58 protein-coding genes and 3 tRNA genes (1 of these 61 cut by a window edge) are annotated in these 55,307 nt (G+C 64.0%); 35 read left to right on the top strand and 26 right to left on the bottom strand.

Annotated elements, in window-relative coordinates:
• Window positions 1-506, bottom strand: the 5' portion of a protein-coding gene (locus ACFVV0_RS01850; RefSeq protein WP_387057477.1) for a suppressor of fused domain protein. The gene continues 55 nt to the left of window position 1, outside the view; only the first 506 of its 561 coding nucleotides appear in the window; the start codon lies at window positions 504-506; its stop codon lies beyond the left edge, outside the window.
• 2 nt (window positions 507-508) lie between these two features.
• A complete protein-coding gene (locus tag ACFVV0_RS01845) occupies window positions 509-4,018 on the bottom strand; it encodes a DUF6527 family protein (RefSeq protein WP_387057475.1) in 3,510 nt (1,169 codons plus the stop codon).
• Here ACFVV0_RS01845 and ACFVV0_RS01840 point away from each other — a divergent pair.
• Entirely contained in the window at window positions 3,940-4,164 is a 225-nt protein-coding gene (locus ACFVV0_RS01840) for an ImmA/IrrE family metallo-endopeptidase (protein WP_387057473.1), read from the top strand. The two genes, ACFVV0_RS01845 and ACFVV0_RS01840, sit on opposite strands and share 79 nt — an antisense overlap.
• A gap of 61 nt (window positions 4,165-4,225) precedes the next feature.
• Here ACFVV0_RS01840 and ACFVV0_RS01835 read toward each other — a convergent pair whose 3' ends face one another.
• Entirely contained in the window at window positions 4,226-4,513 is a 288-nt protein-coding gene (locus tag ACFVV0_RS01835; RefSeq protein WP_387057471.1) for a hypothetical protein, read from the bottom strand.
• Window positions 4,514-4,926: 413 nt separating this feature from the next.
• On the bottom strand, window positions 4,927-6,045 hold the full coding sequence (locus ACFVV0_RS01830; protein ID WP_387057469.1) for a protein kinase: 1,119 nt from the start codon (window positions 6,043-6,045) through the stop codon (window positions 4,927-4,929).
• A gap of 701 nt (window positions 6,046-6,746) precedes the next feature.
• Between ACFVV0_RS01830 and ACFVV0_RS01825 the strand changes: the two genes are divergently transcribed.
• On the top strand, window positions 6,747-7,652 hold the full coding sequence (locus tag ACFVV0_RS01825; protein ID WP_387057467.1) for a hypothetical protein: 906 nt from the start codon (window positions 6,747-6,749) through the stop codon (window positions 7,650-7,652).
• Between the two features lie 41 nt (window positions 7,653-7,693).
• On the opposite strand, the gene ACFVV0_RS01820 is transcribed toward ACFVV0_RS01825, so the two are convergent.
• On the bottom strand, window positions 7,694-8,554 hold the full coding sequence (locus tag ACFVV0_RS01820) for a hypothetical protein (protein ID WP_387057465.1): 861 nt from the start codon (window positions 8,552-8,554) through the stop codon (window positions 7,694-7,696).
• Window positions 8,555-8,841: 287 nt separating this feature from the next.
• Between ACFVV0_RS01820 and ACFVV0_RS01815 the strand changes: the two genes are divergently transcribed.
• The 7 genes from ACFVV0_RS01815 (at window position 8,842) to ACFVV0_RS01785 (ending at window position 15,509) form a co-directional block, all read left to right on the top strand.
• Complete coding sequence (locus ACFVV0_RS01815) at window positions 8,842-9,834, top strand: hypothetical protein (RefSeq protein WP_387057463.1); 993 nt, start codon at window positions 8,842-8,844, stop codon at window positions 9,832-9,834.
• A 156-nt stretch (window positions 9,835-9,990) separates the two neighbouring features.
• Window positions 9,991-10,866, top strand: a complete 876-nt coding sequence (locus tag ACFVV0_RS01810) for a hypothetical protein (protein WP_387057462.1) — start codon at window positions 9,991-9,993, stop codon at window positions 10,864-10,866.
• Between the two features lie 489 nt (window positions 10,867-11,355).
• Window positions 11,356-12,585: a sensor histidine kinase gene (locus tag ACFVV0_RS01805; RefSeq protein WP_387057460.1), complete on the top strand. Its 1,230-nt coding sequence runs from the start codon at window positions 11,356-11,358 to the stop codon at window positions 12,583-12,585.
• Complete coding sequence (locus ACFVV0_RS01800; protein WP_387057458.1) at window positions 12,582-13,277, top strand: response regulator; 696 nt, start codon at window positions 12,582-12,584, stop codon at window positions 13,275-13,277. The genes ACFVV0_RS01805 and ACFVV0_RS01800 overlap by 4 nt, the downstream gene beginning before the upstream one ends.
• Window positions 13,274-14,206: a hypothetical protein gene (locus tag ACFVV0_RS01795; protein WP_387057456.1), complete on the top strand. Its 933-nt coding sequence runs from the start codon at window positions 13,274-13,276 to the stop codon at window positions 14,204-14,206. Before ACFVV0_RS01800 ends, ACFVV0_RS01795 begins: the two co-directional genes overlap by 4 nt.
• A 233-nt stretch (window positions 14,207-14,439) precedes the next feature.
• Window positions 14,440-14,790 (top strand): PadR family transcriptional regulator, encoded by a 351-nt coding sequence (locus tag ACFVV0_RS01790; RefSeq protein WP_387057454.1) that lies wholly within the window; start codon window positions 14,440-14,442, stop codon window positions 14,788-14,790.
• A gap of 2 nt (window positions 14,791-14,792) precedes the next feature.
• On the top strand, window positions 14,793-15,509 hold the full coding sequence (locus ACFVV0_RS01785; RefSeq protein ID WP_387057452.1) for a hypothetical protein: 717 nt from the start codon (window positions 14,793-14,795) through the stop codon (window positions 15,507-15,509).
• Between the two features lie 413 nt (window positions 15,510-15,922).
• Here ACFVV0_RS01785 and ACFVV0_RS01780 read toward each other — a convergent pair whose 3' ends face one another.
• Together ACFVV0_RS01780 and ACFVV0_RS01775 are read right to left on the bottom strand one after the other, a co-directional pair.
• A complete protein-coding gene (locus ACFVV0_RS01780; RefSeq protein ID WP_387057450.1) occupies window positions 15,923-16,510 on the bottom strand; it encodes a hypothetical protein in 588 nt (195 codons plus the stop codon).
• A gap of 133 nt (window positions 16,511-16,643) precedes the next feature.
• Window positions 16,644-16,922, bottom strand: coding sequence for a hypothetical protein (locus ACFVV0_RS01775; protein WP_387057448.1), 279 nt, complete (start codon window positions 16,920-16,922; stop codon window positions 16,644-16,646).
• A 430-nt stretch (window positions 16,923-17,352) separates the two neighbouring features.
• On the opposite strand from ACFVV0_RS01775, the gene ACFVV0_RS01770 reads away from it, so the two are divergent.
• The 6 genes from ACFVV0_RS01770 (at window position 17,353) to ACFVV0_RS01745 (ending at window position 20,257) form a co-directional block, all read left to right on the top strand.
• On the top strand, window positions 17,353-18,132 hold the full coding sequence (locus ACFVV0_RS01770; RefSeq protein WP_387057446.1) for a hypothetical protein: 780 nt from the start codon (window positions 17,353-17,355) through the stop codon (window positions 18,130-18,132).
• On the top strand, window positions 18,129-18,452 hold the full coding sequence (locus ACFVV0_RS01765) for a hypothetical protein (protein WP_387057444.1): 324 nt from the start codon (window positions 18,129-18,131) through the stop codon (window positions 18,450-18,452). The genes ACFVV0_RS01770 and ACFVV0_RS01765 overlap by 4 nt, the downstream gene beginning before the upstream one ends.
• A gap of 46 nt (window positions 18,453-18,498) precedes the next feature.
• A complete protein-coding gene (locus tag ACFVV0_RS01760) occupies window positions 18,499-18,834 on the top strand; it encodes a hypothetical protein (RefSeq protein ID WP_387057442.1) in 336 nt (111 codons plus the stop codon).
• Window positions 18,831-19,118: a hypothetical protein gene (locus ACFVV0_RS01755; RefSeq protein ID WP_387057440.1), complete on the top strand. Its 288-nt coding sequence runs from the start codon at window positions 18,831-18,833 to the stop codon at window positions 19,116-19,118. The genes ACFVV0_RS01760 and ACFVV0_RS01755 overlap by 4 nt, the downstream gene beginning before the upstream one ends.
• Before the next feature lie 3 nt (window positions 19,119-19,121).
• The gene (locus tag ACFVV0_RS01750) at window positions 19,122-19,514 is read left to right on the top strand and encodes a hypothetical protein (protein WP_387057438.1); all 393 of its coding nucleotides are present in this window, start codon (window positions 19,122-19,124) and stop codon (window positions 19,512-19,514) included.
• A 347-nt stretch (window positions 19,515-19,861) separates the two neighbouring features.
• On the top strand, window positions 19,862-20,257 hold the full coding sequence (locus ACFVV0_RS01745; protein ID WP_387057436.1) for a hypothetical protein: 396 nt from the start codon (window positions 19,862-19,864) through the stop codon (window positions 20,255-20,257).
• Between the two features lie 197 nt (window positions 20,258-20,454).
• Here the strand turns inward: ACFVV0_RS01745 and ACFVV0_RS01740 are convergent, their stop codons facing one another.
• Window positions 20,455-20,820, bottom strand: coding sequence for a hypothetical protein (locus tag ACFVV0_RS01740; protein ID WP_387057434.1), 366 nt, complete (start codon window positions 20,818-20,820; stop codon window positions 20,455-20,457).
• 138 nt (window positions 20,821-20,958) lie between these two features.
• Between ACFVV0_RS01740 and ACFVV0_RS01735 the strand changes: the two genes are divergently transcribed.
• Together ACFVV0_RS01735 and ACFVV0_RS01730 are read left to right on the top strand one after the other, a co-directional pair.
• Entirely contained in the window at window positions 20,959-22,065 is a 1,107-nt protein-coding gene (locus tag ACFVV0_RS01735) for a tyrosine-type recombinase/integrase (RefSeq protein ID WP_387057432.1), read from the top strand.
• Window positions 22,062-23,822 carry a hypothetical protein gene (locus tag ACFVV0_RS01730; RefSeq protein ID WP_387057430.1) on the top strand — a complete coding sequence of 587 codons (1,761 nt, stop codon included), beginning with the start codon at window positions 22,062-22,064 and terminating at the stop codon, window positions 23,820-23,822. Before ACFVV0_RS01735 ends, ACFVV0_RS01730 begins: the two co-directional genes overlap by 4 nt.
• Window positions 23,823-24,041: 219 nt before the next feature.
• On the opposite strand, the gene ACFVV0_RS01725 is transcribed toward ACFVV0_RS01730, so the two are convergent.
• A tRNA-Leu gene (locus ACFVV0_RS01725) sits at window positions 24,042-24,125 on the bottom strand.
• A 175-nt stretch (window positions 24,126-24,300) separates the two neighbouring features.
• Here ACFVV0_RS01725 and ACFVV0_RS01720 point away from each other — a divergent pair.
• The 7 genes from ACFVV0_RS01720 to pknB all read left to right on the top strand — a co-directional run bounded on the left by ACFVV0_RS01720 (window position 24,301) and on the right by pknB (window position 33,221).
• On the top strand, window positions 24,301-25,044 hold the full coding sequence (locus tag ACFVV0_RS01720; RefSeq protein ID WP_387057428.1) for an FhaA domain-containing protein: 744 nt from the start codon (window positions 24,301-24,303) through the stop codon (window positions 25,042-25,044).
• Window positions 25,041-25,613 carry an FHA domain-containing protein gene (locus ACFVV0_RS01715; RefSeq protein ID WP_387057426.1) on the top strand — a complete coding sequence of 191 codons (573 nt, stop codon included), beginning with the start codon at window positions 25,041-25,043 and terminating at the stop codon, window positions 25,611-25,613. Before ACFVV0_RS01720 ends, ACFVV0_RS01715 begins: the two co-directional genes overlap by 4 nt.
• Before the next feature lie 3 nt (window positions 25,614-25,616).
• Window positions 25,617-26,870, top strand: a complete 1,254-nt coding sequence (locus tag ACFVV0_RS01710) for a PP2C family protein-serine/threonine phosphatase (RefSeq protein ID WP_387057424.1) — start codon at window positions 25,617-25,619, stop codon at window positions 26,868-26,870.
• A complete protein-coding gene (locus ACFVV0_RS01705) occupies window positions 26,854-28,251 on the top strand; it encodes an FtsW/RodA/SpoVE family cell cycle protein (RefSeq protein ID WP_387057422.1) in 1,398 nt (465 codons plus the stop codon). Before ACFVV0_RS01710 ends, ACFVV0_RS01705 begins: the two co-directional genes overlap by 17 nt.
• Entirely contained in the window at window positions 28,252-29,706 is a 1,455-nt protein-coding gene (locus ACFVV0_RS01700; RefSeq protein WP_387057420.1) for a peptidoglycan D,D-transpeptidase FtsI family protein, read from the top strand.
• Window positions 29,703-31,436 carry a serine/threonine protein kinase gene (locus ACFVV0_RS01695; RefSeq protein WP_387057419.1) on the top strand — a complete coding sequence of 578 codons (1,734 nt, stop codon included), beginning with the start codon at window positions 29,703-29,705 and terminating at the stop codon, window positions 31,434-31,436. The genes ACFVV0_RS01700 and ACFVV0_RS01695 overlap by 4 nt, the downstream gene beginning before the upstream one ends.
• Before the next feature lie 90 nt (window positions 31,437-31,526).
• A complete protein-coding gene (gene pknB, locus ACFVV0_RS01690; RefSeq protein WP_387057417.1) occupies window positions 31,527-33,221 on the top strand; it encodes a Stk1 family PASTA domain-containing Ser/Thr kinase in 1,695 nt (564 codons plus the stop codon).
• A 62-nt stretch (window positions 33,222-33,283) separates the two neighbouring features.
• Here pknB and ACFVV0_RS01685 read toward each other — a convergent pair whose 3' ends face one another.
• From ACFVV0_RS01685 to ACFVV0_RS01675, 3 genes are read right to left on the bottom strand one after another with little or no spacing between them, the layout of a single operon-like run.
• Window positions 33,284-33,922 carry an anthranilate synthase component II gene (locus ACFVV0_RS01685; RefSeq protein ID WP_387057415.1) on the bottom strand — a complete coding sequence of 213 codons (639 nt, stop codon included), beginning with the start codon at window positions 33,920-33,922 and terminating at the stop codon, window positions 33,284-33,286.
• The gene (locus ACFVV0_RS01680) at window positions 33,919-34,077 is read right to left on the bottom strand and encodes a hypothetical protein (protein WP_387057413.1); all 159 of its coding nucleotides are present in this window, start codon (window positions 34,075-34,077) and stop codon (window positions 33,919-33,921) included. The genes ACFVV0_RS01685 and ACFVV0_RS01680 overlap by 4 nt, the downstream gene beginning before the upstream one ends.
• A 3-nt stretch (window positions 34,078-34,080) precedes the next feature.
• Window positions 34,081-34,857, bottom strand: a complete 777-nt coding sequence (locus tag ACFVV0_RS01675; protein ID WP_387057411.1) for a class E sortase — start codon at window positions 34,855-34,857, stop codon at window positions 34,081-34,083.
• A gap of 90 nt (window positions 34,858-34,947) precedes the next feature.
• On the opposite strand from ACFVV0_RS01675, the gene ACFVV0_RS01670 reads away from it, so the two are divergent.
• Window positions 34,948-35,190 carry a cell division protein CrgA gene (locus tag ACFVV0_RS01670; RefSeq protein ID WP_387057409.1) on the top strand — a complete coding sequence of 81 codons (243 nt, stop codon included), beginning with the start codon at window positions 34,948-34,950 and terminating at the stop codon, window positions 35,188-35,190.
• Window positions 35,191-35,413: 223 nt separating this feature from the next.
• On the opposite strand, the gene ACFVV0_RS01665 is transcribed toward ACFVV0_RS01670, so the two are convergent.
• Both ACFVV0_RS01665 and ACFVV0_RS01660 read right to left on the bottom strand, forming a co-directional pair.
• Entirely contained in the window at window positions 35,414-36,262 is an 849-nt protein-coding gene (locus ACFVV0_RS01665; RefSeq protein WP_387057407.1) for a rhomboid family intramembrane serine protease, read from the bottom strand.
• A gap of 22 nt (window positions 36,263-36,284) precedes the next feature.
• A complete protein-coding gene (locus tag ACFVV0_RS01660) occupies window positions 36,285-36,824 on the bottom strand; it encodes a peptidylprolyl isomerase (RefSeq protein WP_387057405.1) in 540 nt (179 codons plus the stop codon).
• Between the two features lie 101 nt (window positions 36,825-36,925).
• Here ACFVV0_RS01660 and ACFVV0_RS01655 point away from each other — a divergent pair, with 101 nt between their 5' ends.
• On the top strand, window positions 36,926-37,468 hold the full coding sequence (locus ACFVV0_RS01655) for a hypothetical protein (RefSeq protein WP_387057403.1): 543 nt from the start codon (window positions 36,926-36,928) through the stop codon (window positions 37,466-37,468).
• Between the two features lie 74 nt (window positions 37,469-37,542).
• Complete coding sequence (locus ACFVV0_RS01650) at window positions 37,543-37,752, top strand: PspC domain-containing protein (RefSeq protein WP_387057401.1); 210 nt, start codon at window positions 37,543-37,545, stop codon at window positions 37,750-37,752.
• Between the two features lie 7 nt (window positions 37,753-37,759).
• Here the strand turns inward: ACFVV0_RS01650 and ACFVV0_RS01645 are convergent, their stop codons facing one another.
• Entirely contained in the window at window positions 37,760-38,179 is a 420-nt protein-coding gene (locus ACFVV0_RS01645; protein WP_387057399.1) for an NUDIX hydrolase, read from the bottom strand.
• 47 nt (window positions 38,180-38,226) lie between these two features.
• Here ACFVV0_RS01645 and ACFVV0_RS01640 point away from each other — a divergent pair, with 47 nt between their 5' ends.
• On the top strand, window positions 38,227-39,090 hold the full coding sequence (locus ACFVV0_RS01640; protein WP_387057397.1) for an Fpg/Nei family DNA glycosylase: 864 nt from the start codon (window positions 38,227-38,229) through the stop codon (window positions 39,088-39,090).
• Between the two features lie 19 nt (window positions 39,091-39,109).
• On the opposite strand, the gene ACFVV0_RS01635 is transcribed toward ACFVV0_RS01640, so the two are convergent.
• Window positions 39,110-39,550, bottom strand: a complete 441-nt coding sequence (locus tag ACFVV0_RS01635) for a rhodanese-like domain-containing protein (protein WP_387057395.1) — start codon at window positions 39,548-39,550, stop codon at window positions 39,110-39,112.
• A gap of 93 nt (window positions 39,551-39,643) precedes the next feature.
• Between ACFVV0_RS01635 and ACFVV0_RS01630 the strand changes: the two genes are divergently transcribed.
• Window positions 39,644-40,105 (top strand): Lrp/AsnC family transcriptional regulator, encoded by a 462-nt coding sequence (locus tag ACFVV0_RS01630; protein ID WP_387057393.1) that lies wholly within the window; start codon window positions 39,644-39,646, stop codon window positions 40,103-40,105.
• Window positions 40,106-40,123: 18 nt separating this feature from the next.
• On the opposite strand, the gene ACFVV0_RS01625 is transcribed toward ACFVV0_RS01630, so the two are convergent.
• From ACFVV0_RS01625 to dnaA, 10 genes are all read right to left on the bottom strand, one after another.
• Window positions 40,124-40,196 (bottom strand) — tRNA-Ala (locus ACFVV0_RS01625).
• A 10-nt stretch (window positions 40,197-40,206) separates the two neighbouring features.
• Window positions 40,207-40,283 (bottom strand) — tRNA-Ile (locus ACFVV0_RS01620).
• A gap of 75 nt (window positions 40,284-40,358) precedes the next feature.
• Window positions 40,359-40,772, bottom strand: coding sequence for a DUF3566 domain-containing protein (locus ACFVV0_RS01615; protein WP_387057391.1), 414 nt, complete (start codon window positions 40,770-40,772; stop codon window positions 40,359-40,361).
• On the bottom strand, window positions 40,762-43,296 hold the full coding sequence (gyrA, locus tag ACFVV0_RS01610; RefSeq protein ID WP_387059422.1) for a DNA gyrase subunit A: 2,535 nt from the start codon (window positions 43,294-43,296) through the stop codon (window positions 40,762-40,764). The genes ACFVV0_RS01615 and gyrA overlap by 11 nt, the downstream gene beginning before the upstream one ends.
• A 76-nt stretch (window positions 43,297-43,372) precedes the next feature.
• The gene (gene gyrB / locus ACFVV0_RS01605; RefSeq protein WP_387057389.1) at window positions 43,373-45,346 is read right to left on the bottom strand and encodes a DNA topoisomerase (ATP-hydrolyzing) subunit B; all 1,974 of its coding nucleotides are present in this window, start codon (window positions 45,344-45,346) and stop codon (window positions 43,373-43,375) included.
• A 123-nt stretch (window positions 45,347-45,469) separates the two neighbouring features.
• On the bottom strand, window positions 45,470-45,970 hold the full coding sequence (locus ACFVV0_RS01600; protein WP_387057387.1) for a DUF721 domain-containing protein: 501 nt from the start codon (window positions 45,968-45,970) through the stop codon (window positions 45,470-45,472).
• Window positions 45,963-47,138, bottom strand: coding sequence for a DNA replication/repair protein RecF (gene recF / locus ACFVV0_RS01595; protein WP_387057385.1), 1,176 nt, complete (start codon window positions 47,136-47,138; stop codon window positions 45,963-45,965). Before recF ends, ACFVV0_RS01600 begins: the two co-directional genes overlap by 8 nt.
• A gap of 20 nt (window positions 47,139-47,158) precedes the next feature.
• Window positions 47,159-48,046 (bottom strand): phosphogluconate dehydrogenase (NAD(+)-dependent, decarboxylating), encoded by an 888-nt coding sequence (gene gnd / locus ACFVV0_RS01590; RefSeq protein ID WP_387057383.1) that lies wholly within the window; start codon window positions 48,044-48,046, stop codon window positions 47,159-47,161.
• A gap of 33 nt (window positions 48,047-48,079) precedes the next feature.
• Window positions 48,080-49,225: a DNA polymerase III subunit beta gene (gene dnaN, locus ACFVV0_RS01585; protein ID WP_387057381.1), complete on the bottom strand. Its 1,146-nt coding sequence runs from the start codon at window positions 49,223-49,225 to the stop codon at window positions 48,080-48,082.
• Window positions 49,226-49,628: 403 nt separating this feature from the next.
• Entirely contained in the window at window positions 49,629-51,056 is a 1,428-nt protein-coding gene (gene dnaA / locus ACFVV0_RS01580) for a chromosomal replication initiator protein DnaA (protein ID WP_387057379.1), read from the bottom strand.
• Between the two features lie 444 nt (window positions 51,057-51,500).
• On the opposite strand from dnaA, the gene rpmH reads away from it, so the two are divergent.
• From rpmH to rsmG, 6 genes are read left to right on the top strand one after another with little or no spacing between them, the layout of a single operon-like run.
• Window positions 51,501-51,638 carry a 50S ribosomal protein L34 gene (gene rpmH, locus ACFVV0_RS01575; RefSeq protein WP_223693057.1) on the top strand — a complete coding sequence of 46 codons (138 nt, stop codon included), beginning with the start codon at window positions 51,501-51,503 and terminating at the stop codon, window positions 51,636-51,638.
• A 9-nt stretch (window positions 51,639-51,647) separates the two neighbouring features.
• Window positions 51,648-52,001 (top strand): ribonuclease P protein component, encoded by a 354-nt coding sequence (rnpA, locus tag ACFVV0_RS01570; protein WP_387057376.1) that lies wholly within the window; start codon window positions 51,648-51,650, stop codon window positions 51,999-52,001.
• Complete coding sequence (gene yidD, locus ACFVV0_RS01565) at window positions 51,998-52,309, top strand: membrane protein insertion efficiency factor YidD (RefSeq protein ID WP_387057374.1); 312 nt, start codon at window positions 51,998-52,000, stop codon at window positions 52,307-52,309. Before rnpA ends, yidD begins: the two co-directional genes overlap by 4 nt.
• 7 nt (window positions 52,310-52,316) lie before the next feature.
• The gene (gene yidC, locus ACFVV0_RS01560; RefSeq protein WP_387057372.1) at window positions 52,317-53,285 is read left to right on the top strand and encodes a membrane protein insertase YidC; all 969 of its coding nucleotides are present in this window, start codon (window positions 52,317-52,319) and stop codon (window positions 53,283-53,285) included.
• A gap of 13 nt (window positions 53,286-53,298) precedes the next feature.
• Window positions 53,299-53,865 (top strand): protein jag, encoded by a 567-nt coding sequence (locus ACFVV0_RS01555; RefSeq protein WP_387057370.1) that lies wholly within the window; start codon window positions 53,299-53,301, stop codon window positions 53,863-53,865.
• A gap of 28 nt (window positions 53,866-53,893) precedes the next feature.
• Window positions 53,894-54,523 (top strand): 16S rRNA (guanine(527)-N(7))-methyltransferase RsmG, encoded by a 630-nt coding sequence (rsmG, locus tag ACFVV0_RS01550; protein WP_387057368.1) that lies wholly within the window; start codon window positions 53,894-53,896, stop codon window positions 54,521-54,523.
• Window positions 54,524-55,307: the final 784 nt, after the last annotated feature.

Here is a 55,307-nt window from a genome sequence, read left to right as displayed (position 1 = left end):
ACCGCCTCAAAGGCGTCGCTTCCGTTTAACTCAACGAACTCGGCCTCCGCTGCGGTAATCGGCATCAACCAGGGAAACAAGATGCGCTCTGCCGATGTATCGAGAACAAAGAATCCCGAACCTTGGTAAACCGGTGCGACGGACATCAGTGCGTTCATATCGGAATCGGGGAAGACTTCCCCCCGTTGATCCAACACTTGGGAACGCCCTGGCGCCCGGTGTGAACGAAACACGTCGAGGGCGATATCGCAGATGCGCGACTCGGCAAGCTCGGAAAGCGTCTCCGGAACTAGCATCAACAACTCGACGCGTGTGTTTCTAGCCACTCCCATCGAAAGCACGTGTGAACTCAGACCTCTCGAGATAACGGGGACAAAGCCGCCTTCCCCTGGTTCGAATGTGAGCAGATCGAATTCCACATCGAGGCCTTCAGGAGCGCCCGAGAATTTTCGGATTCCCGCGAGCCGACCGAGATATCTTCTGAAATGCGCGTCGAGCTCCTCCATGATCAGGGTCCTCCAAAACGAAGATCATTGTTGCCGCCGCTACGGTTACACGCGGGACACTCGAGATTGACTCCAGAATTATAGTCATCGATCACTCCGCCGCGGGTGATGTCGTTCGGGAACATTCGATTTGACCACGAGGGATTGTGAGAGACATCCCAGTCTCTGGGAACGCCCGACTTGGGCGCCACTCTGACGGGATTGCTACAGGTCGGGCAAAGCTTTGATCCGTCTGTGCCGTCGGCGGCGCTATCCCAGGCATCCTGTACCGTCTTGTCGCGCCAACTCCCGCGAGAAGTGAGTTGCCCTCTCTGGTTTGTTCCCCTCAACATGGCACCTTGCTCGCCACTTGAAGTGGCAGAATCCGATGCGACGTCCGCTGCCGCCCCTGATGCAGAATCTGCAGTTGCGGCCTCGGCTACGCCACCGGCAGCCGCTTCGGCAGCCGCTCCGTCTGCGGCGAGTTCGGTCCCCGCGGCAATGCTCGTATCGACTGCAGCGCCGGTGGCAATTGCGGTGCCCACGTCCACTGCACCTTCGGCCGCGATCGCTGCACCGGCCGCGATTCCGCCGCAGATTCCAGCTGTGGCGACTACACAGGCAACCAGCGCGACCGCGACCACCACCACGACCGCGATCAGTGCAACGACGGCGACCGCGTTCCAGAACCCACCCCAGTCGAAGCCAGACTTCGCCTTCTTCGAGACGGTCTTGACGCCCTGCGACTTGGTCTTGGTTGCCCCGTTTCCGGTGTCACCGTGGTCGACGTGCCCCCCACCACCGGAGCCCGCGGATGCCCCAGCACCACCGTTTCCGGGCGCGGATCCTTGGGCGGACTTGTTCTTCGTCGGTGTTGGCGAGTCCCCGTCGCGCATCATCACGAGCAGGCCGGACGGATCTGAGCTCGTGACCGGGTTGTTGTGCGCGTACGAGTAGCCGTTGTTCTGTTGCGGGCTCGATGGGTCCAGCACCGGGTCGGCGGAGAGGAACTTCCCAATCGTCGAGTCGTAGACCCGAGCCCCCAGCTGGATCAGACCCGACAAGGCAGACACGGCCGCGTTGAGAAACGCGTGGCTACTTGTCCACGTCGGCATAACCCCGCGTGCACTACCGAACGGGTCAGTGAAGCGTGCCGTAATTGCACCAGTGGAGGAATTCACCGCCAATATCGCCGTGTTCTGCCCATCGGTTCCGAGCCACGACAGGGTGCTTCCGGTCACCCCGACCGCGGTCGACCGTTCGGCGATCGCGGCACCGTTGGCGCCCGTATACGTGCGGACGGCAGTCGAGGTGGATGCGCCGGCGGCTAGGTGCAGTTCGGTCGGTCCGATGAACAGCGTCGACCCCGACGAACCGTCGCTTTGCAACAGGAGGGTTCCGTTCGCGTCGTACACGTCGGACTGTGTGACGCTGCCGACGGTGACGCTGCCCACCTTGCCGGTCTCGTTATACGTCAGTGTCTGGTTCGGCCGGGATGTGGTGTCGCCGGCAAGGTCGTACCCGTAGGTGGAGGTGCTGGTGTTCGTGCCCTGCGTGTGCGTGACCGAGGACACCGCGTGGGGGCCGGGTGCGCCTGCGGCCGGGTAGCTGTACGTGTCGGTCTGCGCCGTACCGGTAGTCGGGTGTTCGATTGTCTGGGTGCGGTTGCCGGTGGCCGGATCGACCGTGTAGCTGTTCCAATACGGGGCTGGACCGCCGAGTGTCGTCGAGCTCGGAGCGGCCGAGCAGTCGGAGGTGGAGGGCGTCCACGCTTCGGTGAGGTTCTGCAGGTGGTCGTAATTGAAGCACTGTGTGTCGGCGCCGAGCGCTCCCGCGGACGCGATGGAGGTGACGTCGCCGGCGTTGTCGCGACCGTAGGCGCGGTCTGCCTGGGTCGTGTACACACTTCCGACGGCGGTGGTGTCTTTCAGGTCGGAGAGCAGCCCGGTGGCCGAATCGTAGGAGTAAGTGGAGTACAACGACGTCGTTCCGCTGCGCTGATACTGCGAGAGCTGGCCGATCGGCGACCAGGTGTCGATCGCGTAGGTCGCGTCACCGCTCAGGTTCGCGATCTTGCCGTGGCTGTCGTAGTTCGTACGCAGTCGTTCGGAGCTGAGGCCGCCCATCGCGGGGAGAGTGGTTTGGCCGAGGGCGCCGTCTGGGTAGTAGCCGTAGCTGGTGGTGTAGCTGGTTCCTCCGAATGCGGGAGCTCCGGTGGGGATGCTGACGGTCACGCCGGCGGGATCGTACTGGTTGTCGTAGCCGGTGACGGTTGACGTGTACGCCAGCCCAGGGGTGCTCGGTGTGGATCCGGAGTAGCTGGTGGAGGAGGTCAGCTGTCCTTTCGCGATGGTGTCGTAGACCCAGGAGGCGAGCAGACTCCCGGTCGAGGACCCGGAGCGTTCGGCTGTCTTCCGTCCGAGCGCGTCGTAGCTGTAGGCCAAGGTGATGCCGCGGGTGTCAGTGGTGGTGAGCTGATTGCCCGCCGTATCGAAGGTGGCACTGCTGACGCCCGTGTCAGGGTCGGTCGCAGCTATTTGGTTTCCGGAGAGGTCGAAGGTCCAGGTCCAGGTGTTTCCCACCGGATCGACCATCGAGGTCATCTTCCCTGCCGGGTCGTACCCGTAGGTGGTCTTCTCTTGAGTAGCTGCACCATCCGTGGTGGCCGCGAGGTACTGGATCAGCGCGGTCCGCTCACCTTTGGAGTCGGTGATCGTCGTCGTTGGCGTTCCCCCAGCGGGCGGGTTCGTGTCTGTCCGATCTGTCCCGGGGTAGCTGTAGCTGGTGCGGTATTTCTCCACCAGCCCGGAATTGAGGATGGTCGCTGTCACTCGCCCGGCCCCGTCGTATTGGGTGACCGTCTCGGACGGGATCTGCTGCTCACTGGCGGGAACGAAGAGCGCCGTCGAAGGGTTGACGGACGTGGTCCAGTACGTGTTGTTCGTCGCGGACACCCGCCCCGCGGTGTCGTAGTAGCTGTCGGCGATCGCTGTTCCGCTGCCCTCGGCGGCGGTCTGGGTCTGCACGACCTGGCCGAGGCCGTCGTACAGGGTGTACGTGGATACCTGCTGCGACGCGATCAACGTGGTGGTCTTGACCGTGCTCGGCGCGGTCAGCGACTCCGTGTAGGCGTAGGCGATCGACGGGGTCGGATTCGACGCCTGCGGCGTGTTCGGCAGCCAGACCGCGGTGCGGCGACCAAGCGCGTCGTACGTCGCGGTGGTGACTTTGCCGTTCTCGTCGGTCGCGGAGGTCTCCACTCCCCAGGCCGGGTTGTAGGTCGCCGAGCTGGTCCAGTTGTATGAGCTGGTGTTGGTCTGCGACTCCCCGGAGAGCGTGCTTGCCCACTGAATGCGTCCCGCCTTGATGAAGTAGTGAGACCTGCATGGGAACGCGTTGTTGGCCACCGACGGAGACAGACTGATGTCGTGCTCGCCTCCGGAGATGTGCCAGCGTGACCGTCCGAGCGGTGTTACGACTTTGTTGCCGCAGCCAGCAGGCAACCGCCTTTGGCGGAACGCTGCTGCTGCCACGGGAGGCACTCATCGCCGCGGCACGTCGCGGCATCAATACTCCCGAGCGCATCGCAGGTGCCTTCAACACTTCCTTGGATATGGCGCGCTTCCGTTACAACACCACAGGGGTTCAGAGGCAACTGTCCGCCGGACGCAGTCGCTAGCCGGAGCAATGCGTTGAGTCCGGGCCCTCGCGCGCCGCACACAACGCCATTCAGGAGCCGGTCAGCGAGGCCCAGGCCGATAGTTGAGCAGCGTCACCACGTTGTCCTTAGGGTCAGCATCTAACACCACGTCTCCGACACGCGCCCGCCGGAGCCCCCGAATCAGCTCACCGAGCTCCGCACCCGCCAGATCAGCGTTCGCAATTAATGCGGCCAGCACCTCTCGGCGGGTCGTTCTCTCACCCGCCGCCTCAGCACGATCGACCAATGCATCCAGGCGTTGGTCCAGCGCCATTGGCCACCGGAAACTGACCTGCTTGTCCTTGCTGTCACGAAGCAGCTCTGTCATCGGGACGGAGTGTTGCTGACCCGCCATGTCGGACCCCCGCGAGAGAATAGTTATATGTCTGAGATAGGTCTATCGCACCTTCTCGCTACCATGATGGCCGCTGGTAGGGTGCCCGCGCTAGATGCGCGCGATCATCGCCTCGCCCACCGCGCGTTGAATGAGCTGATCATGTCCACCGATCCCGCAGCTGACGCCGTCCTCATTCGGTACGGGGTTCGCCGAAACACCAAAGTCGACCCCGAGGTCGGGCTCCGTGTTCCCGGGGTCACGCAAGCGATCTGGGATGCTGTTCGCGACGAACTGCTGATTCCCCGCGAATATTCAAGCGGCGCCGACCTGTGTTTGAACCTAGCCGCGGAACCTCGGTTGCGATCCGCGCTCCTCCGACTGCCCGCCGACGAAGCTGAGGCCATCTACCGGACGGCCATTGCTTGGGCGGCAGCTTCCACGTCCCGGAAAAACGCCGACAACGCGGTCGCGTCGTCCGCACCTATCCGCCGTGTCAGCTTGGCGTAACCTCGCCACGGTTTCGTGCCCACGCGGTGCTCGGCCGAGGCCGAGAGCATGCCCTTGTATCGTCCATTCGTGATGGGTTCGACGGTTACGTGGACCTGGCGAGTTCGTTCCATGCGTGCACTCGCCGGCCAGCGGCCTTGCCATTGCCCCGCAAGGTCGGCGCCGACAGTTCGCTGCCAGGAGACGTAGCTGAGTCTGTTGAGGTGTCGGAGAGCTTCCGCGGCTGATGCGTATCTCTCGTCTGGATCGGCGGAGACGAGATTGCGCATGCACGCCGAAACGCTCCGCGGAACCCACGGCGCTGGTTTGAAGTACTTGTCGGGGAGACTTCGCTGTCCCTTCGCGAGCCGCTGGTCGATTTTGTCTCTATCGAGCGATTCGTATGGGAATCTACCGTTCAGCAATTCCAGAAGGATCACGCCAGTGGAATAGAGGTCCGCACGAGCGTCAATGGTGCCCGTGACGTACTCCGGCGGGGCGTAGAGCGGTGACCCCGCTTCGGCGCGGGCTGTCCCATCCTGGGCCATGCTGGCAGCACTACCGAGGTCACCCACGTACGAGAAGTCGCGGATGTCGTTTAGCAGAACGTTTGCCGGCTTGATGTCGCGGTGGAGAATCCGTTTGGTGCCGTGGAGGAATTCCAGCGCCTCGAGCACGCCCTTGATGAGCCCGATGGATTCGTTCGTGGAGAACGGGTGCTGTTCTACCATCGCATCGTAGATGCTGCCGCCTGCATAGTAGGTGGTGACGAACGTGACTGCTTTGATCGCCGGGTTGTCGGGGTCGAACTGGGCTTCCCAAATTTCGACGATGTGCTCATGCTGCGCGTTCTTGAGCAGTCGTGGTTCGCTGCGTGCGATCGCGTCAGGGATGCCAAGCAATGAGATGGTCTTTTGCACGACAAGCCCGCCGAACAACTCATGATTGGCGACCTTGCAAACGCCCGCACTGCCTTCACCGATCGTGTGGAGAAACGTGTACGTCGGCCGGGCTAGGTACTCCCCGTGGAGAGCCATGTCATTCCCTCAGCCCAGCGACGGCAACAAGAGCGGCTAAGCCGCGATGCCCCTGCCCCCAGTGGGGGCCGACTGGTTGTACGACTTGTTCAACCAGATCCGCGAGCGTACCGGTCCTGGCAACCCCGGTGATGGTGCGGGTGGCCGCTCGGCTCAGTCTTCGGCCGTCAACACCCACGCTGCGAGCGGCGACAAGGAATGCGAGCTCTGTCTCGATCCGCCCTTTCACGGATGCATAAGTGACTACACCCCTCGTCCTCGTTTCCGGTTCCAGAACTCGTACACGGTCGACGTGATGTTGTCGGAGAGCCCGTTCTGCGTCGGCGCGAACTGCTTCGAATCGTTCAGCGGGCTCGAGCTCCTCCGGGTAGTCAAGGAAGTGGACGTCAGTGTCGAACACATTTGCGGGTTCGTCGACAAACGCCAAGTAGGCGCGGCCCGCCGCGACGTTCACCCCCATACAACGCATCACGTATCCTTTCCGCGCCAACGAGTCGAGTTTGGCTCACCTTCCGCGTGCGGGGAAGCCCCTAAGCGGGGCGCGCCGTCCGTGTGCAAGTCGCGCACTGGCTAGACACTCTGCTAGTCCGAGGGATGACCGTGTCCCCTTCCGGGGCGTAAGCCGTTACGCTCAGCCTCAAGGCAGAGTCGAGGTGATGGTGGGAAGACGTGAGGATGCGTCCGGTAAGGGGCTGGGCAGGGTGCGGATTGTTGCCTCGGTGATCGCATGGCTTGTCATCGCATTAGCCTCGGGAGTTGCGGGCGCGCTAGTTCTTTCTTGGTGGGGATTTGACTGGTTCCCCTCGTGGGCACAGACCCAGCGCTTGGCTGGGGTGTTTCTGGACTTTCTCGAAGTCCTGGCGTGGCCCTTCGCCGTGGTCGTACTCGCTCTTCTCTTCCAACGCCCGCTGGAGTCGCTGCTTGCGCGAATGACTCACGCTGAACTCGGCAGGATGTTTAGCCTGGATGCGAAGGCCGAAGCCGCCAACGAAAGTGCAACGGAGGCCGCCGTCGAAGCAGAGGAGGAAGCGGCAGCAGTTCGGCTCGAACAGGGGGAGGCGAAGGCGGACCGGGCGCGACGCGTACAAGAAACCCTCCAAGCAATGATTTCGGCAATGCGCCGGCATCCAAGTCAAGTGGGAGAGGAGGGCATCGCTGACGATCGTCGCGACACCGAACTCAATTCAGATTTCCAATCCGCGAAACGAACGCGTGCGTCGCAAGGACGGGTTGTCGGCACCTGGCAAGCGCTGAGCCCTCTCCAGCAACGAACGTTGCGCGACCTTTCCGCCGTAGAGACAACAGCTAATCGCCTGTTGGAGGACCTTCTCGGGGATGTTGAGCTGCTTCCTGTCCCTCTCCCCCAAGCCTTCCGCGTGTTACAAGAAGTGGGGTTGATTGACGACGCGGCGGTAGAAGCGGCCTACGACCTTGCGGACGTCCGAAACGCCCTCATGCACGGAAGAGCCATTACAGTCGACGCCGCGACACACACACGTTCGGCGTCAATCGAACTGCGAAGGGCATTGCAGAGCGCGCGGGAAACGGCAGCGGAGCTCGGTCTAGTTGAAGAGCGAGCAATCACGAGGCCAGACAGCAATGCTTGAACAGAACCCTCTCGCGAGCGCCACGAGTCTCACTGTCGCGTTCATGCCGCGCGCAACTTCGCGACCACGTCCAGGGTCGCCTTCCTCTCGACGAATCCGAGATATCGCGTCAGCGCCTCCAGCGAATCCACACCGGCTGCGTCGATCAACTCGGGCAGTGGCGTGCAGGCAGCCATCTGCTGCACGAGCCATGTGCTGCGCATCCGCTGGGTTTGCGCGTGAACACCGTCGACCCGCGCTTTCGCGACGAAGTTGCTGATGAGGTTCTTGCCGGCTCCGTCGCGTCCCGGCTTGAACAGATACTCTTCCGCTTTCAGCGCGGCCGCGCGTCGACCGAGGGCCGTTTCCCAGCGACGGAGAACTGGCACAACCCGGACCCGGCCTTCGCGAACGTAGACCATCACAGCGCCATCCGTCACCTCGACGTCTCCCGCGCGCACGTTCATCACTTCCTGCGCTGACAGCCCGGCACCGAAACCGAGAGCGAGAAGCACCATCGCGTCGTCGCCGCGTCGCGCTCGCTTCTCCTTGCGAGCCCACTCGAGCAGGGCAGCCTGCTCCTCTTCGGTGTACGGCATGGTCGGGTCGGATGCGGCAAGCGCTGGCAGCGCCCTTGGTGCGAGGGACGGTTCGAGCAGCGCTTCTGCTACTCGGAGGAGCTGGGAACGGCGGTTGGTGCGCGTTCCCTGTCCGAAGCCGGTCAGGCCGCCTTCGATGTGGGCGACGATGTTGTCGCGGGCGAAGACCTTCTCCAGTTCAATCGCGACGCTGTTGGCGTTCGACCACAGGACGAGCGCGGAGACGGCACGGAGCAGTTCGGAGCGGTCGTATGTGGTGTGGGCGACCGCCTGGTCGACGACTGCGACAGCGAACTCGTAGCCGATGTAAGTGTTGGTGGACATCAGGACCCCTGAGGTTCTCGAGCTTCTGCTCGGAACGCGCCTTGCGTTCAGGGAGTCTTTGCGTGTCGTTTCCTGGCGGCTGGGCTCTACTCTTTGAGCCGGTTCATGATTGTCGATAGGGCTTCTACCGGAGAGACGACGGAGGGTTGCCCCCGCTCTCGGGGGGAACGCCTTCCGGGATACCGTCGGGCGCACATGTCCGCCGGCCTGGAGTATCGCTCGAACAAATACGAGGGCGGCCCGGCTCGTCTCGAAGGTTGCTGGACGGTCGCCAATACGATCGTGGCGTGACGCTAGACATCGACACTTCGCGTGCACTACGGACCCACGACCAGCTCGCCCAGCTCGTTCGGGCGATCGTTCAGGCCAGCCCCGAAGACGAATCCCGCGCTGTCGAATGGAAAGCTGGATACGCCAGCCTGGTCAGCCCCGAAGCTTCCTTCGCTCTCGCACGAGCGATTCTCGGTCTGGCAAATAGGCCCGTATCCGTGTCCGCAGCAACCTTCGAAGGTGTCGGCTACGTCGTCGTCGGCGCCGAACCCTCGTCGCTCAACGGTCAGGCGGTGCCTGACAGTGCTGAACTGCTTAACGCGATACGCCGATTCACCGGACACGGCTGGCCCCTCTGGGATGCCCGTACCGTGAGCGTCAACTCCACCACTGTCCTCGTGGTCACGGTTGAGCCGCCCCGCGACGGCGACCGTATCGCAACACTGCATCGGCATCACCAGCCCGCAAAGGCGGCGATGGTTCCCGAGGGAACAATCTTTGTCCGCCAACCGGGCGCAACGGAGCGCGCATCCCGGGCAGACATCGACATGCTGCAGGATCGGTTGCTCGCGGGCGCTAACGACGGCGAAGCAGCCCGCCTTGCGGAGCGGAATTATCAATTCCGAGCCCTGGTCGCTGACGCAGTCGCAGCGGCAAACCGATGGTCCCAAGGGATGCAGGTCCTAACGATCATGTCCGCTAACACCCGGTGGAAGCAGTCCGACTGGATGGAGTACGTCAACACAGACAGCGGACGTCAGATGGCAACAGACATGGAGACGATCAAGGACAATTCACGTCGCCTCCGGTTACTCACTGCAGAACCAGCCCTTCTGGTTCCCCTGCAGGCGGCCAACGAGGAGTTAGAAAACGTGGGCGCATTCGACGGAATCCACCGGGACGGACCCACAAACGATGACGCACGCGCCGCTGCCTACCGCCATATCAATTCCGTCGCTCGCACCTGGGCGGCCGTCGAGCGCGCGGCAATCGAGTTACTCGCCGAATAGGAGGCACAGGCGAGCGAGGACCCTCGGACTCCCTGGCGGACAGCGCCGTTGGACGGACGTTCGGACGAACATCTGGATCCACTTCTGACCGGACGCACCCCGAATTGGGGCTCCGATCCACGCCTGCAAGCCGTCATGCGTCGATACCGTCAGAGAGTGACCGCAGCTACCCAGATCCGACCGAACGCCACCGGCCACGACGATGTAACCGTCTACGCCGAGGCGGTCGTCGGCCACGCAGCCGCCCAGTTGAGGTACCCCCGCCACGAGCTCATGCTCGCCACGACGCGGTTGGCCCAATGGTCGGCGGAGCGGAACATCGAGCTGCGGCACGACACCGTTTTCGCTGAGTCTGTGCTCAACGACTTCATCCGAGAGGGGCTTCCGACCCATACAGATGCGTCGCGAGGTAACGTCCGTGCGCAATTGCGTCGCGTTCGCGAGGCGCTTCATGAGGGCCGTGGACACGCCCATCGTCTCGCCGCGGCAGAACCGCTCGCACCTTACTCCGAAGCTGAGCGGAGCGGATTCACCGAGTGGGCTTCTCGCCAAAAGAAGACCGAGTTCAAACGGGACGCCCGCACCATCCTGGCGTTGGGCTTCGGTGCAGGCTTATCCGCGGGCGAGATCGGCGAAGTTCGCGCCGAGAACGTCGTCGACGACGATCAGGGAGTACAGGTCGTTGTCGCCGGCGAGCGTGCCCGTACGGTTCAGCTGCTGAAAGCGTACGAAGCAAGGGTTCGGTCCGCGGCGAAGGCGGTCAAGCCACACGAGTATCTGATCCGCCCGCAGCGTGTCTCAACACCGAAGAACCTGATCAGCAACATCGTCGACCGTGGCGTTGCGAGCGAACTCGGGCCGCAGTCGCAGCGGATGCGCGCGACATGGCTTGTCCGTCACCTCGAGGCGGGCACACCGGTAGCGGTCCTTATGCAGGCGGCCGGGTTGGAGTCACTCAAGGGCCTGACCCGTTACCTCGAATTCGTCACGCCGATCCCGAGCGACAGGGCACGGGCTGCGCTCCGCCGGTGACCCCGATTCACCGTCGCGCAAAGAGGGTTGCAACTTAGCGCGGACCCAACCGATCTTGTTCTTTAGAACCGTTAGACCTTGTTGGCACCCCGCCCCGCCACAGGGTGCCACTGATGCTCGCAGCCATGTCCACGTATCCTGTCGCATCCTGGCCGCAGGCGAGGCTCTTCAAGTTCACATCCTCAAGCGACGACTGCGCCACCAACCCCATCACCGGAACTGGCATCAGCTTGAGCTTCTCCGCCTGCCCGCGACGCGGGTCAGGCGCATCCTCGGGTACCACTCCGGCGAAATGCATGATCCGACTATCACCACACCACCCTCCCCGCGGTGGAAATTCTGCAGGCCACCGACTGCGATCCAGGTCGTCCCCGTCTCGCCGCCACGGCGACTCCAGCTCTTCCTTGTTCTCGTTCCTGACTCATCAGTTCGGATGAATTCGGCACGCGCCGATATCGCCGGGAGGGTGCCGTCCCTTACCGTGGCGATATGACGGTGTTGACGCGGCTGAGCCGCACGTGGCTGGCCCCGGCCGTGGCGATTGGCTATTTCGTTCTGTGGGTCGTCGGTGAGTGGACGCGGTCGGGGCTGAGCGCGAACGCGGCAGTCTTCGCACTGTTCGCGCTCGCGATCGGGCTCTCAACATGGATGCCCCTGCTCTCGCTGACCTTGATCGTCGCAGTGCCGGCTTTGCAGAGTGCCGGGCTTGCAGCAGCTCCCAGCAATACGACGTGGGCAGCCTACCTGGCGGCCGCGATCGTGGCATTCTTCGTCGGGTTCCGGGGCAAGAGGGTCACCCGCTATCTCGCACTCCCGGCCGGAGCCGCCGCCTCGGTTTTGATGGCGCTGGCGTTGATCGCACCGCTGTCGCCGAACCCGCTCGACCAAGGTCCGGGCGCATCCCTACGCAGTGTCGCGATCCTGGTCGCCCTCGCAGCGTTCGGCATCTTCACGGCCGCGTGGGCTGTCGGAATGGCGTTGCGTGAGTTCATCACCCGACGCGAGGTGGCGGTCGAGCTCCGCGAGTCGGAAATCCGGTATGAGCAGGCCGACCTAGAGTTGCGGCTCGCTCAGGATCGCGCACGGATCGCGCGCGACGTTCACGACGCCCTCGCCCATTCGCTGGCGATCATCGTCTCGCAGGCGCAGGGCGCCGTGGCCCTCGCGCCGGTTCGTCCGGGCGCCCTGGCCGAATCGGTCGAGGCCATCGCAGAGGTGGGTCGCGAGGCACTGCTCGACGTGCGCGGGCTGGTCGAGCGCATCCAGAACGACGACGAGGCGGTCGAGCCGCGCGCAACGATCGCAGACCTGGCCGGGCTCGTCAGCCACATGCGTGCTGTCGGCATGGATGCGGTCCTCGACATTCAGGGTTCGGGACACTTGATGCCATCCCACGAACTCGCTGTCTACCGGATCGTCCAGGAGAGCCTGACCAACGCACTCAAGTACGGTGGCGCGGGGGTGGCGGTGCGCGTCGCGCTGGCGTGGGAAGAGAACGACGTGCACGTCACCGTCTCGTCGGTCAGCCAGACCCTCGCCAACCCGTCGGCAGTCGCGATGGGCGCCGGGGTCGGCATCCTCGGGATGAAGGAGCGCGCGAGACTGGCTGGGGGCTGGCTGACGACCGCGCGGTCGGCCGAGAACGAGTTCGTCGTGTCCGCCTCGATTCCCGCCCAGGCGCGTACCCTGACGACCTCGGGTGCAAGGCACGAGGGATGAGCGCCGACCACATCCGGGTGGCCATCGTCGACGACCAGCCCCTGTTCGCCTCCGGCATGCAGATGCTCATCGAAGCCCAGACCGACCTCGACTGCGTCGGGACCGCGACGAACGGCGAAGAGAGCCTCGCGTTGGTCGATCGGGTTCGCCCCGACATCGTGATGATGGATTTGAGGATGCCCGTGCTCAACGGCATCGAGGCCACAAGGCTCCTCCTCGCCGGCCGCGGGCCGGCCGAGACTCCCCGGGTGATCGTGCTCACCACGATCCAGAGGGACGAAGCCGTCTACACCGCCCTGCGGGCCGGTGCATCCGCCTTCCTCACCAAAGACGCCACTCCCGCAGACGTGCTCGCCACCATTCGAGCCACTCACAGTGGGCAGCCGACGGTGACCGACAGCGCAGCAGCCGGTCTTGTCCGCGAATTCGGTTCAGCCGACGTCGGTCGGTCGCACGACGCGCTTCATGACCGACTGAGTCCTCGAGAACACGAAGTCATGCTGGCCGTCGCCGACGGCCAGACCAATTCTCAGATCGCAGCCGGCGCACACCTGAGCGAGGCCACGGTCAAGTCGCACGTACGCTCCGTGCTCAACAAACTCAACCTCCGGAGCCGAGTGCACATCGTCATCTACGTGTACGAGAACGGCCTCATCACCGCCCGCGAAGAGTCAGCTAGGAGACTCCAGTGACAACAACGACCACCGGCGCGCACGACCCGCGAACGCCGCGACCCCGCCGCCAACGAATAGCCAAGGTGATCACCGCCACCGTGACCGTGCTCGCTGTCGCCGGAGTCGCGCTCGCCGGCCTGCCGACCTGGGCTACCGGGCCCACGCCGAATCTCCCCGAAAAGGACGCCGATGCTTGGGTGATGCCGCTCGACCGCTACATCGGCGTGAGCACGGTGATGTCGGACTACGTCGAGAACCGCCTGACGATTCCGTGCATGGCCGCAGCAGGCTACGCCTGGGAGGTTCCCAAGCGCGACATCGAAGCAGCGGCAAACCGAGTCGGTGACGTTACAGTGTCACGGCCTTTGACCGCGGCGATCGCCCAGCAGCGCGGCTACCACCCTGCGCCGACGAACGATCCGGGTCAGCTGGCAACCCAGGAGCTGAACGCGAGCTCGATCAGCGACGCGGAGGACCACGCACTCACTGTTTGCACGCAGAAGGTCCGTAGGGGGATTCCGCTGCCCTCCAGGTGGCAGGCGAGCCAGGAAGCGGTGGCGCTCAGCAACGCCGCCTACGAAGCCGCGCAAAACGACGGAACTGTCGTCGCGGCCACTCACAAGTGGCAGGAGTGCATGGGCACGTTCTCGCACATGCCCCTGGCCGACTCGCCTGCCCAAATGCCGTCAGCGCCCGTCGCAGACCACTTCGCGACGAACCTCGAGGGCTCGACCGTCAACCAGGACGAACGCGACCTCGCACTGAAGGACGTCGCTTGCCAAGCCTCATCCGGCTACCGCAACGCACTTTACGAGGCCGAATGGAAACGACAAGCGTCTGTGCCGAAGCACGACGCCGACCTCTTCAGGCAGGTCGGGAGTGCCAATGAGAAGTACCGTGCGACCGTCCTCGCCGCCCTCGCGAAAGTCAGGCTCGCCGGCGGCTGATCGCACACGCACGGCCACGCCCACCACTCTCGAAAGGCACGCACATGACCACGATCGACCCAGCCGCACTGGAACTACCGCCCACTCAACCGATCGACATGACCGCACTCCTCGAAGAAGCCCGAAGAGAAGCGAATGAGCAGCCAGCACAGCGCAGCAGAAGAGGCTGATCATCGACTCTCAACTGATTCCACTCATTGGAATGCTATTGTCGATGGAGTATGGTCGGATACATGGCTGATACCTCGATGCGTGAACCCACGTTTTGGATACTCACGGCCCTCGCGACAGGGCGCCGGCACGGCTACGCACTGATCCGCGAGGTCCAGGAGCTCTCACATGGGCGCGTCGACTTGAAGGTCGCGACGCTCTACGCGGCACTCGACCGACTGAGCCGTCAAGATTTGGTCGTGCCGGATGGGGACGAGGTGATCGATGGCCGGTTCCGCCGCTTCTTCCGGCTGTCGCCGGCGGGGCATGACGTCCTCGCGACCGAGATCGAACGCATGGAACAGAACGCCCGCGATGCACGCGCCCGCCTCGCGCTGGCGCCGCAAACCGAACGCATGGTGTTCGGCGCATGACTGTGTCAGGTCTGACCCGCGCCTACCTGAACCTCTTGGCCTGGTATTCGCCGGAGTGGCGTGCCGAGTACGGCGATGCAATGCTCGGCACCTTGCTCGATCAGGCGGACGCTGAGTCACGTACACGCGTGTCTCTCGTTGAACGCGCGGAACTGATCGTGGGCGGCCTCCGCGAACGCCTGCTCAGTCCGCGGCGTCTTACCTGGCCGAACGTGGTAGCGCTGAGCGCCGCGACCGTCCTGTCGCTCTACTACTTCAGCGTCACTTGGTCACCGGGTAGCCTGGCTCCAGGCTTCATCGGACCGTTCGCCAACCCCAGCGTGATCACCGGAGTGCTTATCGTTGGCGCGTTCGTAGGCTTGATGCTCTCCCGACCGGCTTCCGTACGCGTCCTGGCTCTAGCGAGCGTGTTCGTCGAAGTCGGCGTCGGCGTTCTTGCGCACACCTTCAATTGGTTCGGGCCGAGCTGGAGCACGGTCCTCCTCTTCGTGGGACTGGCACTACTTGCCGCGCTCCCGCTACGCCGCACTCGGACCGCCATCGCGGCCGCCGCGTCGGTGGGAATCGTCGTTGCCGCTACGGTCTTCCTTCCGATCGTCTTCGAACTGAGATCCGACCTGCTTTTCTGGTCGCTCGTGACGCTGCTGTCGATACTCACCGTCACCGGCGTCGCCTACGCTGTCACGAAAGTTCGTGTGCGTCAGCACTCAATCGACTGACGACGTCCGCCCCCAAGCGGAGTCGTCGTGGCGTGAGCGCAAACCTGGTCCCCGGTTACAGTGCCCAACAAGTTTGAGAATGCCCACCCGTCCTCGCCGAGGATCGCCCAGATGATGCAGTTCTTGAGGCAATGCTTCGACAATTGGACGAGGCGAACCAGGGTTTCGAGCGACTGGTCGATATTATCGACCTTGCGGCGATCTCGTCCTCACTCAGAAGGCAGATCGCTAACGCTCTCGACCACAGGTCAAGCGGACCTGCAACGCCCGCGCCCGTACCGATCTCGCGGCGCGGCTCGAGAATGCGGGCGCATGGCCGCACTGCTTCCCCGACCGCGCTGGCCAACCGGTGAAGCGCACGGAGTCAAGCAGGTGCCGCAGTTCGATGACTATGGCGCCTTGGGGAGTGGCTCTCAACTATTCGAGGCCGGGATCCTACTTTCGAGTCGGGCAACCAATGCTCGAACGTCGGGCTTCGCTCCGAAGAAACGCTCCGACTGGAGGACGAGTGTGATCGGAAGCGGGTAGGCACCGTGAATCTCCACGGCCTTGCGAAAGGTCGTGTCGATGGCGGAGAAGCTCTGGATTGACACCCAAGGAATGCTCAGCATCGCCACGGCCGGAGATCTGGTCCATAGCTTGACTTCGCTGTCGTCCGCCAGGACATTGAGCGGCAAGGATGCCTGATAGCGGAGCGCTCCAAACACAAACGATGGCACAAGCCTCTGATATGACTTTCGATCTAGATAGCCGCCAAATTGTGCAAGCGATTCAGCTGAGGTCGGCAGCGATTTTCGGCTCGCAGCGACGACTGAGAGATTCACCAGTCTGGCGAGAGCCACCAGCGCCACGAATGCGACGAAGGCGATGAGGGCCATCACAAGGTTCTCCGACGGCCGACCGTTTCCAGCGAAGAAGAGGACGCCGACGAACACCACCATCGGGGCCAAGACAGCGAGAACTACCTGCGCGACCGAGAAAGCCCTGTTGAACGTATACATGCGCATTCCTTGAAGTCGCGTACGGGTCGAAATCCCTAGATCATTGCAATGTTATCTAGACCTCATTTTCGTCCAGTGTTCTCGAGGCCTCATTTCGTGCCAGACAGATATCCCCTATGCAGGTTCTAAGACATCAGCGAATTCGCCCCGGCCAGAGATCGGCCTCGAGCTTGTCCTCAAGCTTCGCGATCGTGTTCATGTCTGGCCACACGTCTCCGTTGAGGATGCGCTTGAGGGTATTCGTATCTAGATCCACCTTCATAGCGATAGAGCGCCGGCTTTCTTCGCCCATCGCCGCAAGGAGGTTCAGAACAAACCGCCGAGCAACCTCGCGCACGGGATCATCGATTGGCTCGTTCGGCCAGTTTGCGATGTCTCTGCTCGGATTTACGCGGGCGGAAGGTTCCTTCACGGTTACGAGGCTAGCGGGGAGGGAGCATTGCGCGGTTCTTGTTTACCGGCGAGTGTCCCGTCTCTGGGAGCGTCGGGGCCACAGATCCGTGTCGAGCGCGAACTCGAGTGCAGCGATGACGTCGAGTCGAGGTAGCCGATCACCTGCAACAATCTCCCGGAGCGCCTCCTCCTCTATACCGGCGCGCACAGCAATCGATCCGAGACTCTCACCTTCAAGCGCCCTCCTCAGCGATGCAACGAAATGCTCGGCCACGTCATCGGACGGTTCGGAACCTCTCACCGCTTAGCTTCCATCAGCTTGGAGTGCTCGCACGACGGCATGAGTCGTCCTGCCTTCCAAGATCGGGGTACCCAAGCTAACCAATGTGGAATAAAATCCACATGATTAGACCGTAGTCGGTTTCGGGACCTGATCTCAAGGAGGAATGATGGGCGAACAAGGGTACTTTCTCCGCCCCCTTCCGGAGACTGGCGTTGCCGTCTTGAGTCTCCGCGGCCTCGGCGTCGTCGCGGCGGACCTTCCCCAAGGCTGGGCACCTGCCGGACTCGCCTTCGCAATCGCTTCGCTGGCGAGTCGCCCCGGTCAGTCGATTCGACTGTGGGAGGAAGGTGGCGTATTCAGGACCGCCGTATCGGGCGGCAGCTCCGCGACCGCCGATGGCGATATCGACGAGATGTTCCTCGATTGGCTGTTCGACGACGTGACCGTCCGAACATGTCAGCTGTGCGGACGCCCTGGCCAACCAAGCCAAAAGCGTGTCGCGGTGCTCTGCGACTTCTGCGAACACCTACTTCTCACTAACGACGCTGCTGCACCATTCCCACCGAGACTGCCCCTGTTCGACTCCGCGGCGTCAGCACAACTGGAGCTCATCGATCGAGGCATCCTCGCTTGGGTGCCCGCCGGGTGGGCGCGCGTCGCTCTGCGCACCTTCGAGCGCCTGGACGACGTCCGATTGATACAGAAGGCGATCTTCAGCGACAAAGGCGACCATCTCGCGATCGACATCTCCGGCGGCGGCGGCATCGTCGCGTTCGACCAGATCCGGTCGGACCTGGAGGACTCAACGCGAGCACGATGCCGGCACTGCGGCCGCTGGTCGTCACCGACGGCGACCGTTCCCGGCCAGTGCGAAGGATGCACTGCCATTCAGGCTCGCGGTTGGGAGATCATCCGGGCCCGCAACGGAGGCGAGGTGGGGCGATGACTGAACACAACACCGAACAGCGCACTACCCTCACCGATGAGGATCACGGGAGATGGCTTGTGTCGACCTCGGCGGCCAGTACCTATCTCGTAGATCTCGACCACCGGACCATCGAGCGCGTAGAAGGACCGGCGCGCGCCGTTCCGCTGCCGTCGGACACACTTCAGACCCTATGGTCGCTGGATACCTGCATCGTCGGCGCGTCGGCACGATGGACCATCAGGAACCACGGCGGTTACCTGGGGGCGGACACGCTCTGGCAGTACAGCTCTCCCGTAGTCGCCATCGTCGCAGCTCCCAAGGAAGACGCAGATGACTAGCCGCAGTCCGCACGAGACACCCCAGGCAGTCCCTGCAGAATTGTCCATGTCTCTAGGCCCCGCCTACACCGGCGACAGCATCAGCGAGCGACTCGGCATCGAGCACGACATGCTGCGAGAGCTTGTTGTCGGTGACAAGATCCTGGAAGTCCGCACGTCCGACGGCATCGTCTATCCGGCATTCCAGATCAGTGCCGACGGGGAACTTCTACCGGGGTTGTGCGACGTAATCGCCGAGCTTGCGTCCGGCGTCGACGACTCGTGGACATGGTGGCGGTGGCTCGTCACGTGCACCGAATCGCGCGAAGGCCCTGCTGCATGGGAGCTGATGCGTGCCAGGCGATACGACGTCGTCGTGCGTGAGGCAGGTGGAATGAGATGAGCGACGACAATGCCGAAGATGTCCCCGCGTTCTTGGCCGCGTTGCCGGTCGGGGCGGTCTTCACCCACGGCACCCCCGGCAAGCAGCCGGACAGCTGGATCAAAACCGGACGTGACTCCTTCCGACGCACGTACCACTGGGTCAGATTCACAGCCGATGACTTCGCCGACTGGACTCATGTGGAGCTCACCACCCCGGTGTCATACTCGATCACCCAAGAGGAAGCCGACAAGCTCGAAACGGAAGCACGCGCGAAACCGCCACGGACAGAGATGGGCGGGTGAACGATGACCGACGACAACACCGCCGAGTGGGCTCCCGGATCCTCATTTCCGAGTCTGGCGTACACAGAAGCGACTATCTGTGACTGCCTCGGCATCGAACCGGAGACACTGCAAGCTCTGGTGGCGGTGGACCGAGTGCTTCAGGTCACGCCTGGCGAAGCGCGGCCGGTGTATCCCGCGTTCCAGGTGACCGACGACGGATCGCTCCTGTCGGGACTCGATGCGGTGATCTGCGAACTCGCCGGTGGAGTCGATGACCCGTGGACGTGGTGGATGTGGTTGCTTGCGCATCCCGACTATGCGGGCGGCAAGGCACTGTGGGAGCTGCTCCGCGATGGCGAAACGGATGAGGTCGTACGCGCAGCCGGCCGATCAGCGTGGGCATGGCGGCCTTGAACAGATCGGAGCAACCTGATGAATGAACGCCACCCGGAAATCCCGATCATTGGGGAGTTAGGCCCGCTCAAAGGCGTGCTCGTCACACACGACGCCGGCGACTGTCTACTCGAGTGTTGCCCAATTCACGCCCCGTCCGTCCACCCGCTCGCGTCTTCTGCGCTGCAATGGCGGGACGACCTCAAAATCATGGAACGCATTTGCGGCCACGGGCGCGGGCATCCAGACCCGGACTCACTCGAATACGTGGAAGCGACCGACGGGGCGCAGCGAGCTCGTGCGCTGCGGTCCCACGCATGCGACGGATGCTGTCTCGACGAACCAACGACACGAACGGGAGCGAACCTATGACCGACGACGAAGTCGAACCTGTGCCACTGCTCCCGATGACGTTCGAGCCGATGGCGGACCCCATACTTCCAACCACCGGAAGCTACGAAGTACTCACGGAGTCCGGATCCCGCTACCTCCTCCAACTGGACTTGGAATTGCTCACTCGCGTTCGCGGAACGGAGCAACCAGCGGATCCGGAAGTCGCGTACCCGTCGCGGCTTCGACGCGACGGCGACACGATACGCCTGCTCCGCCTCATCCAACTGTCTATCGGAAAGCCGATGATCGTCGATGTCGAAGCACTGGGTGACCCGGCAACGGTGGCGTTTACCAGGAGAACGACGACGATCGTCACTGAAATCCGAACCGACGGCGCCGATCCAGAGGAACAGGATGGCGCCGGCACGTAGCTTGGCACTTACAGTTCAGCCGCCCTGCATCAAGTCAGCAAGGGCGGCTGGCGCTAGCAGCGCCAACGAAACAGCTCTCTAGAGCGAGTCCCGACGATCATGGCGGCACGCAGAGCGAGTACATCCTTCAGCGTCCACACACGCCACCGTCGTGCGGGCAGAGTTCGCATGCGAACGAATCGTCGGCGCCCCGATAATCAGGCCCAAACGATCTCGGATTGCAAAAGCGCGCGCACCTGTGGGAATAAGGAAGCGAGGTTCACCAGATCGGCGAGCTGCATCAAGGATTCTCCACGATGGATGCGGACCAGTCGGTCGTATGTCATCCCTGGCGCGGTGAATTCGTCCGTGAACGACTTCAAGGTGTGCCCCTGCTCGAGCATGGCTTCGCGCGCCGCATTCGCGATCAGATGCTGCAAACGCGACGCCTTGAACCGTGGATCGTCATGTGACGCCCCATCCACTGGCCTCGGCTCCAAGCTGGACTTCCCGAATTGGCCAGGCGCGCTGATCATCTTCCGTGGTTCGAACCGGAACGCACGAGGATCAGAGGGCAGGGCCATGATCACACCCTACCCTCCAACAGATTTTTCACCTTGTGTACTGGCTTTAAACCTAGAAACTAGGGTTATATCCTGCTCAGACTGGTTCTACGCTGAAATTGATCCCAGCCGGTCCCCGCCAGGCAGCACAGACTCGACATGCCTAACAAGACAAACCCCGTGTCGCCCCTCGCCGCCGGAACCAAGCGCCCACCGATGCTTCTTCGATGGGGCCGCACCGACTGGGCCCGCGCGCACGCGGACATCCTTCTCCCCGCCATCGGCTCATTCCGCACCCACTCGAGCGGTCCCGTCGCGGCAGTCCTCGCATGCTGTGGATACAGCCAGCTGACCGAGGAAGTGAACGCGACCTTGGCCAACCACAAGCCGCAGTCGGCTCACACATCCCAGAACTGGCCGTCCATCAAGGAGTTCACCCGCGACGCATGCTCACTCGCCGCGCCAACGACCCCGTACACCGCGTCGCTACTAATGACAGTGGCGATACCGTTCGTCGCCTGGTGTGTCAACGAGCAGGGACTGCCGATGACCGCGAACGTCGTGTTCAGCCGCCAGGCAATCGATGCGTACGTCACCCTTGAGAACAAAGGCAGGGCGGAGGGCACCCGCCGGAACTACCGGGCCATGCTCATGCGCATCTCCGAGGTCGTCGCGCCCGCAGAGCACCCCGACTCACTTACGCCCCTCAGCCGGAAGCGCATTGCGACACCGTACGCGCCTCCTGAGATGTCTCAGTTCCGGTTCTGGGCCGTGGGTCAGCAAACCGCGCAGAAGAGATACCGCGCTCGCCTCATGCTGGTGCTGTGCGCCGGGGCCGGCCTTCGTCCGTCTGACATCGCGCACCTCTACAAGAGGGACGTGGTCATCGACGACCGCGGCGTCCTCGTCAACGTTCGCGGCGACCGACCCCGGATTGTTCCCCTTCTTCGCGAGTGGGAGGCGTGGATGCTCCCGCTCCTCGACGAGGCCGACGACGAACACCCGCTATGGGGAGAGCCCAACCGCCGCGACCGCTCGAACCTGCTGAGCTCCTTCACCCAGTACACCGCGGGCACCTACCCCCGAGGCGACCGCCTTCGCGCGACATGGCTTGTCCACCACCTCCAGGCTGGCACGCCCATCAAGGAACTCCTTCGCGCTGCAGGATTCGATAAGTTCGAGAACCTTCCCCGCTACCTCGAGTTCGTCACGTCCCTTGAAGTAGACGAGTATCGCGCCGCCCTCCGTGGTCAGGGCGAACTGTGAGCGACATCATCGAGCAGGCCGCGGCTGAACGACTCGAAAGGCGAATGCGTGACACCTTCGGCGTCTCGCACGGAGAGTGGGCGACAGCCAAGGCGGTCGGTCCCGTCGCGCGCGCGTACCTGACGAACGCTTCCCGCATCGTGGACCGCTCCGGTGTCGTACCCCAACTGCTCGAGTGGGACCGAGAGGCGCGGAAATCGAACGCCGGCCGCAAAGAGTACATCCCACTTCGGGCGCTTCTCATTCTGTTTCTCGTGCACATCCAGAGCGGTTTCGGCGTGAATTACAAGTCCATCGCCGAGACGCTCGACGTCCGGTTCGTGGGTGATGAAGAGTGCCTCTACCTCGGCATCACTCCCGCCCCCGGAGACCACTGGGACTGGTACCACCGCATGTGGCGCACCGTGAAGCGTCTCATTACACTCCTCGACCCGTACCCCGCCCCGCACAATCAGTGTCTAGGTCCGGCCCAGTACGCCGCGTGGGATGTCCGTCGCACGCTTGGCGCAGCCGGTGAGCAGAGCAAGCGGAACCAGCAGAGGCTCGACTGGGTGTGCGAGCAACTGCTGCACGCGTCTGTGAAGACCCTGCCAAAAGACATCCTCGCGCGTGCCAAAGGCAATATCGCAATCGACGCCACCCTCGTCGAAATCGCCGGAAAGCCGAACTCGACGAGCGGGGAGTACCCGCGCGCCAATCCCGACCCCTTCTCAGGCCGCTACCGGCGAGAGGGCAACCACGACGGGCAGGGCGCAAAGACCGACCTTCCCGGCTACGAGCTGGAAACAGCCACCTTGGTGTGGAACAAGCCAGGCGAGAATGACCTCTTCCCTTTCCTGCTAACTGCAGTCACAATGCATCGGCCGGGAGCGCTCATCGGCCACGGCGACCGACTGGGACTGTCGCACGAGCGGCTGGGCTTCCGTGACTACCTCGTCATGGCCGACCGTGCCTACAACAACGAGAAGCCCGAAAACTTTCAGATTCCCGGTCGGAAGCGGGGAATCGAGTACGTCTTCGACTACAAGTCACCCGACCTTGGACTCAAGTCCCAGTACAAGGACCTCATCCTCGTCGACGGCACCTGGTACGTGACATGGATGCCCCAAGACCTCATCGACGCAAGCCGGGAATTCATGGCAAGCGATGAAGAGCTCGCAGATGGCCGAGTCGGTCAACGCATCGACAGGGCAACGTACGAAGCACGGTTGAAAGCTAGAGAGCGCTACCAGATGAAGGCTCACGGCCGGCCGGACGCTGACGGCTATCAGCGTTACACCTATCCCAAGCCTGGGTACATCGCCATCGACCGCGCTACCGGAAAGCTCGTCAAGCCCAAGACACCATCCAGCCTCACCATTCCGCTCGACGCCGGTCGCGCAGAGGCAATCAAGAACAAGGGTCAGGGTCAGGTCATCGCGGTCAAGCACCTTCAAAAGTTTGCCTTCAACAGTCCAACCCATCGCGCACACAAGGGCATGCGAAGCCTGGTCGAAGCGTCCAACAACCACCTCAAGTCCAAGAACTTCGAGGACCTGGGTAACCCCGACAAGCGCTCGGGGCGCGGCTATGCATTCCAATACCTAGTCGCGACACTCATGGGCGTCTCATCGAACCTTCGACGAATCGTCGCCTTCTTCGTTGAAGAAGCGACTCGCCTGCACCAGGGTCCCCTGCCCCGAGAGCGCCGCCGGAAGGAAACCACCGGCAAACCGCTGGCGAAGCTAGAGCCACTGCTCCCGGCCCCACCGCTGTAACCAGCCCCCTAACACCGAGATATCGACCGCGCACAGAAGGCGCCAGCCTGCCCTCGGGCAGGCTTTCGCGCGTTTCACCAGGATCACGGCGGCGATCGCGTGCAGATCAACGGGCACATGACAAAGGGTCGGTCTGACTTTCCAGTCAGACCGACCCTTTTCTTGTTCGCTTCGGCTATTTCATGAATCCGTTGCCGGCATTTACTGAAACAGCCTTCGTGCGCGAGGGGGGACTTGAACCCCCACGCCCTTTCGAGCACTGGCACCTGAAGCCAGCGCGTCTGCCAATTCCGCCACTCGCGCGAACTCAGAGAGAATAACACGGAGGACCGCCCAACCTGAATTCGGGGTCGGGTCCTCGGCTGCTCCACAGGGGTTTCCCGGGCGCGTTCTCTACACAATAGAGAGGAGCGCTAGGACGGCTTTGCACCCAGGCCGACTAACATGCTCATAGTCGACGAGCCGGAGCGGGAGACCTGTGGGCATTCTGGACAACTTCGAGAGAGGTCTCGAGCGCGCTGTCAACGGCGCCTTCGCGAAGACCTTTCGCTCGGGGCTGCAACCAGTCGAGCTCACGAGCGCGCTGAGGCGGGAACTCGACACCAAAGCCGCCGTGGTCACGCGCGACCGCATCCTGGCCCCCAACAAGTTCGTGCTGCGCATGTCGCCGAGCGACTACGCGAGGATGCGCTCGATGGGTGCCGCCCTCACCGACGAGCTCGTGTCGTTCGTGCAGAAGCACGCCACCACCCAGCACTACCAGTTCACCGGCGGCATCGCGATCGACCTGGTCGAAGACCAGAATATCGCCGAGGGGATGCTGCAGGTCGACTCCGAGAACGTCAAAGGCTCCGTCGCCTGGACGCCCGTGCTCGACATCGGCGGCAAGCGCTACCCGCTCACCCACTCGACCACAGTGATCGGGCGCGGCAGTGACGCCGACATCACCGTCGACGACACCGGCATCTCCCGCAAGCACGTGCAGATCATCTGGGACGGCCACCGCGCCCAGGTGCAGGACCTCGGCTCCACCAACGGCTCGCAGCTCAACGGCCAGCCGCTTCGCAAGGCCATCCTCGAACCCGAATCGGTGATCACCATCGGGCGCACGCGCATCGTCTTCCGGGTCCTGCCGCAGGCGACCGCTCCGAAACAGACCACCGGATACGCCGACGACGCGACACGCCACACCGATCTCGGCGGCTTCTGGAGCGAGACGTGAACCCCAGCGAGCTGACGCTGCTCGTTCTGCGTTTCGGCTTCCTCCTGCTGCTCTGGCTCTTCGTCTTCGGCATCGTCTACGCCCTGCGCACCGACCTGTTCGGACAGCGTGTGCGCAAGCTGCCCGAAGCACAGGCCGCGGCTTCTCCCTTCGCCGCCGCACCCGCCGCCTCGCCGGTCGGTGCGCCGGCGACCGTGCCCACGATGCAGCCCCCACCGGCCTCCAACCTGCCGTCCGGCGCCAACGCGGCGATCGGGGGCGCGAAAGCGACCGTGCTCACGGCCAACCGTCTCGTCATCACCTCCGGCCCGCGCCAGGGCACCGAACTCGCCCTCGGCCGCGAACCGCTGACCATCGGGCGCTCGAGCGAGTCGGGCCTCGTCATCCGCGACGACTACACCTCCACACACCACGCCCGCCTCCTGCTCTGGAACGACGAGTGGATGATCCAAGACCTGGACTCCACGAACGGCACGTTCCTCGACGGCAAGCGGGTCACCGTCCCCACCCAGGTCCCACTCGACACCCCGATCAAGATCGGCACGACGACATTCGAGCTGCGACGGTAAGCCGTGGCCTCCCCCAACCGGGCAGCGGCCGTCTCGCACGTCGGCAAGATCCGCTCAAACAACCAGGACTCCGGCTACGCCGGGCGCGACCTGTTCGTCGTCGCCGACGGGATGGGCGGCCACGCGGGCGGTGACGTCGCCTCCGCGATCGCCGTCAACCGCATCCGGGAAGCCGACCGCGAGTACGAGACCGCTTCGGAGGCCGAGTTCGCGCTGCAGGCGGCGCTGATCGCCGCCAACTCGCTGCTCGCCGAGACCGTCTTCGAGCATCCGGAACTCACCGGCATGGGCACGACCGTGAGCGCGCTCATCAGGGTCGGCGACCAGATCGCACTCGCCCACATCGGCGACTCGCGCATCTACCTCTACCGGGACAGGCAGCTCAAGCAGGTCTCCACCGACCACACCTTCGTGCAGCGCCTCGTCGACAGCGGCCGCATCACCGAAGAAGAGGCGATGGTGCACCCGCGCCGCTCTGTGCTGATGCGCGTGCTCGGTGACGTCGACGCCTCCCCCGAGATCGACACCTGGATCCTCGACACGCAGCCGGGCGACCGCTGGCTCATCTGCTCCGACGGACTGAGCGGAGTGGTCAAGAACGACGACCTCTCCAACGCCCTCGCCTCCCACGACCCACCCAGGCAGGTCGCTGAAAAGCTCGTGCGACAGAGCCTCGACGCCGGCGCCCCCGACAACGTCACGGTCGTGATCCTCGACATTGCGGATGTGGCCCCCGGCGAGACCCTCAAAGACCCGGTCACCGTCGGGTCGGCCGCCGCGCCCCTCTCGTTCAACACCGAGGTGAAGCCCACCACACGAGCGAGCCGGCTTCCCTCGCTGCGCTTGCACCCGGTGCGTCCCGCCACCGGTCCCACCCACTTCGAGCCGGAGTCGGAGGACTACCTCGACGAGCTCATCGAAGAGGATCAACGCCGCGTGCGCCGTCGCAGACTCACCTGGCTCATCGGCGTCATCGTTCTCGTGCTGGCGATCGCCCTGGCCGCACTGCTCGGCTACCAGTGGACACAGTCGCGCTACTTCGTCGGCGTAGCCCCGTCAGGCAACGTCGCCGTCTTCCAGGGGGTGCAGCAGAGCCTCGGGCCCATCAGCCTGTCCCACGTCTACGAGGAGTCCGACGTGAAAGTCAGCGGACTCCCCTCCTACGACAGGCAACTCGTCGAACAGACCATCAACGCCGACGACCTGTCGGCCGCGCGCGCGATCGTGGAACAGATGAGCGATGTCGGTCAACAGTAGGAGCGCAGTGGCCGACCGGCCGAGACCGGCAACCGGCCCGATCAGACGACTGCATCTTCCCAAGAAGCAGCGCAACCTCGAGCTCGCGCTGCTCATCGCCGCCTGCGGGATCAACGCGGTCGCGGTGGTGCTCGTGCAACTCGGAGCGCTCGGTCACGTCGACCTGACCCTCCTCTACCTGTGCGTCGGCCTCTCCGTCCTGGTCTTCGGGATGCACATAGCGCTGCGGTACGTCGCACCCCAGGCCGATCCGTTCCTCCTGCCGATCGCCACCGTGCTCAATGGACTCGGCATCGCGGAGATCTACCGCATCGACATCCACTACAAGGACACCGGCTGGGAGAGCGCGGGCGTGCGCCAGATCGTGTGGAGCGCCGTCGCGATCATCTGCGCGATCGTCGTGATCATGGTCATCCGCAACCACCGGGTCCTGCAGCGCTACACGTACATCTTCGGCCTGGTCGCGCTGGTGCTCCTGTTGCTGCCGATGCTTCCGGGAATCGGCCAGGAGATCTTCGGCGCCCGCGTCTGGATCCGCATCGGCCCGTTCAGCTTCCAGCCCGGCGAGATCGCGAAGCTGTGCCTCGCCATCTTCTTCGCGGGCTACCTCGTTCAGCGGCGGGATTCGCTGTCGATGGTCGGCAAGAAGTTCCTCGGGATGCGGCTCCCGCGCGCACGCGACCTCGGCCCCATCCTGGTCGTGTGGCTGATGGCGATGGCCGTGATCGTCTTCCAGCGCGACCTCGGAACCGGTCTTCTGATCTTCGGCCTCTTCCTCGTGATGCTCTACGTGGCGACAGCGCGCGTCAGTTGGGTCATCCTCGGTCTGCTGCTCATCGTCGGCGGCGCCGTCGTGGCCAGTCAGGTGCTCCCCTACGTCAACGGCCGCTTCCAGAACTGGCTCATCCCCTTCTCCGACAAGATCTACAACGAGCAGGGCGGAAGCTTCCAGCTCGTGCAGGGGCTCTTCGGGCTCGCACAGGGCGGAGTGATCGGCACGGGCCTCGGCCAGGGTCAGCCATGGATCACCCCCCTCGCCAACAGCGACTACATCATCGCCAGCCTCGGCGAAGAGCTGGGTCTGGCGGGCCTGTTCGCCATCTTCGCTCTCTACCTCCTGTTCGTCGCCCGCGGGCTGCGGATCGGCTTCGCCGGCCAGGACGATTTCGGAAAACTGCTCGCGGTCGGCCTGTCGTTCACCGTCGCGCTGCAGTGCTTCATCGTCATCGGCGGCGTCACCCGCGTCATCCCGCTCACCGGCCTCACGACACCCTTCCTCGCGGCCGGCGGTTCGTCGCTCGTGGCCAACTGGATCATAGTCGCGCTGCTCCTGCGCCTCTCCGACACGGTGCGCAACCAACCCCGTCTGGTGGTGAGCTGAGTGAACCGTGAGATCAAGCGCGTCAGCATGATCGTGCTGGCCATGTTCGTCGCCCTCCTGGTGTCGACGTCGATCCTGCAGGTCTTCCAGGCCGACGCCCTGACCGCGGATGCGCGCAACAGCCGTGCGCGCAACGACAGCTACTCGCAGCAGCGGGGCGCCATCCTGGTCGCCGGGCAGCCCGTTGCGCAGTCGGTGCCGAGCGACGACGTCTACAAGTTCCAGCGCGTCTACAGCAACGGTCCCCTGTACTCGTCGGTCACGGGCTTCTTCCCGATCAACGGGCAACCGACAGGGCTCGAGGGCGCACTGAACGACAAGCTCAGCGGGTCGTCCAACTCCCAGTTCTTCGACCGCGTCAACGCGATCCTCACCGGCAAGAACCCACAGGGCGCCTCCGTCGAGACCACGATCGACCCCGTGGCGCAGCAGGCGGCGTACGACGCACTCGGCAACTACCAGGGCGCGGTCGTGCTGATGGAGCCGAAGACGGGCCGGATTCTCGCGATGGTCTCCAAGCCGAACTACGACCCGAACACGCTCGCCTCGCACGACACCAAGCAGGTCAACGCCCTGTACCAGCAGCTCCTCGACACCCCCGGCGACCCGCTGATCAATCGCACCATCGGCGGCGACCTCAACCCCCCGGGTTCGACGTTCAAGCCGGTCATGAGCGCCACCGCGTTCGGCACCGGGGACTACACCATAGACAGCCAGCTCCCGAACCTCGCCGCCCTGCAGCTCCCGGGAACCAACACCATCGTGAAGAACGACAACTTCAGCACCTGCGGCCCCGGTGAGACGGTCTCCATCGAGACGGCCCAGATCCTGTCGTGCAACATCCCGTTCGCCGAGCTCGGCATTCAGCTCGAGCCGCAGACGATCAAGACGCAGGCGGAGAAGTTCGGGTTCAACCAGAAGCTGAACATCCCCATCCCGGTGGAGCCGAGCGTCTACCCGCTCTACACCGACCCCGCTCAGCGCGCGCAAGGGTCCTTCGGCCAGCAGAGCGACCGTGCAACACCGCTGCAGATGGCAATGGTGTCGGCCGGGATCGCCAATGGCGGCAAGGTCATGTACCCGAACCTCGTGGACTCCATCCGGTCGGCCAACCTGCAGACACTGCAGAGTTTTCAGCCGCAGGAACTCGACCAGGCGACTTCGCAGGAGAACGCCGACACGATCAAGCAGATGATGGTCGACGGCGTCGATCACGGCGTGGCGAGCAATGCAAGAATAGACGGGGTCAAGGTCGGCGGAAAGACCGGAACGGCGCAGAACGGGGTCAACCAGCCTTACTCGCTCTGGTTCACGGGTTTCGCCCCAGCTGACGATCCTCAATTCGCTGTGGCAGTTGTTGTGGAAAATGGCGGTGGACAAGGTCAGAGCGGTTCGGGTAACTCCATCGCCGCTCCGATCGCGAGAAAAGTACTAGAGGCGGTGCTGAATAAATGAGACCCACAGCAGGGCTCACCTTCGGGGGACGTTACGAGCTGCAGTCGCGTATCGCGATCGGCGGCATGGGCGAAGTCTGGCAAGCCACAGACCTCGTCATCGGACGCACCGTCGCGATCAAGATCCTCAAGGACGAATATCTCGGCGACCCGGGCTTTCTCGAGCGCTTCCGCGCGGAGGCTCGTCACGCCGCACTCGTCAACCACGAGGGCATCGCCAACGTCTTCGACTACGGCGAGGAGGAGGGCAGCGCTTTCCTCGTGATGGAGCTGGTGCCCGGCGAGGCGCTCTCCACCATCCTCGAGCGCGAGCACGTGCTGAGCACCGACAAGACCCTCGACATCGTCGCCCAGACCGCCGCTGCGCTCCATGCCGCACACGCCGCCGGTCTGGTGCACCGCGACATCAAGCCGGGCAACCTGCTGATCACCCCCGACGGCCGCGTGAAGATCACCGACTTCGGCATCGCCCGCATCGCCGACCAGGTTCCGCTCACCGCTACGGGACAGGTCATGGGCACCGTCCAGTACCTCTCTCCCGAGCAGGCATCGGGCCACCCGGCGTCGCCGACCACCGACATCTACTCGCTCGGCATCGTCGCCTACGAGTGCCTGGCCGGCCGCCGGCCGTTCACGGGCGAGTCGCAGGTGGCGATCGCGATGGCGCAGATCAACGAGGCGCCGCCCGAGCTGCCGCCGACGGTCGCCGAGCCCGTGCGCAACCTGGTCTTCGCGTGCATCGCCAAGAACCCTGCGGACCGTCCGGCCTCGGCCGCGCACCTCGCGCGCGCTGCGCAGGCCCTGCGGCGCGGGGATGTGCAGGCAGCGGCAGCATCCGTCCCCGCCATCCTCGGCGTGGCCGGCCTGACCGGCGCTGCGACGGTGCTCATGCCGACCGGTGCCGCCGGAGCGACAGAGGCCACCACCGTCCTTCCGTCTGCTGCGGGCGGCGCAGGAGGCGGCAACGGCACCGGCACGACTCCGCTGGGCGAAGACGAAGAGGGCCAGAAGTCGACCACGACCAAGAAGCGCAGCCCGTGGACCTGGCCCCTGATCGCGCTCATCGCACTCCTTGCCCTGGTGCTCATCGGAACGATCATCGCGCTGGTCGCACAGCCGAGCGGAAAGCCCGCTCCCACGACGTCCGCCTCGGACACCCCGACGCCCAGCCAGACCCCGACGCCGACGCCAACTCCGACGAGCAACACCGTGCCCATCAACGAGGCCGACTTCGACGGTCTCACCGCCGACGAAGCACGCGCCAAGCTGCAGAGCCTCGGGATGGTCGCCAACATCGAGACCGGAAACGCGGCCACCACACAGGCCCAGGTCAACACCGTCTACTCGGTGAACCCCACCGGTCCGGTGCCGAAGGGCTCGCAGATCACCGTGAAGGTCTTCGGACCGGTTGCGGCCATCCCCACCCCGACGGACACCGTCTCGGCTAACCCGCCGTCGGGCCAGGGAACGGCCAACAGTGCGATCACGGTCACCTTCGGCTCGGCCGCCTGCCCGGCGGGCCAGACCCTCGTCGGCCGCTCGCTGTACGTCAACGGCCAGAAGCAGACCCCGGTCAACGCGAACTCGACCACCTGGACCCCGACCGCTGCGGGAACCTTCCAACTCTCGTACACGATCTTCTGTGGTGAGTCGATCGAGTCGGCCCAGTCCCCCGCAGAGCCGTACGTCGTCGATCCGGCCAGCGGAACGGGCGGAACCGACAACGGCTAGAAGCGGCCCGGACCACCGGCTCGCATCCATGAGGAGATACCCAGACAGCCCCCGCTACACTATCGGCAGCCCCGAGAGAAGGAGTTCGCATTGAGCCCAGATAGCCGCCTGCTCGCAGGCCGATATCAAGTGGGCGAACTCATCGGTCGCGGCGGCATGTCCGACGTGCACCGGGGTGTCGATACCCGGCTGGGCCGCACGGTCGCGATCAAGCTCCTCAAGCCCTCGCTCGCCACCGACCCCGCCTTCCGCACGCGATTCCGTCAGGAGGCGCAGGCGGCAGCCCGCATGGCGCATCCGACGATCGTCCGTGTCTTCGACGCCGGCGAAGAGACCGTGCGGGAGCCGAACGGCCACGAGGCACAACTTCCGTTCATCGTCATGGAGTACGTCGACGGTGTTCTGCTCAAAGACCTGATCAAGAAGGGTCCGCTCGAGATCACCGAGGCCGTGCGCATCGGCGAGGGCATTCTGACCGCGCTCGAGTACTCGCATCGGGCCGGCGTCGTGCACCGTGACATCAAACCGGGCAACATCATGATCACCAAGGCGGGTCAGGTCAAGGTGATGGACTTCGGCATCGCGCGAGCGATCAGCGACTCGTCTGCCACGGTCGCCCAGACCACGGCCATCCTCGGCACCGCCAGCTACTTCTCGCCGGAACAGGCCAAGGGCGAGTCGGTCGACTCCCGAACCGACCTGTACTCCACCGGCGTGGTGCTCTTCGAGATGCTCACCGGCCGGCCCCCGTTCCGCGGCGACACCCCCGTGGCGGTCGCGTATCAGCACGTCAGCGAAGCGCCCGTGGCGCCGAGCACCATCAACCCCAAGGTCTCACCGGCCCTGGACATGGTGGTGGCTCACGCCCTCACCAAGGACCGTTTCGAGCGGTATCAGACCGTTGCCGAGTTCCGCGCCGACCTCGAGACCGCGGCATCCGGCAAGGTTCCGCTGCGCAAGGAGCCGGATCCGCTCGGCGAGACACTGTTCGGCGCTCCGCCGAGCGTGGTCTCCGGCCCGGAGGCGGCGTTCCGCCAGCTGGCCGAAGACCAGACCATGGTCCGCACCCAGCGTCGCCCACCGGTCATCTGGATCTGGGCGGGGTTCGCGGTCATGGCGGTCGTCGTGATCGCGGTGCTGGCGTGGGTGCTCAGGCTCGCACCGAGCTCGACGCTCCCCGAGACGTCGCGCGAGGTCCCCAACCTCTCGGGTCTGACCGTCGACGCGGCGACAGCCAAGCTCGACGGGATGAAGCTGAAGTGGACCCAGACGCCTGAGGAGAGCGCCACCTATCCCGACGGGCAGGTCATCCGCACCGATCCCGGCGCTGGAATCGTCGTCGCCACGGGCGACACAGTGACGGTATACGTGTCGACGGGCAAGAAGACCGTCAGCGTTCCCGACGTTCATGGGATGACTCTGGACGCCGCCCAGGCCGCTATCACGGCCGCAGGTCTGTCTGTCGGTCCGGTGACGACGGAGAACTCTTCGACGGTCGCGGCGAACGTGGTGATCCAGACCGACCCCGCCTCCGCGGCGACCGCGCACCAGGGCGATGCGATCTCGCTGACCGTCTCCAGCGGAAACGTGACCCTCACCGATCTGACCGGTCAGTCCATCCAGGCGGCCACGGGCATCCTGTCGCAACTGGGCCTGACGGCCAATCCGCAGCCGGACAAGACCTGTCCGGCCGATCAGGGCAGTCCGCTGGTCCACAGCCAATCGGTCGCACCGGGCGATGTGCCTCAAGGATCGACGGTCGATCTCACCTACTGCACGGGCTGACCGCGCAGTACGGCGGCACCGGCGAACCGGCGAACGGAGTCCACCGTGCAACCGAAGCGACTCTAGGCCAGCTTCACGAGCGGGTTGAGTCCGCGCGACTTCGCTGCCGCCCCGGCGAGGCCGGCGACCTCGAGCCAGTTGCCGAGCATCCGGTAACCGCCCTCGGTGAGTACCGACTCCGGGTGGAACTGCACGCCGTAGATGGGCGCATCCCGATGCCGGAGCCCCATGATGACGCCACCGGATGTGCGTGCCGTGACCACGAGGTCGTCGGGGACCGTTCCATCGACGACCGCGAGCGAGTGGTAGCGCGTGGCCGTGAACGGCTGGCCGACCCCGTCGTAGAAGGGGCTCTCGTCGTGCGTGACCTGTGAGGTCTTGCCGTGCATCAGCTCTTCGGCGTTGGTGACGACGCCACCGAACGCCTCGGCGATCGCCTGGTGGCCGAGGCACACGCCGAGGAGAGGCTGACCGGTGCTGAGTGCGTCGAGCACCACGGGGATGGAGATGCCGGCATCGGCAGGCTTGCCCGGCCCTGGAGAGATCAGCACAGCGTCGTATTCGGCGAGGCGGGCTGAGAGCGCCGGTTCGGGGATGTCGTCGTTGCGCACGACATCGGTCGTCGCGCCGAGCTCCCGGAGGTAGCCGTTGAGGGTGTAGACGAAGCTGTCGTAGTTGTCGATGACGAGAACACGGGTCACGCGTTCACCGTACCTTCCTGCGGACCCATGAGCGAATCAACCCAAGGGAACACCCAGGTCACCAGCGCGAAGAGCACCGCTACCGCCAGGACGATCAGAATCAGGATGCGCACCCACACCGGCCCCGGCAGGATGCGCCAGAGCGCTCCGTACATGTGTCACCCTCCGTTCGCGGTCACGAGGGCCGCAATCTCGCTCGGCACATCCGCGGTCGGCCGCCATCCCTGGAAAACGTTATAGGCGATCAGGCGCTCGCCTGAGTGGAACGGCGGATTGCACGTCGTGATCGTCATGAGCCGGTCGATCGGCTGCGCGTCGGGCAACCTGGGCACCGGCAGCACGACACTGACGGCCGTCGGCTGAACGTATTCGAAGTTGCGGAATGTGTAGGTGTACCAGCCGTCAGGTGTCTGCACGTAGATGTGGTCGCCGATGTGCAGTTTGCGCAGGTCGATGAAGGTGTTCCCCCATCCGCTGTCGTGACCGGCCACGGCGAAGTTGCCCACCTCGCCCGGCATCTGGCTGCCCTTGTAGTGTCCGACTCCGGCGTCGAAGCTGTTGAGCACCTTCTGGGTGTCGACGGTCTCGCGGATCGTGCGCTTCCAGTCGGGCCCGAGACGCGGAACGTAGATCACAGCGAACGGCTGGTAGTCGGCGGGTGCCTTCATCACCGGCGGGTTCGCGGAATCACCCGCTGAGGGCGGCGGTACCTTCTTCGCGTCGTCGATCCACTTCTGGCTCTGGCTGCTGGCCGCACTGGTCTGCTGGCCGCTGAGTATGAGGCTGTTCCACCAGGTCTGCCAGCCCAGGAATAGCAGCACAAGCACGCCGGCCGTGATCAGGAGCTCGCCGACGACGCCGAAGAAGGTCGGTCGTCGCGAGGGCCGCCGCCGCCTGCGCTGGGGCGCGCGCGGGCTGGGATCGAGACTGGTCATATCCATAATTCTAGTTGGCGTACCTGTGTAACGGCAGGTGATCCACGCACCGCGAACTCCCCCCAGTTCCGCCCGCTACACTATGGTGCTATGGCCCGTACCAAGTCGAAGACCAAGCCCGAGCGCAGCGTCGCGCAGTCCGGTGAGGACTCCCCCAACCCCGTCTGGTTCAAGCCGGTCATGTTCGGCTTCATGCTGATCGGCCTCGTGTGGATCATCGTGTTCTACGTGAGCCAGAACCAGTACCCGATTCCCGCGCTCGGCGCGTGGAACATCCTCGTCGGCTTCGGCATCGCCTTCATTGGCTTCCTCATGACCACGCGCTGGCGCTAGTCGGCCCCACACGATCCAGGCTTTTCCGCCCGGGAGCGCACTTCGGTGCCTCCCGGGCTTTCTCGTGCCCCCAGCGAGTTATCCACAGGAACCGTCCACAGTGGGGAATCCGGCGCCCGGGTCGTTCTCCCCAGTGTTAATAAGCCTGTGGAGAGTTACACCGCTGTAATTATCCCCACTGTTAATAAGGCTGTGGATAACTTATCCACGCTGCAGGCAGGGATCAGGCGTTCGGCAACACGAAACGGATCAGGCTGAGCGCCACGAGAACGACACAGAGCGCCACGAGCAAGGGCACCTGCCAGCGCTGCCGCGAGATCCTCCGGGTCTCCACGTAGATGAGCCCGACCAGGGCGCCGCCGATGAGACCACCCACGTGCGCCTGCCAGGCGATGCCTAGTCCGGGAATGAAGCCGATGACGAGGTTGATGCCGATCAGGACAAGCAGCTGGGTAGCGTCACCGCCCAGTCTCCGCTGAATGACGAAGAACGCGCCGAACATTCCGAAGATGGCTCCGGATGCACCCACCACCGGCTGCGTGGGGCTCGCGATCAGGAGCACCCCGAGCGATCCGGCGAAGCCGCTGATCAGGAAGAGCGCGAGATACCGGGCTCGTCCCAGGAGCGGCTCGAGCAGCATCCCGAAGATCCACAGCGTGTACATGTTGAGGGCGATGTGGATGAAGCTGCCGTGGGCGAACACTGTGGTGAGCATGCGCCACGGCTGGAAGAGCCGAGGATCCGAGTAGATTCCCGCGTACTGGATCGCCTGGGTAACCGAGCCGCCGATGCCGGGAATGGACTGCAGGATGAACACCAGCACGCAGATGCCGATGAGCGCATACGTCACCACGGGGGCGCCGCGGCCTGTCATCCGGGTGAGGATGGCCGGCTTGGTCTTCGGCTGTGTTGCGCGCTGCTGCGCCATGCACTCCGGGCAGATCACACCGACAGCTGCAGGCGTCTGGCATTCCGGGCAGATCGTGCGCCCGCAACGCTGACAAAGGACATAACTGACGCGATCCGGGTGCCTATAGCAATGGCTGGCCCGGTCGTCGACGGGCTGACTCATCGTGTTGCCGTGTGTGACAGGTTCAGACCTGCTCGACGGTGACCGACTCGATGACCACGTCGTCGAGAGGACGGTCGCGAGCATCCGTCGGCAGCTCGGCGAGCTTGTCGACGATCTTGCGCGACGCCTCGTCTTCGACCGCGCCGAAGATGGTGTGCTTTCCCTGCAGCCAGGTGGTCGGGCCGACGGTGATGAAGAACTGCGAGCCGTTGGTGCCGTGACCCATCTGGATGCCGGCGTTGGCCATGGCCAGGATGTACGGCTCGGTGAAGTCGAGTTCCGGGTGGATCTCGTCGTCGAACTGGAAGCCGGGGCCGCCCGTTCCGTTGCCGAGCGGGTCGCCTCCCTGGATCATGAAGCCGGGGATGATGCGGTGGAAGACGACACCGTCGTAGAGGTTGTCCTTGGTCTTCTCACCCGTGGTGGGGTTCGTCCACTCGATCTCACCGGTCGCCAGGCCGACGAAGTTCTTCACCGTCTTGGGCGCGTGATCGCCGAAGAGGTTGACCTTGATGTCTCCGTAGTTAGTGTGGAGCGTGGCGACAGCGGTGTGCTTTGACATGCCATCAATTCTTGCACAGGGGTTGTGGGCTCTCGGGTCATCCACAGCCCTTTCAGTGGCAAGATGGATTCAATTCGCTACACGACGCAATGGAGGTCCAGATGAGCCTGACACGGAAGCGGAAGAAGGAACTCGAGCGCCTGCGCAGTAGCGCCGAAGAGCTGTGGGGACACCAGCAAGACGTCCTGGCCCACGCCAATGCAGTCGCGGCAGAGGCCCGTCGGCAGGCTGGCCACTACACCCGCGAGGAGATCGCTCCCCGCGTCCGCGACGGGTACGACCAGTACGTTCGTCCGGCCGCTGAGAGCGCCGGCCGCGCGGCCAGCAGTGCCCGCGACAGGCTGGTGACCGATGTGATCCCCGCCGTCGGCGCAACCATCGGCACGGCGATGTCCGTGGTCGATCACGCGAGAGATGCCCGCGCCCGTGCGTTCATCGGCGAGGTCAAGAAGGCCGGCAAAGACGTGCAGCAGAAAGTCTCGTCGGCCACCGAGAAGTCCGGACCCGGTGCCGGCACCATCATCGCCGTCGGCCTCGGCGTGATCGCCGCGATCGGCGTGCTCTACGCCATCTGGCAGACGTTCCGCGCAGACGACGAGCTCTGGGTCGCCGATGAGGAGCCCACCACCCCCGCGGCCGACTGAGTCGTCCGCTCCCCCGTCGAGAATCGGGGGAAACCCCCATAGCGCCGCCGACGATCCGGTGTCACGGTTGAAGCATGAACATTCTGCAACGACCCCTGAACGGCCGGATCCTCGGCGGCGTTTGTGCTGGGCTCGCCCGGCGTTTCGGCTGGAAGCCGTGGACCATGCGCGCACTCTTCCTGATCTCCTGCCTGCTCCCCGGCCCTCAGGTGATCGCCTACATCGCGCTGTGGATCATCATTCCGGCCGAGAAGGAGCAGCCCATCAACGTTCGAGTCGTCTAGTCCCGCTTCAGGATGCGAGCCCGGCCATCCTCAACGCGACGTTCACCAGTTCCACGCGCCGCGACGGGATGCTGTCGAGCTTGAACCAGGCGGCCTCGTCCGTCGAACCATCGACCTCGTTGGTCAGCGAGCCTGAGACGACGTTCGCGCGGTAGACGATGCGGAGCGCGTGCAGTGGTCCCGCATCCGGAATGAAGCGCTGTTCTGCGGGCACGATGTGCGAGTCGATGCCGAGCAGTTCGCCGGCCTCGGCGTTGTACCCGGTCTCCTCAGCGATCTCACGCACCACGGCGTCGACCGGGTCCTCGCCCGGGTCGATCCCCCCGCCCGGCAGCGTCCATCCTGAGCGCCCGTTCTCTCGCCAGTGAGCGAGGAGGATGCGGTCGTCGTCGATGATCACGCCGTATGCGGCTACGCGGATATCCATCTCGTCACCCTACTGCGGATGTCGGCGGCGAAGAGCAGACTAGAGGGGTGCCTGAGCTGCCGGAAGTCACAGCACTCGCCGCCGATCTGAACTCCCGACTCTCGGGCCGGGTGATCGATCGGCTCGCGGTGGTGGCGTTCGCCGCCCTCAAGACGTTCGACCCGCCTGTCTCCGCGGTCTCCGGAGCCACTATCAGCGGAGTGACCAGGCACGGCAAGTTCCTCGACATCGCAGCGGGCGACCTCCACATCGTCATCCACCTCGCCCGCGCCGGATGGATCCGCTGGCGCGATTCCCCTCCCCCACCGCCCACCGGCCGGCCCAGTCGGGGACCCCTGGCCGCGCGCCTCATCCTCGACGACGGCACGGGTTTCGATGTCACCGAGGCCGGCACGAAGAAGAGTCTGTCGATCTCAGTGGTCCGCGATCCGAGCGAGGTGCCCGGTGTCGCCCGCCTGGGCCCCGAACCGCTCGACGATGCGTTCACGGTAGAGGTGTTCTCGCGCATCCTTCACGATGCCGGCCGCGCTCAGATCAAGGGAGTGCTGCGCAACCAGTCCATCATCGCGGGCATCGGCAACGCCTACTCCGACGAGATCCTGCACACGGCGAAGATGTCGCCCTTCAAGCCCTCCGACATGCCAGCCGACGACGTCGCCCGACTCTATGACGCGCTGCAGTCCACGCTCCGCGGTGCGCTCGCCCGCGCCGATGGCCTGGCCGCCTCCGAGCTGAAGAGCGAGAAGAAGCTCGGTATGCAGGTGCACGGTCGCACCGGAGAGTTGTGCCCGGTCTGCGGCGACACTGTTCGCCAGGTGATCTTCCACGACTCGACTCTGCAGTACTGCCCGACGTGTCAGACCGGTGGCAAGCCGCTGGCCGACCGCGTGCTCTCACGACTGCTGAAGTAGCTGCTCTCCACCCGGGAGCTCAGCACGCGCAGTCGATGGCTCCGACGCCGACCGGTGCTGTGAGCTCGTCAACGGTCCGCTCGATGCGACCGGCGTCGTCGACGACTGCGAGACCTTCACGCGCCCAGTACTCGAAACCACCGATCATCTCCTTCACCGGATACCCGAGCAGGCTGAACGCGAGCGCCGCACGGGTCGAACCGTTGCAGCCGGGTCCCCAGCAGTACACGACGACCGGCGTGCCGTCGGGGATGAGCCCGGTCGCCCGCTCCGCGATCTCGGACGTCGGCAGGTGGATGGCTCCGAGCGCTCGGCCCTGCCGCCAGGCCGCCTCGCCACGGGAGTCGACGAGCACGAACGGCTCCCCCGCATCCTGAGCCGCTTTGACATCCGACGGGTCGGTTTCGAACTGGAGCTTGGCGGCGAAGTGGCGCGCGGCCTCCTGGGCTGAGATCGTCATGAGCACAAGATTATGGAACCGTTTCGCTGTTCTGAACAGACGATCACCGGCGTTCAGAGCCGTCAGCCGAAAATGTGGTGGCAGAATACGGGAATGGCCGAACATTCCACATTCAGCACGGATGCGGTGGACGCGTCCATCCTCCACGAACTTCAGCGTGATGGCCGGCTCTCGATCGCCGAGCTCGCGCGAACCGTGCACATGTCGAACAGTGCCGTCGCGGAACGTGTGCGGCGACTGGAGGAGGCCGGAGTCATCGGCGGCTATCGCGCGGTCGTCAGCCCCGAGCGACTCGGGTACTCGATCCTCGCGTTCCTCCGCCTGCGGTATCCGAGCAGCGTCTACAAGCCGCTCCACGATCTGCTGGCGGAGACGCCGGAGGTGATCGAGGCGCACCACGTGACGGGCGACGACTGCTTCATTCTGAAGGTGGTGGCCACGTCGATGCGACACCTCGAACAGGTGAGCGGGAGGATCGGAACCCTGGGGAGCGTCACGACGAGCGTGTCGTATTCCAGCCCGTTTCCGACCCGCGTGATCGTTCCTCCGCAGTGACGGCGATCGATGTTCCTGTGGAGCCTAGGAGATTCGAACTCCTGACATCCTGCTTGCAAAGCAGGCGCTCTACCAACTGAGCTAAGGCCCCGAGTGGGTGATGGTGGGGATACGAGGACTTGAACCTCGGACCTCTTCGTTATCAGCGAAGCGCTCTAACCGCCTGAGCTATATCCCCGATTGGGCAGATTAGAGACTACCTGATCTGCCACTCCAAACGAAATCGAGCGGACCCGAATCGACCGGAGCCGGACTAGTTGTTGGTGAAGCCGACGAGCAGTCCGCCGGTGATCTTCACAGAGAGGTTGTAGAGGAGCGCGAACACGGCGCCGAGCGCAGTGATCACGATGATGTCGAGCACGCCCACGACGAGCGAGAAGCCCATCACCTGGCCGAGACCGAGGATCGACTTGAGGTCGCTTCCGCCGGCACCCGAGATGTCTTTGAACAGACCGTTGATCTGGTCGAAGATTCCGGTGCGGTCGAGCACGGTCCAGACCAGGAACGTGCCCACGATCGCGATGATGGCGAGGCAGATTCCGGCGAGGAAGGAGAGCTTCACGGCCGACCAGAAGTCGATGTAGACCAGCTTCAGGCGCACCTGCTTGCTGGACGCGGGTCTACGGGATGACTTCCTGGCGAGCTTTTCGGCAACACTACTGCTCATCTACGGTTTCTTCCTTCCCGGCGGCTTCCCCTGATTCTTCGTCAATTTCCTGAGAATCGAGGTTACGCTCGGTGTTCTTAGCCAGAGCGATGATCTTGTCGGACTCGGCGAAACGTGCAAATACGACACCCATGGTGTCTCGGCCCTTGGCGGGTACCTCGGCCACGGCAGAGCGTACCACCTTGCCGCTGGCAAGAACCACAAGGACCTCGTCGTCTTCGTCCACGATCAATGCGCCCACCAGGTCACCGCGGTCGTCGTTGAGTTTGGCCACCTTGATGCCCAGACCGCCTCGGTTCTGCAGGCGGTACTGGTCGGCCGAGGTGCGCTTGGCGTAGCCTCCCTCGGTCACGACGAACACGTATCCCTCATCTGAGACGACGGATGCGTCGAGCAGCTTGTCCTCCCCGCGGAAGTGCATCCCGATCACGCCGGAGGTCGAACGTCCCATCGGACGCAGTGCGTCATCCGACGCTGTGAACCTGATGGACATGCCCTTGCGGGAGACGAGCAGCAGGTCGGAGTCCTCCTCCACCAGCAGCGCGGAGACGAGTTCGTCCTCTTCGCGGAGCTTGATGGCGATGATGCCGCCGGAGCGGTTCGTGTCGTACTCGCTGAGCGCCGTCTTCTTGATCAGACCGTCGCGAGTGGCGAGCACGAGGTACTTGGCCGCCTCGTAGTCGCGGATGTCGAGGATCTCGGCGATCTCCTCATCCGGCTGCATGGCGAGCAGGTTCGCGACGTGCTGTCCCTTCGCGTCACGACCGGCCTCCTGCACCTCGTACGTCTTGGCGCGGTAGACCCGTCCCTTGTTGGTGAAGAAGAGGAGCCAGTGGTGGGTAGTCGTCACGAAGAAGTGGTCCACCACGTCTTCGCCGCGCAGCTGGGCACCCTTGACGCCCTTGCCGCCGCGGTGCTGGCTGCGGTAGTTGTCACTCCGCGTGCGCTTGATGTAACCACCGCGCGTGACGGTGACCACCATCTCCTCTTCGGGGATGAGGTCTTCCATGCTCATGTCGCCGTCGAAGCCGAACATGATCTCGCTGCGGCGGTCGTCGCCGAACCGGTCGACGATCTCGGTCAGCTCTTCGCTGATGATCGTGCGCTGGCGGTGCGGGTCGGCCAGGATCGCCTTGAACTCTTCGATCTCCAGCTGCAGAGCATCGTGGTCGTCGAGGATCTTCTGGCGTTCGAGGGCGGCCAGGCGACGCAGCTGCAGGGCGAGGATCGCATCCGCCTGCACCTGGTCGACTTCGAGCAGCTCCATCAGTCCGGTTCGCGCGTCGTCAGCGGTCGGTGACCGGCGGATCAGCGCGATGACCTCGTCGAGCGCGTCCAGCGCCTTGAGGTAGCCACGGAGAATGTGGATGCGCTCCTCGGCGCGGCGCAGACGGTATTGCGTGCGGCGCACGATCACGTCGACCTGGTGGTCGACCCAGGCGGTGATGAAACCGTCGAGCGGAAGGGTGCGGGGAACGTTGTCGACGATCGCGAGCATGTTCGCGCCGAAGTTCTCCTGCAACTGGGTGTGCTTGTACAGGTTGTTCAGCACGACCTTCGCGACCGCGTCGCGCTTGAGCACGATCACGAGGCGCTGACCGGTGCGGCCGGACGTCTCGTCGCGGATGTCGGCGATGCCGCCGATCTTGCCGTCTTTGACGAGCTCGGCGATCTTGATCGCGAGGTTGTCGGGGTTGACCTGATAGGGCAGCTCGGTGACGACCAGGCACACGCGGCCCTGGATCTCCTCGATCGTCACGACCGAACGCATCGTGATCGACCCGCGACCGGTGCGGTACATGTCCTGGATGCCCTTGACGCCCAGGATCTGGGCGCCGGTCGGGAAGTCCGGTCCCTTGATGCGCTTGATGAGCTCTTCGAGCAGTTCTTCACGGGGGGCATCCGGGTTGGCCAGGTGCCACAGCGCGCCGTCGGCGACCTCTCGGAGGTTGTGCGGCGGGATGTTCGTGGCCATACCGACCGCGATGCCCACGGATCCGTTGACCAGGAGGTTCGGGAAGCGCGACGGGAGAACGGCGGGCTCCTGCGTGCGCCCGTCGTAGTTGTCCTGGAAGTCGACGGTCTCCTCGTCGATGTCCCGGACCATCTCGAGCGCCAGCGGCGCCATCTTCGTCTCGGTGTATCGAGGAGCGGCCGCCCCGTCGTTTCCGGGCGAACCGAAGTTGCCCTGCCCGAGAGCCAGCGGGTACCGGAGGCTCCACGGCTGCACCAGGCGCACGAGGGCGTCGTAGATCGCCGAGTCGCCGTGCGGGTGGAACTGGCCCATCACGTCGCCGACCACACGGGCGCACTTCGAGAACGCCTTGTCGGGGCGGTAGCCGCCGTCGAACATCGCGTAGATCACGCGGCGGTGCACCGGCTTGAGGCCGTCGCGCACCTCGGGCAGCGCGCGCCCGATGATCACGCTCATCGCGTAGTCGAGATAGGAGCGCTGCATCTCGGACTGCAGGTCGACCTGATCGATCCTGCCGTGGATGCCGAAGCCGGCTCCGTCAGCGATCACGATCTCGGTCTCGACGGACTCGCCTGACTCGCCGTCGGTGGGGACGTCGTTAGTGCCGTCGCCGGAAGTGGTGTTATCAGATGTCAAGGAACCGCACGTCCTTCGCGTTCTTCTGGATGAAATTGCGGCGCGACTCCACGTCTTCGCCCATCAGCGTGGCGAAGATCTCGTCTGCAGCGGCCGCATCGTCGAGAGTGACCTGCAGCAGCGTGCGGGTCTCAGGGTTCATCGTGGTCTCCCACAACTCCTTGTAGTCCATCTCGCCGAGGCCCTTGTAGCGCTGCACGCCGTTGTCCTTCGGGATGCGCTTGCCTGCGGCGATGCCCGCGGCGAGGAACGCATCGCGCTCCCGATCCGAGTAGACGTACTCGTCTTCCGAGTTGGTCCACTTGAGCCGGTAGAGCGGCGGCTGCGCGAGATACACGTAGCCGAGCTCGATCAGCGGACGCATGTAGCGGAACAGGAGGGTGAGCAGCAGCGTGGTGATGTGCTGGCCGTCGACGTCCGCATCCGCCATCAAGACGATCTTGTGATAGCGCGCCTTGTCGGGGTTGAAGTCCTCGCCGATGCCGGCGCCGAACGCCGTGATCATCGCCTGCACCTCGTTGTTCGCGAGCGCGCGGTCGAGCCGGGCCTTCTCGACGTTGAGGATCTTGCCTCGCAACGGCAGGATCGCCTGCGTCTCGGGGTTGCGGCCCTGCACGGCCGAACCACCGGCCGAGTCGCCCTCAACGATGAAGATCTCCGAGATCGACGGATCCTTCGACTGGCAGTCCTTGAGCTTGCCGGGCATCCCGCCGCCCTCGAGAAGACCCTTGCGACGGGCGGTCTCACGAGCCTTGCGGGCTGCGAGCCTGGCCGTGGCCGCCTGCAGCGACTTACGGATGATCTCCTTGGCCTGGTTCGGATTGCGATCGAACCAGTCGCCGAGCTGGTCGCCGACGACCTTCTGCACGAACGCCTTCGCCTCGGTGTTGCCGAGCTTGGTCTTCGTCTGGCCCTCGAACTGCGGCTCGGAGAGCTTCACCGAGATGACGGCCGTCAGACCCTCGCGCACGTCGTCGCCGGAGAGGTTGTCATCCTTGTCTTTCAGGATGCCCTTCTCTCGCGCGTATCGGTTGACCAGCGTCGTCAGTGCGGCACGGAAGCCTTCTTCGTGGGTTCCGCCCTCGTGCGTGTTGATCGTGTTCGCGTAGGTGAAGACGCTCTCGTTGTAGCCCGTGGTCCACTGCATGGCCACTTCGAGCGAGATCTTGCGATCGGTGTCCTCGGACTCGAAGGAGATGATCTCGTCGTGCACGACCTCCGCCTTCTTGGCGGAGTTGAGGTAGCGCACGTAGTCGGTCAGTCCCTGCTCGTAGAGGAAGACGTCGGAACGGTTCTCCTCGTCGTCATCGTGCGGGCGCTCATCCGTCAGCGCGATGCGCAGTCCCTTGTTGAGGAACGCCATCTGCTGAAAACGGGTGCGGAGCGTGTCGTAGTCGAACTCGACGGTCTCGAACGTCTCACGACTCGGCCAGAACGTGATGGTGGTTCCGGTCTCGTCGGACTCCTCGCCCATCTCGAGCGGAGCCTGTGGCACCCCGCTGCGGTAGCTCTGGCGGTAGACGTTTCCCTGCCGGCGCACCTCGACGTCGAGGCGCTCCGAAAGCGCGTTCACCACGGAGCTTCCGACCCCGTGCAGACCACCCGAGACCGCATACCCGCCGCCGCCGAACTTTCCGCCGGCGTGCAGGATCGTCAAGACGACCTCGACCGTCGACTTCTGCTCGACCGGGTGGATGTCGACGGGGATGCCACGGCCGTTGTCGACGACGCGGATGGCGCCGTCGCGAAGGATGGTCACCTCGATGTTGTCGGCGTGGCCGGCCATCGCCTCGTCGACGGAGTTGTCGACGATCTCCTGCACGAGGTGGTGGAGTCCGCGGGGTCCGGTGGAACCGATGTACATTCCGGGTCGTTTGCGTACGGCTTCGAGACCTTCGAGAACTTGGATCTCATTCGCTCCGTAGTCGTGTTCCGACTCGGCTTTTGTTGGTTCCAGCGTCATATGAAATTAGGCTCCTGACCGCACTCAGTGTGACCTCTCCAGTCTACCAAGAGCCGCCTGGACGAACGGCCAAAATCGCCCGTCTGACGCGCTATTTTTAGGCCGCCGACCTCTTTTGTGCACTCAGCCGTAAGTATCGCGCGGACCGCGCCCTGGAATCGACCTGGGGCCTCTTTTCCATGAGGGGGCGTCAGGGCCCTGGAAACGGATGGATTGGATATCAGCCTGGGGGAAGCGGTCGGCGATGGTCGCCAGAAGGTCCGAACGCATGATCCTGAGCTGCGTCGCCCACGCCGTCGACTCGCAGCGCACGGTCAGCACACCGTCGGTGATGCCCTCCGGAATCGCGTGCTTCGCCGTCTCCTCACCGGCGAGCTCGCGCCAGCCCGCGAGAAGGTCGGATTGCGCCAGCGAAGACGTCCAGCCGAGTTGCGTGGCGAGCGAGTCGACGACATCGCCGAGCCCGTGCGGATCTCGGCCTTTGCCGAACGGCTGGCTCGCACTCGGGTCGCGTTCGTCTCGCCGCTTCGCCCGCCGAGACCGAGCCGGAACGCCGCCGAAGATCTCCCGGAAGCGCAGGTACACCGCCGAAGCCTCGCTCATCTGCTGCTGATCGTCAGACATCGTCGCCCTCGACGACTGCGCCGGCCTCGATCCGCACCGTGTGCGCGGTCAGCTCTTCAGGGACATCGTCGTAGACGGCCGCTGTGATCAAGACCTGCTCGTAACCGGATACGGCGGTTGCGAGCATCCGGCGCCGGGCCTGATCGAGCTCGGCGAACACATCGTCGAGGATGAGCACCGGATCCCCCGTCGTCGACTCGCGCCGGAGCAGCTCGGCCGAGGCGAGTTTCAGCGCCAGTGCGAACGACCACGACTCGCCATGGCTCGCGTACCCCTTGGCCGGCATGCCGTTCAGCTCGAAGAGGATGTCGTCGCGGTGCGGCCCGATGAGTGTGAGCCCTCGGTCCAGTTCTTTTCTTCGAACAGAGGCGAGCGCCTCGCGGAACGCGTCGGCTGTCGCGACACCGGTCGACCCGGTTACAGCCGCAGGATCGGAAGGGGATTCCGCATCCGCGTCGTCGATGTCGGCGCCACGGATGGTGAGCAATGGAACCAGGACCGGGTGATGATCGTCGCCGGCGACCGAGCGGTAGGCCGACACCAGCGGGTCGGTGAGCCGGTTGACCAGGTCGACCCGTGCATCCACCAGCTCCGAGCCGAGCGCGACGAGGCGTTCGTCCCAGATGTCGAGCGTTCCCAGCTGACTCTCGCGCAGCCCGGATGCCCGGGCCGACTTCAGCAGTGTGTTGCGCTGCTTGAGCACCCGGTCGTAGTCGGCCAGAACGCCCGCGAAACGCGGATTGCGCTGAACGAGCAGCTGATCGAAGTACCGGCGACGGATGCTCGGCTCGCCTCGAACCAGTGCCAGGTCTTCCGGAGCGAACAGAACACTGGAGAAGTACCGCGGCAGCTCACGCGTCTTGATCGCAGACCGATTGACCTGCGCGCGGTTGGCCGAGCCGCGATTGAGCTGGAGTTCCACGAGGAGGTCCCGACCTTCGTGGTGGATGCGCGCCCGCACGATCGCGGACTCCGCATCCTTTCGAATCATGGCTTGGTCGCTCGACACCCGGTGCGACCCGAGGGTGCTCAGGTAGCCGAGCGATTCGACCAGATTCGTCTTGCCCTGGCCGTTTCGGCCGACGAAAAGGTTCGCGCCGGCCGCAATCGGCACTTCCGCCGTTCGATAATTGCGGAAGTCTGTCAGGGAAAGATGGGTGACACGCACTCTTGGATTAGCCGCGCACGTCAGTCGACTGCTTTGACGGCGTGTCCACCGAACTGGTTGCGCAGTGCGGCGACGGCCTTCATGGCCGGCGAGTCTTCTTGACGCGAAACGAAGCGCGCGAAGATCGAAGCGCTGATCGTCGGAACCGGCACAGCGTTCGCCAGTGCCTCTTCGACGGTCCAGCGGCCTTCACCGGAGTCTTGCACGTAGCCTTCGATGTGCTCGAAGTCCGGGTCCTGCTCGAGGGCGCGCACGAGCAGCTCGAGCAACCAGGAGCGGACGACGGTTCCACGCTGCCAGGCCTTGAAGGTGCCGGTGACGTCTTTGATGATGTCCTTGCGGGTGTCGAGCAGCTCATAGCCTTCGGCGTACGCCTGCATCAGCGCATACTCGATGCCGTTGTGCACCATCTTGGCGTAGTGGCCCGCGCCGACCTCGCCCACGTGCACGAAGCCTTCATCGCGGGGACCCTCGGGGCGCAGCGCGTCGAAGACCGGCATCACACGCTCGACCTGCTCCTTGCTTCCGCCGACCATCAGTCCGTAGCCGTTGTCGAGGCCCCAGACTCCACCGGAGACGCCGGCATCCATGAAGTCGACACCCTTGGGCGCGAGCTGTGCAGAGTGCTTGAAGTCCTCCGTGAAGCGCGAGTTTCCGCCATCGATGACGAGGTCGCCCTTCTCGAGCAGAGGCTCGAGGTCGGTGATGACGGCATCGGTGATCGCGCCGGCCGGCACCATGATCCATACCGTGCGCGGGGCCGGGAGTGCTGCGACGAGGTCAGCGACCGTGGCGACATCCGAGACGTCGGGATTGGTGTCGTAGCCGGTCACCTCGATGCCGTTCTTCTCGAGGCGGGCACGCATGTTGTTGCCCATTTTTCCGAGACCGATAAGGCCGATGTGCATGATTGTCCTTCTTCTCCTGTCGGACGCTTTCAGCTACCTGAGCAGCAGGTTGGGCTGCAGCAGGTACTTGTAGTTGTCTGCGCCTGCCTGGTCCTTCGAGGTTTGGCTCGTGATGAGCACAGGACCCGGCTTGTTGGGGTTGTCGGTCTTGGTGAAGGAAATGCGCACGAATTCCGAGTGCACCGCACCGAGACCATCGAGCAGGAACTGCGGCTTCAACGAAACCACCGTCTCCTGGCCAGTGAGGAGAGCGTCGATGCTCTCGGATGCTTGAGCCTGCTCCGAGCCGATGGCCTCGAGGGTGAGTCCATCGGCGGAGAAGGAGTATCGCAGGGCGGCTTCGCGCTCGAGCACGAGCGAGACACGACGTGTCGCCTCGATGAGCTCGGCGGTGTTGACGACCGCGTAGTTCTCGACCGACTCGGGGAAGAGCCGGCGCACGGGTGGGAAGTTGCCCTTGATCAGCAAGGACGTCACGGTCTTCTTGTCGGCCGTGAAGGCGATGAGCTCGCGGTCGTCGCGGTTCGTGATCGAGATGGCGATGGTGCCGCTGTGACCGAGGGTCTTGCCGATCTCGGTCAGGGTTCGGGCCGGAACGAGGGCGGTCACGGGCTCGCCAGAGGTTGTGCCGTTGTCCCAGTCGATCTCCCGCACAGCAACGCGGTAGCGGTCGGTGGCCACCAGACCGAGCGTGTTGTTGCCGACTTCGAGCTGCACACCGGTGATGACCGGGGTCACATCGTCTCGGGATGCGGCCACGCCGACCTGCGCGACGGCCTCGGCGAACTCGTCGGCCGGCACGAGGCCTGCTTCGCCACTGACCTGCGGGATGCTCGGATATTCCTCGACGGGCATGGACAGGAGAGTGAAGTTCGCCGATCCGGCCCGGACGACGATCTTGGACTCCTCGGTAGAGAATTGCACCGGAGCATTGGGGAGCTTCGCTGCGATCTCCGCCAGGAGCCGACCGGAGACCAGCACACGCCCGGGTTCTTCGACCTCGGCTGCGATCTCGGTCTGGGCAGAGACCTCATAGTCGAACGACGACAGCTGCAGACCCGTGTCGGTCGTCTCGATCAGAACGCCGCTCAGGATGGGAAGGGTCGTCCGCTGAGGGAGGAGCTTCACGGCGAACGAAACGGCTTCGCTGAATACATCCCTGTTGGCTTGGAACTTCACGAAGTCACCTCTGTCGTAAGCGGGCAATGGATCGTGACAAATCCTAGCGCTTGCCTCCGTCGGCCGAAGTTGTGATTCGAGCTGGGGCGAAGGTTGTCGGCCTCCCCACTAAGAAGAATTAACGATTAATGGTGTTAACCGCTGTGGAAACTGTGGATAACTTGCTCGAACCCGGTCGACAGCTGGGAACTACAGTCCTGTGACTTGTTGATGAGCTGGGGACTCCAGTCGTACAGCGGGGAATTCGACGGGTGCTGGATGGGGCGCAATTCACAGGGATTCACGATTCGTCCCCATTAAGTGTCCGAGTTTCGGCATCTTCTCCACAAGTTATCCACATGTGAGCAAGACAGCCTCTCCCCACGTTGGGGAGAGGCTGTGGATAACTCCGAGAACGCGCTCGCTACTTGGAGTAGCGGTGGTTCTGCTTGATGCGGCTGGTGAGCTCGGTGACCTGGTTGTAGATCGAGCGGCGTTCTTTCATCAGCTCGCTGATCTTCTTGTTCGCGTACATCACAGTGGTGTGGTCGCGGTTGCCGAACAGCTGACCGATCTTCGGAAGCGACAGATTGGTGAGCTCACGGCAGAGGTACATGGCGATCTGACGAGCGGTGGCGACAGCCTGAGACCGGCTGGAGCCGTAGAGATCGTCGACGGTGAGCTTGAAGTAGTCGGCCGTGTTCGTGATGATGTCGGTCGGAGCGATCACGTTGTCGTCGTCGAGGGTGATCAGATCCTTCAGCACCGTCTGGACCAGCGGCATGTCGACCGGCGTGCGGTTGAGGCTCGCGAACGCGGTGACACGGATGAGCGTGCCCTCCAGCTCGCGGATGTTGCTCGACACCTTCGACGCCATGAACTCGAGGATGTCGTCGGGAACCTGGATCTTCTCGCTCTGAGCCTTCTTGCGCAGGATGGCGATGCGGGTCTCGAGGTCGGGCACCTGCACATCCGTGATGAGACCCCACTCGAAGCGGGACCGCATCCGGTCTTCGAAGCCGGTCAGATGCTTCGGCGGCAGGTCGCTCGTGATGACCACCTGCTTGTTGTGGTCATGAAGGGTGTTGAAGGTGTGGAAGAACGCCTCCTGGGTCTCGACCGCTCGCTGCAGGAACTGGATGTCGTCGATCAGCAGGATGTCGATGTTGCGGTAGCGCGCTTGGAACGAAGACCCTCGGTTGTTCGCGATCGAGTTGATGAAGTCGTTCGTGAACTCCTCGGAGCTCACGTACCGGACGCGGATGCCCGGGTAGAGACTCATCGCGTAGTGGCCGATCGCGTGCAGGAGGTGAGTCTTGCCGAGACCGGAGTCGCCGTAGATGAAGAGGGGGTTGTAGGCCTTGGCCGGTGCCTCGGCGACGGCGACCGCCGCAGCATGGGCGAAGCGGTTCGACTGGCCGATGACGAAGTTGTCGAAGCTGTACTTGGGGTTGAGGCGGGTGTCGCTGTTGCGGGGCGGCGCTGTGATCTCGGTGGCGATCGAGGTAGGGGTCACGACCTGGGTCTCGATGTATGCGGCCTCGGACGGCTCGGCCGCGCCGGCCATGCTCTCCTGCTGGATCTCGGGGTTGACCACGATCGCGAACGTTGTGACGGCGAGGTCGTCGTCCAGGGTCCCGATCGCGTTGAGGAGCGGTACCCGGCTTCGCTGCTCGATCATTCCGCGAGTGAACTCGTTCGGGACCTCCAGGTAGAAGGTTCCGGCCATGATGCCCTTGGGCTCGACCAGGCTCAGAAATCCATGGAGTTGCGGCGTGATGCGGTCATCTGACTCCAATGTGTTGAGCACGCTCTGCCATGCCGCAGATATGGACGCTTCGCCGCCTGCCATCGTTCCCCGTATTCGTGTTGGTGTGGATGCCGTCAACCGACGGAGGGTGCCACTTCATCGTGACCCGGTCGTCGGTCCGACGGATTTCAGGTCTCCGCCGGATGGGTATTCACAGAGTTATCCACCCGCTGTGTGTGCAATACCGTAGCGATCTCCAGCCTCGAGAGGTAAGGCTGGGGATAACTTTCGTCCTCACGGTAACTTGTCCACAGGTTGTGGATCAAATTCGATAACCGGAATACACCGGCGCGTCGCTGCTCGGTTTCCTGCCAATCCTGTGCATAATCAATGGATTTGGCGCGATCGGTTTGACCTCGTGCGGCCGACGCCGTAGCTTTAACCAGTTGACTTCAGCCGTTCAGGCTGCCCAAAAACTTTTCACGGCCTCCCCGTGCTGGCCCATCCTTCAGCACCGGCCTGTTAAGAGACCACACGGAGATTGATATGAGCAAGAGAACGTTCCAGCCGAACAACCGCAAGCGCGCCAAGACCCACGGCTTCCGCCTGCGCATGCGCACCCGCGCCGGCCGTGCCATCCTGGCCGCCCGCCGCGGCAAGGGTCGCACGAAGCTCTCCGCCTAGTCCGAACCGGTGCTCGCCAAGGCCAATCGCATCACGCGGGGGGCGGACTACAAGGCGACGGTTCGTCGGGGTATTCGTGCCACAGACACGAACACCGTGACGTACCTCCGCCCGAATCCCGACTCTCAGGTGGTGCGATTCGGCTTTATCGTCGCAAAGACGGTGGGCACTGCCAACCGGCGCAATCTCGTGCGGCGACGATTGAAAGCGATCGCACACGAATTGCTCCCCGAGATGACACCGGGCGTGGACGTCGTGATCAGGGCTTTACCAGGCTCTGCTCAAGCGGAGTGGGCTACCCTGCACGAAGAGGTCACACGATCCGTCAGCCGCATCACCAGTAGAGGCAACCCCCGTCGATGAACACCGCGATCGCAGCCGTGCTCCTTGCGCCGAGGAACGTCGCTGTGCTGCTGCTGCGCGGATACCGGGCAGTGATCTCGCCGCTGTATGGAGATGTCTGCCGCTACTACCCGTCGTGCTCGGCCTACGCATTGCAGGCCATTCAAGAACACGGTGTGGTCGTCGGGTCGGTGCTCGGGATCAGGCGCATCGTGCGCTGTCACCCGTGGGCGGCCGGCGGGGTCGATGACGTCCCGCTCAAGAAGAAACGTCGCTATCGGGTGACTCCGTTCGGATTCGTCGTCGCCACAAGCCAGGGAAAGGCCTAGCACCCACATGGATATCTTCGGAACGATTCTGTGGCCCATCAAGTGGGTCGTAGAACTGATCCTCGTCGCCTGGCACTGGTTGCTGACCAACGTCGGTCTCGACCCGGCCGCCGGCCTCACCTGGGTGCTCTCGATCGTCGGCCTCACCGTTGTGGTGCGTGCAGCGCTCATCCCGATCTTCGTGCGCCAGATCAAGAACCAGCGGCGGATGCTCGAAGTCGCACCGCAGCTCAAGAAGATCCAAGAGAAGTACAAGGGCAAGAAGGATCAGTTCTCCCGCGAGGCGATGTCGCGCGAGACCATGGAGCTGTACAAGAAGACCGGCACGAACCCGCTCAGCTCGTGCCTTCCTCTCCTCCTCCAGATGCCTATCTTCTTCAGCCTGTTCCAGGTGTTGAACGGCGCGCAGAGCGGTCACGCAGGCGTCGGCCCCCTGAACGAGACGCTGGCCCAGCAGTTCGGCAACGCATCCCTCTTCGGAATCGCTCCTCTGCACCAGAGCTTCCAGGGAGCGTTGAACGCTCACCCCCAGCAGGTCGCCGTCATGGTGATCGCGGCGGTGATGGTCGTGCTGATGACGGGTTCGCAGTTCCTCACGCAGCTCCAGATCGTCTCCAAGAACATGTCGCCGGAGACCAAGGCGAGCCCGCAGTTCAAGCAGCAGCGCATCCTTCTCTACTTGCTGCCGTTCGTGTTCCTGTTCTCGGGCTTCGCATTCCCGCTCGGTGTCATGTTCTACTGGCTGACCTCCAACATCTGGACCATGGCCCAGCAGTTCCTTGTCATCCGCAACATGCCGACTCCCGGTTCGGATGCCGCCAAGGCCCGCGAAGCGCGCCTCGCCCGAAAGGGAAAGCTCGTCAACGAGGAGGGCGCCGTCGTGCTCACCGTCAACGAGTCCGAGGCGCCGAAGAAGACAACGCAGCGTGTTCAGCCGGTGAGCAAGACCCGTGCCAAGAAGCAGACCGGAAAGTAGTAGGGATCCCAGGATGACCGACGTGCAGCAGACCGAACCCGAGTTCACGGCAGAGACCGCCCCCGAGGCCGCCGAGCAGTCCGTCGCTGGCGCAGCTGGCACCGAGTACTCCGAGCCGACCGCCGATGAGCTCGACCGCGAAGGTGACATCGCAGCCGACTACATCGAAGAGCTGCTCGACATCACCGACATCGACGGTGACATCGACATCGACGCACACAACGGACGGTCGTACATCTCCGTGAACACGGATGGCGGAAGTGACCTCCGACTGCTGTCGAAGCCGGACACGGTGAACGCGCTGCAGGAACTGACCCGCTTGGCCGTTCAGAACAAGACCGGCTCGTTCTCGCGGCTGATCCTCGACATCGGTGGTTCGCGGGATGCTCGCCAGGCGGAGCTCTCCACTCTGGTCGACCGCGCCATCACGCGCATCGAGGAGGGTGTCGCTCAGGCTGCTCTGCCCCCGATGTCCTCGTACGAGCGCAAGCTGGTTCACGACATCGTGTCCGAGCGCGGCTATGTCTCGAACTCTCAGGGCGAGGGACGCGATCGCCACACTGTCATCACCGCTGCGTAGTTTCACGTGAAACACTGAAGGACGCGACGTGACTGAGACTCTTGAAGTCGAGCCCGCCGCCGCAGTCCCTCTCTTCGGTGATCGCATTGAGCTGGCGCGACAGTTCACCCGCAGCCTGGCAGAGCAGGGCGAGGAGCGAGGACTCATCGGTCCGCTCGAACTCCCCCGGCTCTGGTCCCGCCACATTCTGAACTGTGCGATTGTCGCGCCGCTCATCAAGCCGGGTCGGGTCGGCGATGTGGGCAGCGGCGCAGGGTTACCGGGAATCGTGCTGGCGATCGCACGGCCCGATGCAACCTTCGTGCTGATCGAGCCGATGGAACGGCGCGTGGCGTGGCTGAACGAGCAGGTCGACGAGCTGGGTCTCGCGAACGTGCAGGTGACTCGTGCGAGGGCCGAGGATGTTCGCCTCGATTCACCGCTCGACCAGGTGACCGCTCGTGCTGTGAGTGCCTTCCGAAAGCTGATCCCTCTGACCGCTCCCCTGGTCGGGGACGGCGGCGAGCTCGTCTTGATGAAGGGTGCAGGAGCGCCGGCCGAGGTCGAGGCGGCCGCGAAAGAGATCCGTAGATTCAAGCTGTACGACGTAGAGGTTCTCACCCTCGGCGATGGCGTGCTCGACGAGGTCACGAGGGTCATTCGAGCCTCCGTCCGTTGAGCGGATTCGGCGCTTAGGATCGCTCCTGTGGCGCCGAACGCACGGACAATTCGGATCATTCGACCCGAAAACCGCCTGTCGCGCGCGCGTTTTGGTCGAATGGTTGGTTACCGAGGCTGGGCTAGGCGCCGCCGTTCATTCGTCGCTGATTTTGCGACTGCCGGCACAGGCACGCCGAAGGTTTTCGTTTCGTCATTGTTGGTTCAGGGACCGTCTCGCAAGAGAGTCCAGCCGCGGGACAGACACCACGGCGCTGATGAGGAGGCGTTGTCGCGACGACGGATCTCGCCTTGCACGATGGACTCGCGACGACTTTGGGTGTGATGCGACGACGGCTTCGCCCAACCCACGGCACTCCCCCACCGTTCTGCTCTCGGTGAAGCCTGTGTTGGCGGCTGACGTGCGCTCGCGAGTGGGCGCCTTTCGGAACGAGGCAGTGGCGTGAGTGAGCCTGTTGGAACGCGAGTTCAGCCGCCAAGGAGTGCGAGCGATAGCCCACGGTCTCGATGTTTCACGTGAAACAACCAACACGATCAGAGGAGCAGGCAATTCTCGCGTCTACTACGCGTCTCGAATCGACCGCTCCCCCGACGAACTGGACCACACGCAGCACTTCGGGCGAGCCATTCCGATTGGCCCCGCCGGCCTGGGGCTATGACCGAGCAGCCGCCCGATTCCAGCCCGCCTCGGCCGACCTTGAGTAGGAGATTTCGGTCGACGCCCCGGTGAAAGCTCCGTCGTTACCGGGAAAGCAGGCCGTTCTGAGCGAGATCTCCGGTTCTGC

The organism is Leifsonia sp. NPDC058230 (genome assembly GCF_042882245.1).
In the GTDB taxonomy this organism is placed as follows: domain Bacteria; phylum Actinomycetota; class Actinomycetes; order Actinomycetales; family Microbacteriaceae; genus Leifsonia.
This window is presented reverse-complemented; position numbering and strand designations above follow the sequence as displayed.

What these genes read in the sequence shown, in the direction of transcription:
- ACFVV0_RS01670 (WP_387057409.1), top strand. Translation starts at nt 34,948, where the DNA reads ATGGCCCGTACCAAGTCGAAGACCAAGCCCGAGCGCAGCGTCGCGCAG.
- ACFVV0_RS01630 (WP_387057393.1), top strand. Translation starts at nt 39,644, where the DNA reads ATGGCCGAACATTCCACATTCAGCACGGATGCGGTGGACGCGTCCATC.
- ACFVV0_RS01660 (WP_387057405.1), bottom strand. Translation starts at nt 36,824, where the DNA reads ATGTCAAAGCACACCGCTGTCGCCACGCTCCACACTAACTACGGAGAC.
- ACFVV0_RS01765 (WP_387057444.1), top strand. Translation starts at nt 18,129, where the DNA reads ATGACTGAACACAACACCGAACAGCGCACTACCCTCACCGATGAGGAT.
- ACFVV0_RS01755 (WP_387057440.1), top strand. Translation starts at nt 18,831, where the DNA reads ATGAGCGACGACAATGCCGAAGATGTCCCCGCGTTCTTGGCCGCGTTG.
- ACFVV0_RS01680 (WP_387057413.1), bottom strand. Translation starts at nt 34,077, where the DNA reads ATGTACGGAGCGCTCTGGCGCATCCTGCCGGGGCCGGTGTGGGTGCGC.
- ACFVV0_RS01750 (WP_387057438.1), top strand. Translation starts at nt 19,122, where the DNA reads ATGACCGACGACAACACCGCCGAGTGGGCTCCCGGATCCTCATTTCCG.
- gyrB (WP_387057389.1), bottom strand. Translation starts at nt 45,346, where the DNA reads ATGACGCTGGAACCAACAAAAGCCGAGTCGGAACACGACTACGGAGCG.
- rpmH (WP_223693057.1), top strand. Translation starts at nt 51,501, where the DNA reads ATGAGCAAGAGAACGTTCCAGCCGAACAACCGCAAGCGCGCCAAGACC.
- ACFVV0_RS01635 (WP_387057395.1), bottom strand. Translation starts at nt 39,550, where the DNA reads ATGACGATCTCAGCCCAGGAGGCCGCGCGCCACTTCGCCGCCAAGCTC.
- ACFVV0_RS01790 (WP_387057454.1), top strand. Translation starts at nt 14,440, where the DNA reads ATGGCTGATACCTCGATGCGTGAACCCACGTTTTGGATACTCACGGCC.
- ACFVV0_RS01805 (WP_387057460.1), top strand. Translation starts at nt 11,356, where the DNA reads ATGACGGTGTTGACGCGGCTGAGCCGCACGTGGCTGGCCCCGGCCGTG.
- ACFVV0_RS01695 (WP_387057419.1), top strand. Translation starts at nt 29,703, where the DNA reads ATGAGACCCACAGCAGGGCTCACCTTCGGGGGACGTTACGAGCTGCAG.
- yidD (WP_387057374.1), top strand. Translation starts at nt 51,998, where the DNA reads ATGAACACCGCGATCGCAGCCGTGCTCCTTGCGCCGAGGAACGTCGCT.
- ACFVV0_RS01735 (WP_387057432.1), top strand. Translation starts at nt 20,959, where the DNA reads ATGCCTAACAAGACAAACCCCGTGTCGCCCCTCGCCGCCGGAACCAAG.
- ACFVV0_RS01615 (WP_387057391.1), bottom strand. Translation starts at nt 40,772, where the DNA reads ATGAGCAGTAGTGTTGCCGAAAAGCTCGCCAGGAAGTCATCCCGTAGA.
- ACFVV0_RS01600 (WP_387057387.1), bottom strand. Translation starts at nt 45,970, where the DNA reads ATGTCTGACGATCAGCAGCAGATGAGCGAGGCTTCGGCGGTGTACCTG.
- ACFVV0_RS01760 (WP_387057442.1), top strand. Translation starts at nt 18,499, where the DNA reads ATGTCTCTAGGCCCCGCCTACACCGGCGACAGCATCAGCGAGCGACTC.
- ACFVV0_RS01800 (WP_387057458.1), top strand. Translation starts at nt 12,582, where the DNA reads ATGAGCGCCGACCACATCCGGGTGGCCATCGTCGACGACCAGCCCCTG.
- ACFVV0_RS01705 (WP_387057422.1), top strand. Translation starts at nt 26,854, where the DNA reads ATGTCGGTCAACAGTAGGAGCGCAGTGGCCGACCGGCCGAGACCGGCA.
- ACFVV0_RS01745 (WP_387057436.1), top strand. Translation starts at nt 19,862, where the DNA reads ATGACCGACGACGAAGTCGAACCTGTGCCACTGCTCCCGATGACGTTC.
- ACFVV0_RS01830 (WP_387057469.1), bottom strand. Translation starts at nt 6,045, where the DNA reads ATGGCTCTCCACGGGGAGTACCTAGCCCGGCCGACGTACACGTTTCTC.
- dnaA (WP_387057379.1), bottom strand. Translation starts at nt 51,056, where the DNA reads ATGGCAGGCGGCGAAGCGTCCATATCTGCGGCATGGCAGAGCGTGCTC.
- ACFVV0_RS01650 (WP_387057401.1), top strand. Translation starts at nt 37,543, where the DNA reads ATGAACATTCTGCAACGACCCCTGAACGGCCGGATCCTCGGCGGCGTT.
- ACFVV0_RS01655 (WP_387057403.1), top strand. Translation starts at nt 36,926, where the DNA reads ATGAGCCTGACACGGAAGCGGAAGAAGGAACTCGAGCGCCTGCGCAGT.
- ACFVV0_RS01780 (WP_387057450.1), bottom strand. Translation starts at nt 16,510, where the DNA reads ATGTATACGTTCAACAGGGCTTTCTCGGTCGCGCAGGTAGTTCTCGCT.
- yidC (WP_387057372.1), top strand. Translation starts at nt 52,317, where the DNA reads ATGGATATCTTCGGAACGATTCTGTGGCCCATCAAGTGGGTCGTAGAA.
- ACFVV0_RS01835 (WP_387057471.1), bottom strand. Translation starts at nt 4,513, where the DNA reads ATGACAGAGCTGCTTCGTGACAGCAAGGACAAGCAGGTCAGTTTCCGG.
- gnd (WP_387057383.1), bottom strand. Translation starts at nt 48,046, where the DNA reads ATGCACATCGGCCTTATCGGTCTCGGAAAAATGGGCAACAACATGCGT.
- ACFVV0_RS01740 (WP_387057434.1), bottom strand. Translation starts at nt 20,820, where the DNA reads ATGGCCCTGCCCTCTGATCCTCGTGCGTTCCGGTTCGAACCACGGAAG.
- ACFVV0_RS01770 (WP_387057446.1), top strand. Translation starts at nt 17,353, where the DNA reads ATGGGCGAACAAGGGTACTTTCTCCGCCCCCTTCCGGAGACTGGCGTT.
- ACFVV0_RS01675 (WP_387057411.1), bottom strand. Translation starts at nt 34,857, where the DNA reads ATGACCAGTCTCGATCCCAGCCCGCGCGCGCCCCAGCGCAGGCGGCGG.
- ACFVV0_RS01645 (WP_387057399.1), bottom strand. Translation starts at nt 38,179, where the DNA reads ATGGATATCCGCGTAGCCGCATACGGCGTGATCATCGACGACGACCGC.
- ACFVV0_RS01555 (WP_387057370.1), top strand. Translation starts at nt 53,299, where the DNA reads ATGACCGACGTGCAGCAGACCGAACCCGAGTTCACGGCAGAGACCGCC.
- ACFVV0_RS01665 (WP_387057407.1), bottom strand. Translation starts at nt 36,262, where the DNA reads ATGAGTCAGCCCGTCGACGACCGGGCCAGCCATTGCTATAGGCACCCG.
- ACFVV0_RS01820 (WP_387057465.1), bottom strand. Translation starts at nt 8,554, where the DNA reads ATGTCCACCAACACTTACATCGGCTACGAGTTCGCTGTCGCAGTCGTC.